Origin of the sequence: Citrobacter sp. RHBSTW-00887 (genome assembly GCF_013728095.1) — a bacterium.
Taxonomy (GTDB): Bacteria; Pseudomonadota; Gammaproteobacteria; order Enterobacterales; family Enterobacteriaceae; genus Citrobacter; species Citrobacter braakii.
In genome coordinates, this window is record NZ_CP056267.1 from 2,933,865 (window position 1) to 2,991,535 (window position 57,671).

At 52.1% G+C, this 57,671-nt stretch carries 55 protein-coding genes and 1 other RNA gene (2 of these 56 cut by a window edge); 23 read left to right on the forward strand and 33 right to left on the reverse strand.

The genetic code is table 11. The annotated features are described in order from the left end of the window. The 4 genes from HV314_RS13995 to puuE form a co-directional block, all read right to left on the reverse strand. Positions 1–404, reverse strand: the 5' portion of a protein-coding gene (locus HV314_RS13995; protein WP_181545880.1) for an ABC transporter ATP-binding protein. Its footprint begins 349 nt before the window's first position; the window shows 404 of its 753 coding nt (coding positions 1–404); it begins with the start codon at positions 402–404; its stop codon lies off the left edge, out of view. Beyond that, entirely contained in the window at positions 401–1,405 is a 1,005-nt protein-coding gene (locus HV314_RS14000; protein ID WP_094761227.1) for a FecCD family ABC transporter permease, read from the reverse strand. Before HV314_RS14000 ends, HV314_RS13995 begins: the two co-directional genes overlap by 4 nt. Further along, positions 1,392–2,447, reverse strand: a complete 1,056-nt coding sequence (locus HV314_RS14005; RefSeq protein WP_094761228.1) for an ABC transporter substrate-binding protein — start codon at positions 2,445–2,447, stop codon at positions 1,392–1,394. Before HV314_RS14005 ends, HV314_RS14000 begins: the two co-directional genes overlap by 14 nt. A 175-nt stretch (positions 2,448–2,622) precedes the next feature. Further along, positions 2,623–3,885 (reverse strand): 4-aminobutyrate transaminase, encoded by a 1,263-nt coding sequence (gene puuE / locus HV314_RS14010; protein WP_016156390.1) that lies wholly within the window; start codon positions 3,883–3,885, stop codon positions 2,623–2,625. Positions 3,886–3,991: 106 nt separating this feature from the next. On the opposite strand from puuE, the gene pdxR reads away from it, so the two are divergent. After that, a complete protein-coding gene (gene pdxR, locus HV314_RS14015) occupies positions 3,992–5,467 on the forward strand; it encodes a MocR-like pyridoxine biosynthesis transcription factor PdxR (protein ID WP_181545882.1) in 1,476 nt (491 codons plus the stop codon). Positions 5,468–5,514: 47 nt separating this feature from the next. Here pdxR and HV314_RS14020 read toward each other — a convergent pair whose 3' ends face one another. From HV314_RS14020 to HV314_RS14035, 4 genes are all read right to left on the reverse strand, one after another. Further along, positions 5,515–6,723, reverse strand: a complete 1,209-nt coding sequence (locus HV314_RS14020) for a c-type cytochrome (RefSeq protein WP_181545884.1) — start codon at positions 6,721–6,723, stop codon at positions 5,515–5,517. A 3-nt stretch (positions 6,724–6,726) separates the two neighbouring features. Then, a complete protein-coding gene (locus HV314_RS14025) occupies positions 6,727–8,619 on the reverse strand; it encodes an NAD(P)/FAD-dependent oxidoreductase (protein WP_016156387.1) in 1,893 nt (630 codons plus the stop codon). Positions 8,620–8,707: 88 nt separating this feature from the next. Next, positions 8,708–9,181 carry an ester cyclase gene (locus HV314_RS14030; protein ID WP_052733163.1) on the reverse strand — a complete coding sequence of 158 codons (474 nt, stop codon included), beginning with the start codon at positions 9,179–9,181 and terminating at the stop codon, positions 8,708–8,710. Positions 9,182–9,192: 11 nt separating this feature from the next. Next, positions 9,193–10,620: an aminobutyraldehyde dehydrogenase gene (locus tag HV314_RS14035; protein WP_101700846.1), complete on the reverse strand. Its 1,428-nt coding sequence runs from the start codon at positions 10,618–10,620 to the stop codon at positions 9,193–9,195. Positions 10,621–10,934: 314 nt separating this feature from the next. Here HV314_RS14035 and HV314_RS14040 point away from each other — a divergent pair, with 314 nt between their 5' ends. Both HV314_RS14040 and HV314_RS14045 read left to right on the forward strand, forming a co-directional pair. Next, positions 10,935–11,660: a FadR/GntR family transcriptional regulator gene (locus HV314_RS14040; RefSeq protein ID WP_016156385.1), complete on the forward strand. Its 726-nt coding sequence runs from the start codon at positions 10,935–10,937 to the stop codon at positions 11,658–11,660. 24 nt (positions 11,661–11,684) lie between these two features. After that, positions 11,685–12,383: a cache domain-containing protein gene (locus HV314_RS14045; protein WP_016152932.1), complete on the forward strand. Its 699-nt coding sequence runs from the start codon at positions 11,685–11,687 to the stop codon at positions 12,381–12,383. A gap of 21 nt (positions 12,384–12,404) precedes the next feature. Here HV314_RS14045 and HV314_RS14050 read toward each other — a convergent pair whose 3' ends face one another. Continuing rightward, entirely contained in the window at positions 12,405–13,886 is a 1,482-nt protein-coding gene (locus HV314_RS14050; RefSeq protein ID WP_016152931.1) for an APC family permease, read from the reverse strand. Between the two features lie 331 nt (positions 13,887–14,217). Here HV314_RS14050 and HV314_RS14055 point away from each other — a divergent pair, with 331 nt between their 5' ends. From HV314_RS14055 to HV314_RS14075, 5 genes are all read left to right on the forward strand, one after another. Continuing rightward, positions 14,218–14,358 carry a hypothetical protein gene (locus HV314_RS14055; protein ID WP_016152930.1) on the forward strand — a complete coding sequence of 47 codons (141 nt, stop codon included), beginning with the start codon at positions 14,218–14,220 and terminating at the stop codon, positions 14,356–14,358. Between the two features lie 204 nt (positions 14,359–14,562). Beyond that, complete coding sequence (locus HV314_RS14060) at positions 14,563–15,396, forward strand: ABC transporter substrate-binding protein (protein WP_016156383.1); 834 nt, start codon at positions 14,563–14,565, stop codon at positions 15,394–15,396. Position 15,397: 1 nt separating this feature from the next. Continuing rightward, positions 15,398–16,216 carry an amino acid ABC transporter ATP-binding protein gene (locus tag HV314_RS14065; RefSeq protein WP_181545657.1) on the forward strand — a complete coding sequence of 273 codons (819 nt, stop codon included), beginning with the start codon at positions 15,398–15,400 and terminating at the stop codon, positions 16,214–16,216. After that, positions 16,216–17,001, forward strand: a complete 786-nt coding sequence (locus HV314_RS14070; RefSeq protein WP_181545658.1) for an amino acid ABC transporter permease — start codon at positions 16,216–16,218, stop codon at positions 16,999–17,001. Before HV314_RS14065 ends, HV314_RS14070 begins: the two co-directional genes overlap by 1 nt. Continuing rightward, on the forward strand, positions 16,991–17,668 hold the full coding sequence (locus HV314_RS14075) for an amino acid ABC transporter permease (RefSeq protein ID WP_181545659.1): 678 nt from the start codon (positions 16,991–16,993) through the stop codon (positions 17,666–17,668). Before HV314_RS14070 ends, HV314_RS14075 begins: the two co-directional genes overlap by 11 nt. A 9-nt stretch (positions 17,669–17,677) precedes the next feature. Here the strand turns inward: HV314_RS14075 and ydhT are convergent, their stop codons facing one another. From ydhT to ttrS, 9 genes are all read right to left on the reverse strand, one after another. After that, positions 17,678–18,490 carry a protein YdhT gene (gene ydhT / locus HV314_RS14080; protein ID WP_019076691.1) on the reverse strand — a complete coding sequence of 271 codons (813 nt, stop codon included), beginning with the start codon at positions 18,488–18,490 and terminating at the stop codon, positions 17,678–17,680. Between the two features lie 3 nt (positions 18,491–18,493). Next, positions 18,494–19,279, reverse strand: coding sequence for a thiosulfate reductase cytochrome B subunit (gene phsC / locus HV314_RS14085; RefSeq protein ID WP_181545887.1), 786 nt, complete (start codon positions 19,277–19,279; stop codon positions 18,494–18,496). Beyond that, positions 19,276–19,944 carry a 4Fe-4S dicluster domain-containing protein gene (locus tag HV314_RS14090; protein WP_016152923.1) on the reverse strand — a complete coding sequence of 223 codons (669 nt, stop codon included), beginning with the start codon at positions 19,942–19,944 and terminating at the stop codon, positions 19,276–19,278. Before HV314_RS14090 ends, phsC begins: the two co-directional genes overlap by 4 nt. A 64-nt stretch (positions 19,945–20,008) precedes the next feature. After that, positions 20,009–20,674: a YdhW family putative oxidoreductase system protein gene (locus tag HV314_RS14095; RefSeq protein WP_151222723.1), complete on the reverse strand. Its 666-nt coding sequence runs from the start codon at positions 20,672–20,674 to the stop codon at positions 20,009–20,011. A 10-nt stretch (positions 20,675–20,684) separates the two neighbouring features. Next, positions 20,685–22,787, reverse strand: coding sequence for an aldehyde ferredoxin oxidoreductase (locus tag HV314_RS14100; RefSeq protein ID WP_046274686.1), 2,103 nt, complete (start codon positions 22,785–22,787; stop codon positions 20,685–20,687). 120 nt (positions 22,788–22,907) lie between these two features. Then, positions 22,908–23,534: a ferredoxin-like protein gene (locus tag HV314_RS14105; protein ID WP_016152920.1), complete on the reverse strand. Its 627-nt coding sequence runs from the start codon at positions 23,532–23,534 to the stop codon at positions 22,908–22,910. A gap of 482 nt (positions 23,535–24,016) precedes the next feature. Further along, positions 24,017–24,226, reverse strand: coding sequence for a fumarate hydratase FumD (gene fumD, locus HV314_RS14110; RefSeq protein ID WP_003029345.1), 210 nt, complete (start codon positions 24,224–24,226; stop codon positions 24,017–24,019). Between the two features lie 92 nt (positions 24,227–24,318). Further along, complete coding sequence (gene ttrR / locus HV314_RS14115; protein ID WP_049268696.1) at positions 24,319–24,903, reverse strand: tetrathionate respiration response regulator TtrR; 585 nt, start codon at positions 24,901–24,903, stop codon at positions 24,319–24,321. Then, complete coding sequence (gene ttrS, locus HV314_RS14120; protein ID WP_326928853.1) at positions 24,878–26,611, reverse strand: tetrathionate respiration histidine kinase TtrS; 1,734 nt, start codon at positions 26,609–26,611, stop codon at positions 24,878–24,880. Before ttrS ends, ttrR begins: the two co-directional genes overlap by 26 nt. A gap of 227 nt (positions 26,612–26,838) precedes the next feature. Here ttrS and ttrB point away from each other — a divergent pair, with 227 nt between their 5' ends. From ttrB to ttrA, 3 genes are read left to right on the forward strand one after another with little or no spacing between them, the layout of a single operon-like run. Then, a complete protein-coding gene (ttrB, locus tag HV314_RS14125) occupies positions 26,839–27,573 on the forward strand; it encodes a tetrathionate reductase subunit TtrB (protein ID WP_049281882.1) in 735 nt (244 codons plus the stop codon). Continuing rightward, on the forward strand, positions 27,574–28,596 hold the full coding sequence (gene ttrC / locus HV314_RS14130) for a tetrathionate reductase subunit TtrC (RefSeq protein ID WP_103928154.1): 1,023 nt from the start codon (positions 27,574–27,576) through the stop codon (positions 28,594–28,596). Further along, complete coding sequence (gene ttrA, locus HV314_RS14135; RefSeq protein ID WP_181545890.1) at positions 28,589–31,660, forward strand: tetrathionate reductase subunit TtrA; 3,072 nt, start codon at positions 28,589–28,591, stop codon at positions 31,658–31,660. Before ttrC ends, ttrA begins: the two co-directional genes overlap by 8 nt. A gap of 74 nt (positions 31,661–31,734) precedes the next feature. On the opposite strand, the gene HV314_RS14140 is transcribed toward ttrA, so the two are convergent. Genes HV314_RS14140 through HV314_RS14150 form a run of 3 tightly spaced genes read right to left on the reverse strand, consistent with a single transcriptional unit; the run spans position 31,735 to position 34,252 of the window. After that, positions 31,735–32,547 (reverse strand): MetQ/NlpA family ABC transporter substrate-binding protein, encoded by an 813-nt coding sequence (locus tag HV314_RS14140; RefSeq protein ID WP_003029358.1) that lies wholly within the window; start codon positions 32,545–32,547, stop codon positions 31,735–31,737. 21 nt (positions 32,548–32,568) lie between these two features. Next, positions 32,569–33,237 (reverse strand): methionine ABC transporter permease, encoded by a 669-nt coding sequence (locus HV314_RS14145; protein WP_016152914.1) that lies wholly within the window; start codon positions 33,235–33,237, stop codon positions 32,569–32,571. Next, entirely contained in the window at positions 33,230–34,252 is a 1,023-nt protein-coding gene (locus HV314_RS14150; protein ID WP_181545892.1) for a methionine ABC transporter ATP-binding protein, read from the reverse strand. Before HV314_RS14150 ends, HV314_RS14145 begins: the two co-directional genes overlap by 8 nt. Positions 34,253–34,591: 339 nt before the next feature. Between HV314_RS14150 and ynhH the strand changes: the two genes are divergently transcribed. The 3 genes from ynhH (at position 34,592) to lpp (ending at position 36,788) form a co-directional block, all read left to right on the forward strand. Further along, positions 34,592–34,822, forward strand: a complete 231-nt coding sequence (gene ynhH / locus HV314_RS27620; RefSeq protein ID WP_419095934.1) for a protein YnhH — start codon at positions 34,592–34,594, stop codon at positions 34,820–34,822. Between the two features lie 7 nt (positions 34,823–34,829). Then, positions 34,830–36,242 (forward strand): pyruvate kinase PykF, encoded by a 1,413-nt coding sequence (gene pykF, locus HV314_RS14155; RefSeq protein ID WP_016152912.1) that lies wholly within the window; start codon positions 34,830–34,832, stop codon positions 36,240–36,242. Between the two features lie 309 nt (positions 36,243–36,551). Continuing rightward, positions 36,552–36,788 (forward strand): murein lipoprotein Lpp, encoded by a 237-nt coding sequence (gene lpp / locus HV314_RS14160; protein ID WP_003029373.1) that lies wholly within the window; start codon positions 36,552–36,554, stop codon positions 36,786–36,788. Positions 36,789–36,856: 68 nt separating this feature from the next. Here lpp and ldtE read toward each other — a convergent pair whose 3' ends face one another. The 9 genes from ldtE to HV314_RS14205 form a co-directional block, all read right to left on the reverse strand. After that, on the reverse strand, positions 36,857–37,861 hold the full coding sequence (ldtE, locus tag HV314_RS14165; protein ID WP_181545894.1) for a L,D-transpeptidase LdtE: 1,005 nt from the start codon (positions 37,859–37,861) through the stop codon (positions 36,857–36,859). A 118-nt stretch (positions 37,862–37,979) separates the two neighbouring features. Beyond that, positions 37,980–38,396 (reverse strand): cysteine desulfuration protein SufE, encoded by a 417-nt coding sequence (gene sufE, locus HV314_RS14170; RefSeq protein WP_016152910.1) that lies wholly within the window; start codon positions 38,394–38,396, stop codon positions 37,980–37,982. Between the two features lie 12 nt (positions 38,397–38,408). After that, entirely contained in the window at positions 38,409–39,629 is a 1,221-nt protein-coding gene (gene sufS / locus HV314_RS14175; protein ID WP_181545896.1) for a cysteine desulfurase SufS, read from the reverse strand. Then, positions 39,626–40,897, reverse strand: coding sequence for a Fe-S cluster assembly protein SufD (sufD, locus tag HV314_RS14180; protein ID WP_131379204.1), 1,272 nt, complete (start codon positions 40,895–40,897; stop codon positions 39,626–39,628). Before sufD ends, sufS begins: the two co-directional genes overlap by 4 nt. Further along, a complete protein-coding gene (gene sufC / locus HV314_RS14185) occupies positions 40,872–41,618 on the reverse strand; it encodes a Fe-S cluster assembly ATPase SufC (RefSeq protein ID WP_019076682.1) in 747 nt (248 codons plus the stop codon). Before sufC ends, sufD begins: the two co-directional genes overlap by 26 nt. Before the next feature lie 16 nt (positions 41,619–41,634). Then, positions 41,635–43,122, reverse strand: a complete 1,488-nt coding sequence (gene sufB / locus HV314_RS14190; protein ID WP_016152906.1) for a Fe-S cluster assembly protein SufB — start codon at positions 43,120–43,122, stop codon at positions 41,635–41,637. 8 nt (positions 43,123–43,130) lie between these two features. After that, positions 43,131–43,499 (reverse strand): Fe-S cluster assembly scaffold SufA, encoded by a 369-nt coding sequence (gene sufA, locus HV314_RS14195; RefSeq protein WP_016152905.1) that lies wholly within the window; start codon positions 43,497–43,499, stop codon positions 43,131–43,133. A gap of 342 nt (positions 43,500–43,841) precedes the next feature. Further along, positions 43,842–44,618, reverse strand: a complete 777-nt coding sequence (locus HV314_RS14200; protein WP_181545898.1) for a hypothetical protein — start codon at positions 44,616–44,618, stop codon at positions 43,842–43,844. Positions 44,619–44,994: 376 nt separating this feature from the next. Next, the gene (locus tag HV314_RS14205; protein WP_016156365.1) at positions 44,995–45,882 is read right to left on the reverse strand and encodes a LysR family transcriptional regulator; all 888 of its coding nucleotides are present in this window, start codon (positions 45,880–45,882) and stop codon (positions 44,995–44,997) included. A 122-nt stretch (positions 45,883–46,004) separates the two neighbouring features. Between HV314_RS14205 and HV314_RS14210 the strand changes: the two genes are divergently transcribed. Further along, the gene (locus HV314_RS14210; protein WP_181545900.1) at positions 46,005–46,856 is read left to right on the forward strand and encodes a Vmh family MBL fold metallo-hydrolase; all 852 of its coding nucleotides are present in this window, start codon (positions 46,005–46,007) and stop codon (positions 46,854–46,856) included. Between the two features lie 67 nt (positions 46,857–46,923). Here the strand turns inward: HV314_RS14210 and HV314_RS14215 are convergent, their stop codons facing one another. The 3 genes from HV314_RS14215 to ydiJ all read right to left on the reverse strand — a co-directional run bounded on the left by HV314_RS14215 (position 46,924) and on the right by ydiJ (position 50,653). Further along, complete coding sequence (locus tag HV314_RS14215; RefSeq protein ID WP_029139522.1) at positions 46,924–47,112, reverse strand: YdiH family protein; 189 nt, start codon at positions 47,110–47,112, stop codon at positions 46,924–46,926. Between the two features lie 77 nt (positions 47,113–47,189). Further along, the gene (gene menI, locus HV314_RS14220) at positions 47,190–47,600 is read right to left on the reverse strand and encodes a 1,4-dihydroxy-2-naphthoyl-CoA hydrolase (protein WP_016152900.1); all 411 of its coding nucleotides are present in this window, start codon (positions 47,598–47,600) and stop codon (positions 47,190–47,192) included. After that, entirely contained in the window at positions 47,597–50,653 is a 3,057-nt protein-coding gene (ydiJ, locus tag HV314_RS14225) for a D-2-hydroxyglutarate dehydrogenase YdiJ (RefSeq protein WP_019076678.1), read from the reverse strand. The genes menI and ydiJ overlap by 4 nt, the downstream gene beginning before the upstream one ends. Before the next feature lie 213 nt (positions 50,654–50,866). Here ydiJ and ydiK point away from each other — a divergent pair, with 213 nt between their 5' ends. From ydiK to HV314_RS14265, 8 genes are all read left to right on the forward strand, one after another. Further along, positions 50,867–51,976 carry an AI-2E family transporter YdiK gene (ydiK, locus tag HV314_RS14230; RefSeq protein ID WP_016156362.1) on the forward strand — a complete coding sequence of 370 codons (1,110 nt, stop codon included), beginning with the start codon at positions 50,867–50,869 and terminating at the stop codon, positions 51,974–51,976. A gap of 184 nt (positions 51,977–52,160) precedes the next feature. Next, positions 52,161–52,268, forward strand: an RNA gene (gene rprA, locus HV314_RS14235) — antisense sRNA RprA. Between the two features lie 158 nt (positions 52,269–52,426). Beyond that, positions 52,427–52,783, forward strand: a complete 357-nt coding sequence (locus HV314_RS14240) for a YdiL family protein (protein WP_016156361.1) — start codon at positions 52,427–52,429, stop codon at positions 52,781–52,783. 48 nt (positions 52,784–52,831) lie between these two features. Beyond that, on the forward strand, positions 52,832–54,052 hold the full coding sequence (locus HV314_RS14245) for an MFS transporter (RefSeq protein ID WP_049040475.1): 1,221 nt from the start codon (positions 52,832–52,834) through the stop codon (positions 54,050–54,052). A 240-nt stretch (positions 54,053–54,292) separates the two neighbouring features. Next, on the forward strand, positions 54,293–55,528 hold the full coding sequence (locus HV314_RS14250) for an MFS transporter (RefSeq protein ID WP_104651778.1): 1,236 nt from the start codon (positions 54,293–54,295) through the stop codon (positions 55,526–55,528). 21 nt (positions 55,529–55,549) lie between these two features. After that, a complete protein-coding gene (gene ydiB, locus HV314_RS14255; RefSeq protein WP_016156358.1) occupies positions 55,550–56,416 on the forward strand; it encodes a quinate/shikimate dehydrogenase in 867 nt (288 codons plus the stop codon). A gap of 36 nt (positions 56,417–56,452) precedes the next feature. Then, positions 56,453–57,211, forward strand: coding sequence for a type I 3-dehydroquinate dehydratase (aroD, locus tag HV314_RS14260; protein WP_047500321.1), 759 nt, complete (start codon positions 56,453–56,455; stop codon positions 57,209–57,211). A gap of 156 nt (positions 57,212–57,367) precedes the next feature. Next, positions 57,368–57,671, forward strand: the beginning of a protein-coding gene (locus tag HV314_RS14265; RefSeq protein ID WP_046274671.1) for an acyl CoA:acetate/3-ketoacid CoA transferase. 1,292 nt of this gene lie beyond the right edge of the window; only the first 304 of its 1,596 coding nucleotides appear in the window; the start codon lies at positions 57,368–57,370; the stop codon falls past the right edge of the window.

A 57,671-nucleotide genomic window follows, 5' to 3' on the forward strand; every position in this document is an offset into this window, starting at 1 on the left:
AGTTGCTGTTGCCCCCCGGAAAGTGAGCTAAACGAGTGGGAAGCAAGCTGGGCAATATTTAACTGCTCCAGCGCCTGGGTCGCTCTTTGTTGATCCTGCTGACTGGGTTGCGCAAAAAGCTTCACGTGCTGTGCCCGCCCCATCAGCACCACGTCGCTCACCGTATAAGGAAATGGCAGGTGGCAATGCTGCGCCACAATCCCGATCCCGCCGTCAATTTCAATGCTACCGTCCAAAGCTGGCAGCGTGCCGGTTAGCGTATCGAGCAGCGTACTTTTCCCCAGACCGTTACGTCCCAGCACAGCCCAGATCTCACCTTTCTGGCAACTGAATGTAAGCGGCTCAAATAGCGGCGTGCGATATCCATAGGTAAGCGTGTTTACACGCAATGCGGCAGGTTTCATGATGTCTCCCGGCGGCTGGAGCGGATGAGTAAAAAAGCAAACAGCGGCGCGCCGAATAATGCGGTGATAATCCCAAGCGGTATCTCCGCGTGCATCAGGGTACGCGCAATATCATCCACCACAATCATAAAACCGCCTCCCATCCAGAAGGCGCACGGCAGTAGACGACGATGATCAACCCCCACCAGCAAACGCGCCAGATGCGGAATAACCAACCCAACCCAGGCGATACTGCCGCTGACCGCTACCTGAGCGGCGACTAAACAAGCGCAGCACAGCAAAACGCTGCGTCGCAGAGGAACTACCGCGACGCCTAGCGAACGGGCATCTTTATCATTGAGTGATAACAGGTTTATCCGCCAGCGTAGCTGGTACAAAACTGTCGCAGCGATACCGACTGGAATCGCCAACAGCAGAACTTTATGCCAGTTAGCCGTCGCAAAGCTGCCGAGCAGCCAGAACACGATATTGGGTAACGTTTCTTCGGTATCAGCCTGATACTGAATCAGGCTTACCAGCGCGGCAAAAAAACCACTCAAAATGATACCCGACAGGATCAGCACCAGCGTATTCTCCAGCCCCTGCAGCGCAGCAATGGCATACACCAGGACCAGCGCCGTCAGACCGAAGAAAAACGTTGAACCCATCATCAACCACGGCGACAGGCCGAGCAGAATAGCCAGCGTTCCGCCAAAAGCGGCCCCGGACGTCACGCCAATAATATGCGGGTCGACCAGCGGATTATGAAATACCCCTTGCAGCGTCGCGCCACATAACCCCAACGCACCACCCGCCAGCAGCGCCATCAGAATTCGCGGTAGCCTGACCGTCCAGATAACCTGACCGGCAATCCCTTCAGCGTCGCTATAGTGCATCAGGTGATAAAAGACTTCGCTTAACGACAGCGGATATTGTCCGAGGCACAACGAACCAAGGCCCAGCAACAGGACCGTCGCGATTAAGAGTGGTTGCTGGAGTAAAATGCGCTTACTTAACTGCATCAGGCTGCCAGTTCACACCATAAAAACGCTGATAGTAGTCTTGCGCCTGCGCCTCAACATCCACGTCTTTGTAGGCGTCCGGGTACAGTTTTTTGGCCATCCACAGCTCACCAATCGCCAACGCTTCTGGCATCGGATAGCCCCAGGCTTTGGCGTACTCAGGCATCAACCAGACGCGATGATTTTTTACCGCATCAATCCCCTGCCAGTTAGGATCGTTTTGGATCTCCGTTACCACCTGCGGGTAGCGATCCTGAACAAAAATTACCTGCGGGTTCCACGCCAATACCTGTTCCAGCGCAACCTGACGGGCGCCTTTTACACTGGCAGCCGCCACGTTTAGCCCACCCGCGTGCTGCATCATGAGTCCCGTGTACTTCCCGGAGCCGTAAGTCATCAGGTCGGGGTTAGCCATATAAATACGGACTTTTTGCGCATCCGGGATTTTTGCGACCGGCGCATTGAATTTTGCCCGCGCCGCAAAAACGTAGTCGATTAACGTCTCAGCTTGCGGTTTGCGCCCCACGACGTCCGCAATCAGGCGAATCCCCTGCTTTAACCCTTCGTTGTAGACCTGCTCTTCATCGGCCATGGTCGGGTTCATTTTATTCTGTTGCCCGGCTGCATCCTTGCGCAATGAGATTGCCACGACCGGAATACCGGCGTTCTGAATCTGCTGGATCATCTCCGCAGGCGCATAGTTGGCGACAAAAACCACCTGTGGATGAATCGCCAGTAGGCTTTCGATATTCACGCTGGTGAGATCGCCCGGCGTCGGCAATGTGGCAATTGCCGGCATAAAGCGCGCAAACTCAGGCCCGAGCTGTTTTTTCCAGCTCGACATCACGCCAATAATGTCCTGCTGAGCATTAAGCTGGACCAGAATATTCAGCGTCTGGTGTTGCAGCACGACCACTTTGTCGACGTGGTCCGGAATCGTGACCTGACGACCAAGCTGGTCGGTGATCGTACGGTCGGCCTGGGCAGAAAACGCAAACAACATGCTGGCGCATACCAGCACAAAAGAGCGGAAAGTTAACATGGGATACCATCTGGATAGCGGAGTAAAAACGATGTGTATTAAATTATATAACGATATGACAGGCAACCCATTCGCGATAAATACCGCACGACACACGAGGAAGATCAATTTATGCCGACAAAAAAGCCGACGGTGATGACCACCGTCGGCTGTGGGTAACACTAGGGCTAACGGATTATTTGGTTGCCGCTTTAATGATATCGAGCGCTTTGACGAACTGATCCTGCGGGATCGTCAGCGGATAAAGGAAACGAATAACGTTGCCATACTGACCACAGGTCAGCAGCAGTAATCCTTGCTCAAGGGCTTTCTTCTGCACGCGTTGTGCGGCGGCTGCGTTGGGTTCTCCCGTCGCTGCATCACAGAATTCAGCGGCGATCATAGAGCCTAAGCCGCGCACTTCGGCCAGTTCAGGACACCCGGCTTGCGCGTCAGTCAGAGTGGCGCGCAATTGTTCGCCAAGAGCTGCCGCACGCTGGCACAGCTGTTCATCACGAATAATATCCAGCACCGCATGAGCTGCCGCAATTGACAGCGGGTTTCCGGCGTAGGTTCCGCCCAGACCACCCGGCGCAGGCGCATCCATAATTTCAGCTTTGCCCACGACGCCAGACAGCGGCATACCGCCTGCAAGGCTTTTTGCCATAGTCATCAGGTCAGCTTTGTCAGCATAGTGGTCCATCGCAAATAACTGGCCCGTACGGGCAAACCCGCTTTGCACCTCATCGGCGATCATCACGATGCCATGTTCGTCGCAAATACGGCGGATGGCAGCCACAAACTCCGGCGGCGCCACCACGAAGCCCCCTTCGCCCTGGACGGGTTCGAAAATAATCGCCGCGACCTGGGTGGGATCGATATCGGCTTTAAACAGGCGCTCAATCGCTTTGATGGAGTCCGCCGTAGAAATCCCCTGCAACTCGCAAGGATACGGTGCGTGGTAAACGGAGCCAGGGAACGGGCCGAACCCTTTTTTATACGGCGCCACCTTGCCGGTTAACGCCATCGTCATGTAGGTACGCCCATGAAAACCGCCGCCAAAAGCAATAACGCCAGGACGGCCGGTATGTGCGCGCGCAATTTTCACCGCATTTTCGACCGCTTCAGCCCCGGTGGTGAAAAATGTGGTTTTGCGCTTGCCGTCGATTGGCGCAACGGCGTTGATTTTCTCCGCCAAAGACACATAGCTTTCGTACGGGACAATCTGATAAGCCGTATGGGTAAAAGCCTGCAGTTGCGCTTCGACTGCCTGCACCAGGCGAGGATGACGGTGTCCGGTGTTCAGCACGGCAATCCCGGCGGCAAAATCGATGTACTGATTGCCTTCGATATCGGTAATTGTGCTGTTTTCTGCTGACTGGGCATAAAAATCACACATTACACCCACGCCACGCGGGGTGGCATCCAGACGACGTTGTTGCAGGTTTTTATTGTTCATTCTCTACACCTTGTCCATTAATACATTTAGGTTGAATTACCCTTTAAATTTAGACGCCATCTGGTACTTTAATCGAGAGCCAAATCGTTTTATTTTAAGGATCCAAATGCGTTCACTTGCCGGAGATGTGATCAAGCAGGCATTTAGCCAGCAGACCGATGAAAAGCTGCATCGTCGCCTGTATGCCGCCATCTGCAGTTGCATCCTCGAAGGTAGCCTGAAACCGGCGACCCGAATGCCTCCGTCGCGTGATCTGGCAGGCGAACTGACGCTATCGCGCAATACCGTCCTGCGGGTTTACGAGCAATTGCAGGCCGAAGGTTATATTTCCGCGCGCACCAGCAGCGGCACATTTGTCACCGACAGCGTGCTGGACAATCTCGACCTGCGTCCCCACAAAGAGCCCGTTGCCGCCGCACTGGAGGATCACACCCGCTTATCTGCCCGCTGCCTTGAGCTGCTGGGCCATGCCAGCGCCAGCCCTCGTCAATGGGGCGCATTTATTCCAGGCGTGCCTGATGTGGAGCATTTCCCTCACCGGGTGCTCAAAAAAATTCAGGATCGGCTGGCGAGACGGTTGCGCCCGGAGTTTCTCACGTACGATGCCGCAGGCGGCGTGACTGAGCTGAAAGAAGCGCTGGCAGACTATCTGCGCACCGCACGCGGGGTGCGGTGTTCACCGGAGCAAATTCTGATTACTGAAGGTATTCACCAGGCGCTGGATCTGGTGACCCGGACGCTATGCAACCCGGGGGATAACGCCTGGATTGAGGAGCCGGGCTACTGGGGAATCAAAAATATTCTGCGCATCAATGCGGTTAACTTTTCGGCGATCCCGGTTGATGAACAAGGTATGGTGCCGCCGGAGGCTGGCGAATCCGCGCCAAAGCTTATTTTTGTGACACCGTCACATCAATATCCGCTCGGTTCGGTAATGAGCCTCAACCGCCGCCGGGCACTTCTCTTTCGCGCACGTGAAACGCGAAGCTGGATAGTGGAAGATGACTACGACAGCGAGTTTCGCTTTTCCGGCCAGCCAATTCCATCATTGCAGGGACTGGAAGAAGAGACGCCGGTCATCTATATCGGGACATTCAGTAAAACACTCTATCCAGCACTGCGGCTCGGTTATGTGGTACTGCCCAAACCGCTCGCCGCGCCGCTGAAGAAGGTTCATAACGACCTCTATCGTGGTGGACATTTGCTGATTCAGGCAGCGCTGGCGGAGTTTATCCGCGAGGGTTACTACGCGGCGCACATTCGTAAAATGCGCCAGTTGTACAGTCGTCGCCGCCAGACGTTGGTGGAGCTTATCAGTCGCCAGTTGGGCGAGCAGTATCTTGGCTCCTTCAGCAGCAACGCCGGGCTGCACATGATTCTACAGTTGCCCGTCGGGAGCGATGACGTTGTCATTGCCCAACAGGCAAATGCGCAAGGGCTGCTGGTGCGCCCGCTGTCTCGCTATTACGTGAATGAAGAGAAACGCAGCGGCCTGCTGCTGGGATTTGCCAGTATCGAAGAGCATGAAATGGCGGCGGCGTTTACCCGACTGGTGGGTATTATCAGAGTAAACGCCGTTTAAGCACTGCCGGATGGCGCTGCAAGCACCTTGTCCATCCGACATGCTGTTTAATGTGACGCTTTTTTAATTCCTGCCAGGTCCTCCTGGCCTACTTCGCCATTCCCTTCTCCCCAACTTTTACGCACGTAATTAATCACGTCGCGCATTTCGTTGTCGCTTAACATGCCACCGTAAGCCGGCATCTTAAAGGAGACGCTGCCACGCGTTGTCGGTGTTTCTGCGCCGTGGGCAATCACTCTGAATAGCGGCGTCGGGTCATCAACCATCACCAGCGGATTGTTGATCAAAGAAGGTGCGTTATCATCCGTACCTTTCCCCTCCAGACCGTGACAGGTTGAGCAGTAGCGGTTATAGGTCACTTTGCCCGCCTCGGGTGAATTCGACCAGGACACCGTAGTTGCCGCTGCGCGCACCGTTTCAGGCTTCTCGCTTTTCAGGCTCAGCAGATATTGCGCGATCGCCGTGGCATCGTCATCGGTCAGGTACTGTGTACTCTGCGTAACGACTTCAGCCATCGAACCTGAAACCGCGGCATGCTTGCTTTTACCGGTCAGCAACAGCGATTTTAATTCCTGCTCAGACATTCCCGTGCCGCGCAGCGAGGGCGCATACCAGCCGTCGATCATCGCACCGCTCAGGTACTCGGCATCAGCATTGGTATACGCTTTTTCGTTCATCGCCATGCCTCTCGGGGTATGGCAAGAACCGCAGTGTCCGGGACCTTCCACCAGATAAGCGCCCCGTTTTACCAACGCAGCGTTGTCATCCGTTTTCGCACGCTCTACAGCCGTCGCTGGCGCGTCGGTAAACAGCCAGTTCCAGAAATGCAGCGGCCAGCGGGCGGAGAGTAGCCACGGAATGGCATTCTCGTTATTGGGCTGCGCAGAGGGGGTAACATCATGCATAAAATAGCGATACAACGCCTGTACATCGTCATCAGAAAGTTTCGCGTAAGAGGGATAAGGCATGGCCGGATAGAGCGGATGACCATCTTTGGCAATTCCCTGACGTACGGCCTTGTCAAAATCCTCGTATGAGTAATTACCAATACCCTGGGTTTTGTCTGGGGTAATGTTGGTCGAATAAATATCCCCTACCGGAGTAGGAAACTTTTTGCCACCCGCCATCGCCGCCCCCCCTTCGGTGGTATGACAGGCCACACAGTCAGAGATACGGGCGATATATTCGCCATTAGATTCCGCTGCACTCACAGAGGCGGTAAACAAACAGGCGGCAAGAACGGTTACGTTACGCATAGATCACCCCATATCCTTGAGTTCATTAACCGCACGCCATGCCTGGTCGATGGCCGTATGGGCATAAGCGCCCCAGTCAGAATCGGAATTAGCGATGGCAATGCGACCAACTGGCTGACGCGCCCGCTCGATAATTTCTGGCATTTTATCCATATCATCGAACAACGCGTTGGCGTAATACGCATAGCCATGCGCCCAGCGGTTAACCGTAATGGCGGAGATATCGCGTTGATTATCAAAGCCCGTTGAGCCAAACATTTCCTGTAACTGGGAGCGAATCATCTCCTCATGCGTCGCAAATGTGGTCCCCAGTAAATACGCTCGCCCCAGACGGAACTGTTCTCTGGCCGACAAATTACTGCCCGGATAAGTAGGCACATAGACCATGTGAATGACCATCGGATCGTCCGGTGAGGCCGGGTGTTGATACCCACCGATGCTGACCGGATAGTCGAGCTTAATCCGGCTGTAAGGTGCGGCCGGAGAGTAAAATTCATGCACGCCAAGCTGTTTGAACGCCTGCCAGTTTTTGACCACCACGTTGGTGTACACCAGCGGTGCCTTCACGTTCAGTTTGAGATCCGCCTGCTGCTGTTCCGGCATCTCAGGCACCAGATACGGGATCATCATGTTATAGCCCGCCATGATGGTGTTTTTACCGCGCACGCGATGCATTTTGCCGTCACGCAGATAGGTCACCACCACGCCATCCTTTGTGTTGGCCGCATTAATCACTGTGCTGTTCAGACGCAGGCGCGTGGTGTTTTCCGGCAGATCCAGCTTTTCGTAATGCAGTCTGGCAAGGACAGAGTCTTCCATCGTGTTACCCGGTAGCGCATCCGGCAGCATATACCTGACTAACAGTCGGGCCAGCCCGGCGTTACCGTCAGGGAAATGGTAAACATACGGCTCTTCGAGGTCGGCCAGCGACTCGCCGTCCAACGGCGGTATTCCCAGCGCCTCCATGCCGGGTAATGCGCACGCCCTGGCATCGCTACAGGAAATGCCTTCAATGCCGATGGCAAAGAAGTCATTAGAACGCTGCTGAAAATAGAGCAGCGCCATTTTGCTCAAACCAACTTTTGTGGCCAAAAATTCACTGTAGCTGTGGGTATCCAGCCATTCCATTTTCTCATCGACCGTCATGCCCGGAAGATAGTCGCCAGGATGGACGTGCAGGTCGATCAACGCCTTTCGGTCGTGCTCACTTAGCGGAAAATCATTGATAAAGTCTTCAATTTTACGGCCATTGAGCCTGTTCGGCGGGATATCATCAGATACCGCGCGCCCCGGATCGCCGCTGACGATTTTTGTCTCGCCAAAATTCTTTTTGTCGAAGAAAACACCGCGACTGAGCTGCCAGTCGGGGTAGAAGTTTACGTCAAAACTCTCTTTTAACCGCGTGACGCTGACGCCCACGGTTTCCATCAGTTTTTGCACCTCAGGGCTGAAATTGTGCGCGGGCGACTGGAATGCTTCGCTACCGCCATAGCCGAGTAATTTCTTACCTGAGCTCGTAAATTCGTTACGTTTGGCGTGCCCGCCAAAATCGTCATGGTTATCGAGGATCAGGATCCGGCTATTTTGCCCGGCAAGCTGGCGCCAGAAACAACCGGCAGCCAGCCCGCTAATACCGCCGCCCACAATCACCAGATCGTACTCTTCCTCAACGGGCAGAGCGTTTAAATCAAAATGTTTATGCTCGCGGCCTACTGCATGCGCCATTTCAAACGATCCAGGATGATTACCCCGCAGCCCCGTCAGCCCTGGCGGATAATAATTTCCATCTATAAATGCGTTTCCCTTTCCTGCCGCCCTGACCCATTCCAGCGGGGTAAGCCCCGCCGCAATAGTCACCGCGACGCCGTTGAGAAAATCACGTCTGGTAATTGCCATTAACTTTTTTCCTTATTGCTACACACTGCCCTAAATACGACACAAATAAGAGATGTCCCCCTTCATAGTAATAAAGGGGTATAGCCGACTATTTCCCTGGCTTTAACTCTTCATCCAGTTTTTTAGAATCATAATAATCACCCTGCCAGGTGATTTTACCTGCTTTAACATGAATATAGCTGACACCTTCAAATTTTATCGGATTATTTGTCGGCGGACTCCCTGCCCATTCACCACTATTTTTGCCAGAAAATTCCCAACGAAACGCCACGGTATCTTCGTCGTAAACGGGTTTGCCGACCATTTTCCAGCTCAGGTCTGGCACCGCCTTAATAAAGGCACCGATAACGTCTTTTTCAGCTTTTTCTCTGCCATTTATCGGTTCGCCAGCGGCGGCATCATAATAGACTGCGTCATCAGCAAGATATTGCGCGGCTCGCGAAGCATCGTGTGCATTCCAGGCCGCCATGTACTCTTTAACGGTATTCAGCGATGTGCTTTCTGCCAGGCTATAGCCCGAGAACATCACGAATGAAAGCACCGCTATGTTTAATGTTTTCATCGACATCCTCTCTATTCAGAAATGTCACACATGATATGTTTCACCCGGGTATATTCTTCGAGCGAGTAGGATGAGAGATCTTTGCCATAACCCGATTTTTTGAACCCGCCGTGCGGCATTTCGGCGCACAGAGGAATGTGATTGTTAATCCACACGGTGCCAAAATCGAGGTCAATGCTGAAGCGCTGTGCGCGACCATGGTTACTGGTCCAGACGCTGGCGGCCAGACCATATTCCACATCATTCGCTTTGTGTAGACCCTCTTCATCAGTCGAAAACGGTTGAATAGTCATTACCGGTCCAAATACTTCATGCTGAATAGCTTCGTCATGTTGATGCAATCCGGAGACGATCGTCGGCTCAAAATAGAAGCCCGGACCTGGCCCGGTACGCCCACCCGTTTCAATTTTTGCATGTGCCGGTAAACGCGCAATAAAGCCTTTCACCTGCTCCAGTTGGTTTTTACTGTTCAATGCGCCATATAGCGCAGCCTGATCCGCTGGCGGTCCAAATTTAATACTCTTCGTTTTCTGAACCAGCTTTTCCAGGAATTCAGCGTAGATGGATTGTTCGACCAGAATACGCGTAGCCGCCGTGCAATCCTGGCCAGCATTGAAGAAGCCTGCCGTGGTAATCGTCGCGATCGCCTTGTCCATATCTGCATCAGCAAACACCACCGCAGGCGCTTTCCCGCCCAATTCCAGATGCGCCTTGGTCAGGTTCGCCGCTGCCGAAGCCGCAACCTGTAGACCCGCGCGGACCGAACCGGTAATTGAAACCAGTGAGGCCTTCGGGTTTGAAACCACCAGCGAACCGGTGCTGGCTTTACCTAATACGACGTTAAACGCCCCTCTTGGGAACAACGGCGCGGCCAGTTCAGCCAACAGCAGCGTGCTGACCGGCGTGGTGTCGCTGGGTTTTAATACGACCGTATTGCCTGCCGCCAGCGCTGGCGCAATCTTCCATACCGCCATCATGAACGGGTAGTTCCATGGCGTGACTTGTCCAACGATACCCAGCGGTTCACGGCGGATAGTCGAGGTAAACCCGGCGGAATATTCCCCTGCCGCTTTCCCTTCAAGACAGCGCGCCGCACCGGCAAAAAAACGGATGGCATCGCAGGATGCCGCGATCTCTTCCTTCTCAATAAAATGGCGAAGCTGACCGGTCTCCTGACTCTGCGCGTTCACCAGCCGCTCAACGTTTCGTTCAATCTCATCTGCCAGCTGCAATAACGCCTTTTGCCGCTGTGCCGGCGTCGATTTTCGCCAGATGCTAAACGCCGCCTCCGCCGCCGAGTAGGCCTGCTCCACCTCTTCCGCATTGGCGTTGGGTGATAATGCGTACGTTTCGCCGTCGACCGGACTCACCAGTTCGAAGGTATCTTCGCTACGACCTGCTACATATTGCCCATTGATAAAATGCTTCAGGGTTTTCATGTCTGTCTCCTGCCCGTTAATACATAAAGAATCTTATGTAATATATATATTGTAAAAGATTTTCAAATGCGCAACATTGACACTATGATAAGCCTCGCATTTTTAACTTAATTTTTACATTTTCGGGATAAGGCTTTTCATCGTGAGCTAACGCGTTTGCTCAGCTCATCATGAGGTTATCGGGACACACATCCGCTTGTGCAGTGACGTTGCGCATAGGCATGTAAAATAACTCGGCCATTCTTACCTTCCTTGCCTGACGGGCATGTGTTAAAAATGGTCGTTGTTTCAGGGAATTGAGTGCAGAAAAGATTATGATTACTCACGCGGTCATATTTGCGCCTATCGGGCAGGTCAGTCGTTCAGACCAGATAGTGCAGCGCCTGTCAAACGCCATTATCACGGGGTTGCTGGAGCCAAAAGAACAGCTCCCCAACGAAACTGATTTGGCAAAGATGATGGGTGTCTCACATATCACTATCAGAGAAGCGCTAAACACGCTTCGGGCTAATAATCTTATCCATACGGTTCGTGGTCGAAATGGCGGGAGCTTCGTTTGCGAAAATATTGATGGCAAAAACAGCGCCCTGCATCCGTTCAAAGCGATCAGTACGGATTATCTTTCTGACCTGGGCGAAATGCATTGCGCCATTATCAGCCATAGCGCAAGGCTGGCTTCCAGACGGATGACCGGCGCGGATATCGCCAAATTTCGCGAGTTTGTTGAGGTGCTCAGCAAGGCAAACTCACCAGAGCTGATGACCCAGGCCGATATGCGCTGTCTACTGGCGATAGCTGCCAGTTCACATTCCGCGCGACTGGCCAATCAGGAGCTGCAGGTCCAGGCTGAATGGGCATCGCTGGTGGCGATACTTTATCGCGCAGACAACATTCATGCCGAAATTATTGCGCTTTACTCGGCACTGGCCGATGCGCTGGCTGCTCACAACGAGGCAGAATCCGTGCAGCTTGCCACACGGATCATCGACACGTTTACCTATTACCTTATTGAAAAAAAGCTGAAATATAACTCGAACTGACAATCAGTGAAGGCAGGACAGACAATGAGCTCTTCGACATCCTTAAGCGCATTAATTCGTAAGATTGATGATATTACCGCCTCTACCGTAGATTCTACCGTTGCGCTGGCGAGGAGCATCCATGAGGCGATTTCCGGGGTGCAAAAGGCCTCAGCAGAAGTTGTCCTCGATCCATCGGTGAGATCTACCGTTCAGCAACACATCAAGCGCACCCTCAGTAACAATCATTACTGTTCAGGGGCCGGGTTCGCCAGCCATATTGAGAGCACTGCCACCACAAAAGAGTATTGGCTGCTGGAATGGTGGTATAAGAAAGATAATGGTTTGAGTCAGGCGCACCTCGATTTAGATCAGGCCACCCAGCAACGTCTGGATTTCAGAACCTTCGAGTGGTTTAAGCACTCACCTCCGGCAGGAAAAGCCTATATCCACGGTCCCTACGTCGACTATATCTGCAATATTTCCTACACCCTGACCTCGGCAGTGCCGATCTACTACAACGATCAGTTTCTTGGCGTTGCCGCCGTCGATCTGCTGGTCAGTCAGATTGAGGCCGAACTGCTCTCCTGCGCTCATCCTGACTATGTCATTCTGACCAATCTGGAAAACAGAATTATCTTTTCCAGTTGGCCACGTTTTCGCGTGGGTGAATTACTCTCTCCCGCAAACAGTACCGTTGTTTATCAGAGCGACTACTTTATCCTTTATCACTATCAAAACTAAGGGCCCGAAGGCCCTTAGTTTTTAGTTATCCTGCCCCATATTCAGCTTGTTAGCGTAGGCAATGGCGTCGTTTTCCGGCGCAGCAGAGCGACCAAACGGTCGGGTCAGGAACATATAGATAAGCCCGGAGCCAACGACAATCGCCAGGCCGAACAGTACCGTCCAACGGTCGATGAAATCGCTGCTGTCTGCCGGTTGCGCCAACAACCAGATCCCACACAATCCATAGGCTAGCGCCAGCACGTTCACAATCACGCCCCAACCGCCAATGGTCCACTCCCCTGCCGGTTTCCAGCCTTTCAGGCGCTGGCGCAGTGCGGCAAGCACAACCATCTGGAACGAGATATAAATACCGATGACGGCAAACGCGGTAATACGCGACAGATTGTCTGGCTGGAAATAGACCCAAACGCAGATGATGACTGGCAGCAGACAGCTAACAACCATCGCATTATCCGGAACACCATTTTTAGAGATCTTTGACATCCACTCACTTCCCGGCAGCATTCTGTCGCGGGAGAAAGAAAAGATAAGACGGCTTAACGCAGCCTGCAGAGACAAAATGCACGACAGCATCGCCACAATCGCGACGATGATAAAGATAGTTGCACCAGTTTCACCAAGAGCTTCATTAAGGATGGCCGGAATCGGGTCAGACGTTTTGCCATTCACGATACTGACCAGATTTGGTGAAGCCAGGAGGTATCCCATGACGGAAATAATCGCCGAAATCGCACCAAATACGATGCTCAAAATCATCGCAACCGGGATCTTTTTACTTGGATTCTGTACCTCTTCCGCAACGTTACCGCAGGCCTCAAAGCCAAAGAACATAAACAGCCCCATCAGCGCGGCAGACATAAACGCGGTGGAATAGCTGCCGTCATGCGCCAGCACGCCCATCGAATCAAAAATTACGGAGAATGGCTGCGAACGGTGGAATATCAGCAGATAAATTCCCAGCGCAATCACGCTAACGATTTCACACCAGAAGCCAATTTTTGCGACCCGAGCCAGATTTTTAGTCCCGGACATATTAACAGCCATCATCAAAAGCAGCAGCAGGACGGAAGTCGCCAACATAGTGGCTGGCGTCTGACCATAGTGAAAGAGCGACTCAACAAATGTTGAAGTATATTCCGCGATTGACGTAATGGTGACCACCAGTGCCCACAGGTAAATCCAGGCAGCGATCCACGCATATTTCTTGCCCCATAACCTTCTGGCCCACGGATAAAGCCCGCCGGTTATCGGATACTGGGAAGCGACCTCACCAAAAACCAACGCCACCAAAAGTTGTCCACATGCGACGATTAAAATCCACCAGACTGCGGGCGGCCCCGCCAGCGTTACGGCCAGTGCAAACAGCGAATAGACGGCGGTAAGCGGCGAAAGGTAGGTAAAACCCAACGCAAAGTTTGAAATAAGACCGATCGAGCGATTGAACTGTTCTTTGCCATCTTTTTGAAAATTATCGTTTTTCTTATCAGGTGTCTGTTCCATATAGCTTTCTCTTTTGTGGAATAGTCGCAGGGTTGAACAATTAATGTATAAAAGATATTAAGTTATATGTATAGTGATTTTGTCGCTAATTTGTTAAAAATGATCGCGCATCACGTTAACGAAAAAGTGGAAGTAGAACAGTCGAGGGCACAAGCATTTTTCGGTATTTCCGCTTCACGGTTCTTTAGCAATTGCGAATTGTTGGCCAACTGGCGGGTAAACAGGCACCCCGAATTGAGTTCGACGCTAAGTAGCAAGAATCGCTGCTGTTAAGCAACATTTTTGCAATATAATAATGTGATGTTAAACGCTGAACCTGAGCAGGTGAATGATGGAAATTGATCTCGATAATCTGGTCTTTGATGGACTTGAAGAAGCGCAAGAGCGTAATGCTGAACGTCTGGAAGATGCAGATAAGAAAGCGCAGGACATTATTGCTGATAATGACTGCGGCGACGCCTGTAAAATCTGATTTCCAAACCGGCGCAATGCCGGTTTTTTTACCGCCAGACTATGCCCCTCCTCTTATCTACATTTCCCATTGCGTTTACCCATTGTTAACACCGCTTTCACTAATAACATTTTGTAAATAGATAAGAATTTTTTCTTATTTTGTCCTGAACGTAAGTTATGGGAGCGTAAAAAGCACAAACCAAAAACGACAGGGATTTACATCATGATGGCAACGAAAACTTACCGCGCTAAAAAAACACTGCTGGCACTCGGCGTGCTGCTGGCCACCGGCATTGCCGCCTCGCAGGCTCAGGCTGACCAACTGGCCGATATCAAAGCCGCTGGTGTAGTAAAAGTTGCGACATTCGACGCGAATCCGCCGTTTGGCTCCATCGATGCAAAAACGCATAAGATTGTCGGCTATGACGTTGATTTTGCTGAAGCGCTGGCGAAATCCCTCGGCGTAAAACTGGAACTGGTAGCGACTAATCCGGCCAACCGCATTCCGTTATTACAATCCGGTAAAGCCGATTTAATCGTGGCGGATATCACGATTACGCCTGAGCGGGCGCAGGTCATTGACTTCTCCGTCCCCTATTTTGTTACCGGGCAGCAGTTCCTGGTACCGGCCAAATCCCCGGACCAGCTCGATGCATACAGCAAAGCGCGAATCGGCGCGGTAAAAGGTACTACCGGTGAGCAGGCGCTACATCAGCGCTTCCCGCAGTCGCGTGTGCTGGCCTACGACGATATTCCACTGGCGTTAACCGCGCTACGCAATGGCAATGTTCAGGCCATCACCCAGGACAGTACGATTCTGGCCGGTCTATTAAGCGGTGCGCCGGATAAAGCAGATTTCAAAATTCTGCCAGACCTGCTGAGCAAAGAAGAGATTGGCGTGGGAGTGAAAAAAGGTGAGCCAGCGCTGTTAAAAGCCGTCAATGATGAACTTTTGAGGCTGGAATCTACCGGGCAGGCGGCAAAAATTTATGATGTCTGGTTTGGCCCTGAAACCAAAAATCCGCAACCCCGCGCCTTTAAAATAGAAGCGAAGTAATATGCTCTCAGCCCTGTTTCATCGTTGTGCAGTTTCCGCGGCGGATTTTACCCATTTGCGCCAGGCAAGCGTCGAACTGCGCAATGTCATCAAACAGTTTGACACTCACACCGTACTTAACGGCGTCAGCCTGTCAGTTGAACCCGGTGAAGTGGTGACTATTCTGGGCCCTTCTGGCTCGGGAAAATCCACGCTTATACGCCTTATCAACCAGCTTGAGTCGCTCAGCGGTGGCGAGATTTTCATTGATGACAAACCAATTAGTCAGTTGCGCGGGGCAGCATTACGCCAGTTACGCAGCCGTATCGGTTTCGTTTTTCAGCAATTCAATCTCTATTCGCATCTGACAGCGCATCAGAACATCTCGCTGGCGCTGGAATATGTTCACGGCTGGAACAAGGCGGCAGCCGAGCGTCGGGCACTCGAATTGCTGGATCAGGTGGGACTGGCAGAAAAAGCGAGCGCTTATGCCGCACAGTTGTCCGGTGGGCAGCAACAGCGCGTGGCCATCGCCCGCGCGCTGGCCTCATCGCCACAAATCCTTCTGTTTGATGAGCCCACCTCCGCGCTGGATCCGGAAATGATCGGCGAAGTATTACAGGTGATGAAAAACCTGGCCCACAGCGGTATCACCATGATCGTCGTGACCCATGAAATGCATTTTGCCCGTGAGATTGCCGATCGCGTGGTATTCATCGATGGCGGAGAAATTCTTGAAGTGGCCGCACCGGAGGATTTTTTCACCCGGCCACAGCACCCGAGAACCCAGCGTTTCCTGAAAAAAGTGCTCGACCCGTTACACCAGGAGTCATCGCTATAATGCTTGCAATGGACTGGGAGGGAGTGCTGAGCGGGCAACCTCTGCAATGGATTATTTCCGGTTTTCTCACCACGCTCTGGGTGACACTGGCAGGTGTCGTACTCGCCACGCTCATTGCCATCTTCCTACTCGGCCTGCGTCTGACGGGCCATCGCTTCAACAAAGCGGTGGTCAGTGTATGGGTTTCGGTGTTTCGCAACACGCCTTTACTGGTGCAACTGATGTTCTGGTATTTTGCCGCATGGAACTGGCTGCCCCGCAACGTCATTACCTTCATCAATGCAGAGCATCCCTGGTCTATTCTGCCAGGCGATGTCTGGTGGTTAACACCAGAGTTTATCTGTTCAGCATGGGGGCTGGGCGTATTTACCTCGGCATTTTTGGTCGAGGAGATCGCCTCTGGTTTACAGGCGGTTTCTGCCGGACAACGTGAGGCTGCCGTGGCGCAGGGTTTTTCATCCTGGGCGACGTTTCGTCACATTCTGCTTCCTCAGGGACTGGCGAACGCCTGGCAACCCATTGTTGGGCAATACCTTAACCTGATGAAACTTTCCTCGCTTGCCAGCGGTATTGGATTTGCTGAGCTCACCTACCAGGTGCGGCAAATTGAGAGCTACAACGCGCACGCGCTGGAAGCCTTTGCTGTTGGCACTGCGCTCTATCTGTTCACCGGCATCGTTCTGGGTATGCTGCTTACGCGTCTTGGCCCACGACCTGCATCGGGTAAATCGTCCAAGGTTAAAACGCGTATCTTCAGCGTCAGGAGCATACTGCATGATCGCTAATATTTCGGTCATTACCGACAATCTTGATTATCTCCTGTGGGGACGCGTGGCCCAGGGACAACCCGGCGGCGTTCTGCTCACTTTGTTGATGGCTCTCGGCGCGGCGCTGCTGGCCTTGCCTGGTGGGATAGTTCTTGCCTGCTGCGCCTGGCGTTTTCCGGGCACGGTTCGCAACGGGTTGTTTATCTGGGCGGAGTTTATTCGCGGCATTCCGCTAATCTTTGTGATTTTCTGGATGTGGTATTTGCTACCCATGCTGACCGGAAGCGATCTCCCCGGAGCCGTTACCGTGACGCTGGCGCTGGCATGGTTCACCGCTGCCTCGGTCATGCACTCAGTGTATGCAGGAATTAGCGCGCTGCCTGGCGGGCAATATGATGCTGCCGTGGTTCAGGGTTTTCGCCCGTATCAGGCCCTGTGGCTTATCTTATTGCCGCAGGTGCTGCGTAACGTACTGCCATCGCTGACGGGGATTTTTATTGGATTACTGAAGGACACGTCGCTGGCGTTTATCGTTAACGTGCCGGAACTCACAACGGTTGCGGGTCAGGTTAACAGCCGGGTACAAATCTATCCGGCAGCCATTTTTATTTTTACGGGACTGGTCTATTACCTGCTGTGCCTGAGTCTGGAGAAAATCACCCAACGCCACTTCGCGTTAAAATGAGATCACGGCTCAACATTCCACAAACTGGTGGTCTTCGTTGAGCCGATATTTCACGCCCGCCCGGATGTTATTTTCCCCCTCAACGGCAAGCGCAAAACGCATTCTCTCGCCATCGTGATAGGCCAGCGCCGCGCAGCCGCCGGGACCGAGTATTATCGAATCGACAACACCGGTACTGGCAACAACGGCGTTCTCTCCGCTGGCAATAATGTGGATGTTGTCGGCGCAGTTGGCGATTTTAGACTCTGCGCCAAAACAGGCCAACTGAGTTAAATCACCACCGCAAGCAATCCGATTTCTGTCGCCGAGCGAACTGATGCGTACGCGCATGCCGGTACTGGCGATACGCGTCCCGTCACCCACGCTACTGATACGTGCCGAATTTCCCGCAACCGCAATTCGCCCGCGATCGCCTGAACTGCCGATATGCGCGTTATAGCCTACGCTACCAATACGTGCGCTGTAACCTGCGCTGGCGATCTGTGCGGCATACCCGGCGCTGGTGATTTTAACGTTATCGCCTGCACAACTGAATCGGGCATTATCTTCTGCACTCGCCAGCGGACGGCTGATTTCCCCCGCCGTTTGCACACGGGAAATATTCCCCATCGCGCGAATATCCTGCTGGGCAAAACTCGCCTCTTCCCGCCATTTTGACCAGCCGTATTCCACCAGGCTATTTGCCCAGTCTGTATACCCATCCCGCTGGAGCGCACGATGGACATCAGCATAGCTTCCGCCAGTTGGAAACGCGCGTAGAAACCAGCGATACATTACGGGCCCAACGCGCCAGGCCCGTAAGTCACTTCGCGTAATCATCATCGCTTAATGCCGGTGATAGCCATCCACCATACACTTGAAGGTTTCGCCCGGCGTACGTCCTGTCGTGCAGAGATAAAGATGCCCAAAAATGAAAAACAGACTGATTATTGCCAGCGCGAAGTGCGCCTGGAGCAACCAGTAACGCACGCCGGGGAACAGGTCACCGACAACCATCGGATAGAGCGATAACAACCCTGAGATCAGCAGTAGTGGCAGTAAGCCGTACATCACGCCAACATAGGCCGCCTGCTGTAGCGGGTTGAATTTACAACGCTTTGATGCCGGGAATGGGTGTGACTCGCCCTGCATAATGCCAAACAGGTAAAAACGCGTTTGTCTTTGCGCTCGTCCGATCCAGCCCTGACGTTGAATAATATAGTGATGCCCGTTGCCGCCAATCAGATTGATCAGGACAAAACCAATCCAGCAAGCCAGCAGCAAAAAGCCGCAGATCTCATGCACGGTAAGCAGGCTTTTCATCACCGACGCACTGACGACGGAGAAGTGATTGACCAGGCCACTGACCAGAAGTAGCAGAATTAGCAGCGCATTCGACCAGTGCCACAAACGAACGGCCTTCGAATATAAATAGACTTTCTCACCGTGCCCTGCCGACGCTTTATGCGCGGCCCGAAAGCGCAGCATGGCGTGTAGCACCAGCACCAGCCACATCCCCACCAGCATTAACCCGGCGATGACCAACCACACAGGCCAGTAGTCCGGTGAAAACAGGGGAACATACTGCGCAAGCTGGGCGTGAAACTGTTCGGCATTCTGCGACGCGTTCATACATTTTCCTTTTTAATCAAATGTTGACCGAACCGACGATACAGATGGGGTTTCCCGGCGCCTGCAAGTTGATGCTCGTAATACTTATTTTCTCTCAACCAGGTCTGAATTTCCGGGCTATCTTCGCGACCAAAAATCAGCGCATGTTCCGGGCAGGCATTAACACAGATCGGCGGGAAACCTTTCGCCAGACGTGATTCAGCGCAGAAGTCGCATTTATCCGCCACTTTGGTCTGCGGGTTGAGATAGCGCACCTGATAAGGACACGCGCCAATACAGTAACTGCAGCCGATACAGGAAGACGTGTCTACCCGCACAATGCCGTTGTCATCTCGCCATGAGGCGCCGGTCGGACAAACCTCAATACAGGGGGCATCATCACAGTGCTGGCAGGACTGACGGAAGTAGTGATACAGCGTTTCGTTGTCGTTGTCCGAAACCGGAATATGAGCTATAGACAAACGGCTACCCTGCGCAGGAACATGGTTGGTTTTCCTGCATGCGCGGGCGCAGATATTACATCCGTTACACAGTGATTCATCGTGAATCATGACGTAATGTACGTCTTTAGAACTCCTGGTACTCGCTAACAGATTTTGACCTGGGCCAGTGAAAAAAATCACCGTCCCCATGCCAATGACAAATTTTCGTCGGGTGAAGGACATCGGGTTATCCTCTAATACTGTGACAGTGGTCGTCCACACGTTCCATGACATCAACCTGAATAATTCAGGGGTTCTGATACTGCTCAACCTCAAGCCATTCGCACAGGCCGTACGCTTTGCCATAACTCATAAAACGTTCGCTGAACAAATAAGGCTCCGCATTTGACGATTCCACAGTCCGTATATCTGCATAATCAGGATGCGTTTCCATGGCCGTGAGCGCAGCGGCAATCTGTTGAGACTCAAAGCGATACGGCGGTTGCGTCAACATGGCGACCTTATAAGGGCGAGGATACGTTCGACAGTCGAAGCGTACCGCCTCGGCAATCGCACGGCAGATGTCGTTTTCCACCACCTGCACACACATGTCGGCGTAATTTGCCGTCATGGTTTGCGTCGAATAGAAATATGCTTCTTCCGCACCCTGCACACAGGTGATATCCGCACCATTCGCGTCCTGGCCCAGCACATCCAGCAGTGCGGAAAGATCGGTTTCAGGAACCGAATAAGGCGGCAGCAAAAAGACACTGCGCGCCACCAGTTGCCCCGATGCTGAATGCTGACGGATAAAATCTGCCACAATCGACTCCGGGCTGGCAGGTTCATGAACCTGGGGCGCATTCATCTGTTCTACAGGCGGGTGAAACGCCTGCAGCCACTGTCTCTTTCGGCTATCCACTTCGTCAGGAAACGCCTCAACGGGGGTCAGAACGTCGCTCACGTTAGTCATCTCGCATTCCTTACGCCGGCAACAGATCTTGTGCAGCCAAATCAGCGGCTACATCTTCAAGTCCGAGTCGGTTCAGGGTTTCACGCGTTGGGCAACCCAGCTCTGGATCCCAGCCCATTTCCTGATAGAACATCGTCAGCGACTGACGCATATCCTCCCGGTCCATCTTGTCGGTCCCTTCAGTGAAGACCGGGATCTTCGGATCTTTATCAAACACCCAGGAGCAGATGAGATCGTGCTCATTGCGCATATCTTTGGTTTGCATCAATTTGACCGTATAGGCACGGTGCAGGGTAAAGATGCGTTCAGCGGCCAGGTCCAGACTCTCCTGCGTGGTTTCATCGCCGGTGACCGCCTGGAAGAATTTTGCTTCCAGATCCAAATCGCCGCGATAGTTACGGCTCTTGAGTGGTGAAACCGTCATCGGCCACACCCAGTTGCACAGCGTAACCGCGTTATGCAGGCAGACTTTCAGCAGCGTCCATTTGGCGTATTTGATCTTGGCGGCATTGATCGGGGTGTAGTTTTTGGTTTCGTCGTATGCATCCTGCGAACCAAATAGCTCGCCCGCCACTTCGCGCTGTAATTTCAGCGGTAAACCGGAACCGATGAAGTTGATATGGGTGTGCGCCATACAGTCACGGTTAAACATACAGTTGGTGATAGCCCCCACCTGTGCAGAGGCCTCGTTTGCATGGTGGACAGGGAAACCAAACGGCGACCACAGTTTATTTTTGGCATAACCCCAGTACTCTTCGCCCAAATCCCAGCGTTCAGCAATGGCATACGATCCGTCCGCAAGATGGCTGAGTTCCCCCACGCGATGCGCCAACCGGTAGTAAAAATCCTTAATAAAATGAGGATCGCCCGCTTCCAGCTGATCCCAGCGGATCTCCGCATACTCTTCAGCTGGCAGTACGCGCTTAAAGACGCCTTTCGAATAGCAGTAAGTAAAATCACGGTGCAACTGCCCGTAGTTACACCAGATGCCATAATCGTCAAACAGGTTCAGGCCAATCAGATTTCCCACCACGCGCCCATCGTCTTTATCGTCGAAATCTTTCGGGCCATTGGGGAAAATGGTGGTGTGGACAAAGTTCGCCACGCAGGTGTTACCGCCGGTACTTGGCACGCCAAAATCTTTCACCCGCGGGACATTGAGCTGCGACATACAGCGAATGGGGCATGAATGGCAGCCGCTCATTTTGACCGTGTATTTCTCAGCGGCTGGCCCCAGATCGAACACGGATTTATAGGTACGGAAACCCACGGTATTCTGGTTACCCGGCGGGATTTCCCCGGTTTCGATTGGTCCCCCTTCTGCCGCGCCCCAGAACAGTCCCTTACGGGCCGTCCAGCGCGAGTTTGGCGAAGAGTATTCTGCCCAGGCCTGCGGGGTGCTTGGCACAACGTGGTTGTTGTTGGCACCGATGAGCTCGGTCATCATGTAATCATTGAGCCGCTTCATCTCTTTGCGATCGGCAATATTGACCCCTTTGGTCCCTTCTACCGCAATGGCCTTCAGGTTTTTCGACCCCATTACCGCGCCAGTACCGGCGCCTCCGCTGTGGTTGCGACTGTTGATCATGCAGGAGAGCGGCACCAGATTTTCACCCGCCTGACCAATAGCGGCGACGCAGGTTTCCGGGCTGGTAATACGGCAAATCTCTTCGGTTGTGGCGCGCGTTCCCTTACCCCACAGGAAATCGGCTTTTTCGATGCTGACCTTTTCGTCTTTGATGTTGATCCAGACAGGCGTCGCGGACTTGCCTTCGATAATAATGGCGTCGTAACCAGCGAATTTCATTTGCGCAGCGAAGAAGCCGCCCATATGAGCATCCACCACTAAATTGCCTTTGGTAAAAGTCGATAAGGAGGTGATATTGACGCGGGAGCTACAAGGGGCACCAGAGCCCGTTAATGGCCCGGTGGCGAAAACCAGTTTATTCCCTTCATCAAAGGGCATGGTGCCTGGCGGGACTTCGTCGTACATAATTTTATAACCAAAGCCCATCCCGCCGACAAATTTTTTAAATTTACTGGAATCTTCAAGGGTGATATTCCCCGTGGTGAGATTGACCCGTAAAATATTACCTGTCCAACCATTAGCCATCATGTTTTCCTTTGCAAGAAGGTTTAATAGATATACCCGCCATCCTTCAGGCAGTTTTTTTTTGCAAAACTGCGATATTTTTGGCAATTAATGACGCGTATCAGGCATACCTGCTATCTATCAAACAGTAATATCTTTCCACTCGATAATTTTTAATGCCCCAGTCGGACAAGCATTGGCGCACTCCCCACATAACACACATTTTGAGGATTTTTTTGTTTCGGTATTCACGGTCGCCATCATCCACGGGCAGGCGGTGGTACAAGCGCTGCAGCCAATACAACGTTTATGATCCACCGCAATACAGCCGTCTTCCTGTTTCCAGGTAATAGCGCCAATGGGGCAGACCTTCATGCATTGCGGATCTTTGCACTGACGGCAGGTATCAGCGGTATAGTTTAAATCGCCATAAAGTCCGCCACCGGACCCGACGCCATCATCGCCAAAGAAGAAGTTGCGATGGATTTTTATACGGGAAAAGAAAGTCCCCACGGCACCATCGTTATAATTGGTACAGGAAATTTCACAGCGGTGGCAGCCAGTACAGCGCGCTCGCTGGGTCACCAGCACCCCTTTCGGCGTATTGATAAGCCCCACGGTACCGCTGTCGATATCTTCCTGCTTACAGCCAAAAAGTGATAACAGTGCAGGGGCGATGGTTAATCCTGCCAAACCTTTTCCTGATATCCGCAGAAATTCAAGCCGCGTTAAACCACAATCTAAAAATGGACGATCAACCTGATTCATTTATTTCGCATCCTCTTCGCAAACGCTGTGTTAGCAACACCTCCAGGCTAAATTAAACCCGTGCAACTCAAGCCATTTCGGGCGGTTAATGTTGCCAACAACACGTAAATTTTTGCCCTAACCTGATCGCGTAAAATGACGGTGGTTAAACTGAATGAATCTAATCCTTTAGGGTTAGGCGTAAAGATAATGTGGTTATTCAGCGCTCATAGTTTTGATCGTCATCAATTAAAAAACGGAAGGGAAATAATAAATGCGGAGTGAGATTTATTATCATTAAGATAAGTTGAAATAATATTTCACATGCTTTGCAAATATTTGTGACTCTACTCGCATATATATTTTAATATATCATTCGGAATATAACTCAATATACAGCGAAGGTTACTCTTCTAATTGCAGCACTAAATTATATATATTGATAAATTAACGTGACGAGAATAAAAGGACGGCGAACGAGACCACCATCCTCTTTTTGTGGATTAACCGGCTAATGCTTTAATTACGGTCTCAATAGCCTGTTTTTCTAACTCGCTGCGCTTCACGCGCTGGTTGGCGAGGGTGGTTCTCAGTACTCCCGCAATGACGATATGCTTAGGCTCTTGTCCCAGATCGCGCATTTCCAGCACTACTTTACCGACTACTCTGCACATTTCACGGTACAACTCATCGTCTTTGGTCTGATTTCCCATTTTTTCCCGCTCGTCATTAACTCAAACCAACAGCATATATCAGTCTGACGGATTAGACAAAATTCAATGAAAATCAAATAAATGTCATAAATTTACTGAATCCTCTGCAGTCGATTAACCAGTTCAGCAAGACTCCCCGCCTGCATTTTTTCCATCACCCGCGCCCGATGAACCTCAACCGTGCGCACGGCAATATTCATGGCATCAGCAATTTCCCGATTCATTAACCCTTTTGCTACCAGTTGCGCCAGCTCTCGCTCCTTTGGCGTAAGCTGCTGATAGCAAACCACGATCTCTTGTCGCGAAAAGGCGGCGTGAGAAATCTGCACTGCATGCTCTAACGCCGCTTGCAGAGGCGCTGCGGAAACCGGCTTTTGCAAAAAATCGACCGCACCGCGTTTCATTTGCTCAACCGCCATCGGCACATCGCCATGCCCGGTGAGAAATACCACCGCCAGCGTACTCTCACGCTGGCGCATGGCTTCATGCACAGCATGCCCATCCAGTACAGGCATACGCATATCCAGCAAAAGTACGCCCACCTGATGCAGATTTGCCTCGGAGAGGAATGTTTCGCCTTGCTCCCAGCAACACACCTCATATCCCAGACTTTCCAGTAAAAACGCGCAAGCCTGGGTGACGGCAATATCGTCATCCAGCAGATGAATGATTGCCACGACGGCCTCCCTCCGGGTTTTGCTTAAAATGTAATGTCACTACAACGCCCGCTTTTTCATCTGGAGCCTGATGATTTTTGATCTCAATGTCTCCGTTTGCGTAGCGCACCAGCCGCTGACAAATGGCTAACCCCAGCCCCATGCCCTCTTTACGGGTGGTCATAAACGGCTGAAAAGCCTGGTACAGCTGCACCTCATCAATACCTCCGGCGTTATCCTGAACCTGAATACTCACATCACCATCCTCACGCTGAGCGCTAAACCACACGGTGGTTGCCCCCGCCTGGGCGGCGTTGAGAACCACATTGGCCAGTACCTGTTCGAGGAGAACACTTGGCAACGTTAATGTTAACGCCTTACCGATCTGCGTTTGCAGCGCTACCGCCGGGAATTGCTGTGGCATGCGTAATAATTGCCAGACGTGATGGATAGCACCATGAACGTTGACGACCTGCCAGTCATCGGTCATCACCGGATTGCCCTGTGCCTGGCTGACCCACTGGCGAAGATTGTGCAGCGTATCAGCCCCCCGCTGCGCCTGGGTATCAATGTGCTCCAGCGCGGGCAGCAGCGGATGCTGTTGATCCTGACTACGCAGGCGGATCAGACAGCCCTGCGCATAATGACGGATAGCCGATAGCGGCTGATTGAGCTCGTGGGCAAAACCCGACGTCATCTCGCCAAGCACGCTCATTTGGCGAGCGGTTTCCAGTTCCTGTTCCTGTTTGCGCAACAATACGTTGTTTCGCTCCAATTGCCTGCCGCGTCGGCGGACCAGCAACATCACCCAGATGTAATTGAGCGTCAGCAACAACAAGACAAGAGCCGCGGCCCCCATCGCCAGCCGATGTTGAATAAACCAGCTTTTGACATCCAGCCACAACTGGCGCTGCTGCGGATGCTGGCGGACATCGCGCAGCAGCGCTTCCACCTCGCGGGTCGAGGCGGGCGCCCCCCAGCGAAACGTCGCGTTCTGCGGCGCATTGAACAGGGCCCGCGTGACGCGATCGGCCAGCTCGTCGCTTACCGCAGGCTGTGCCGCAAATGACCAGTCAGGATAGAGCGGCGTACTGGTTAAACAGGGAATCGACGTAGGATGGTTAAGCACCGCCGTAAAATCTGTTTTACGAATAAGCCCTTCTTCGTCCATTTTTTCCAACAGGCACACCGGCACAATCACCGCCTGTACGGCTTTTTCACGTAATAAATAGAGTAAGGCATCGGCGGGAAATCCGGTAAACGTCAGGCGCAAATCGCGCTCCGGGCGCAGGCCAGCATCGCTGAGCGCTTTATATCCCAGCAAATAGCCGCCAAATGCCTGAGCGTCAATGGCACCCACCGTTTTGCCGATCAGATCGTGTGCGGAGGTTATCCCGCTATCGCGCCTGACGAGGATCGCGCTGCCAATCACATTACTGGTGGCTTTCCCCCCGCGAGTAGAACGGAGTGACGCCAGCCAGCGTAGCGCAGCGCGGCTGTTTAGTTGAACAAATTGCGCCGGATTAGTGACCACAAATTGTACCGTTCCACGATTCACCGCCTCCTGCATCTGCCGCAGGTCCAGCGGTTGAATATGAAACTGTTCGCCGGGAATTTGCTGATTCAACAGGGTTTCCAGCGGCTGCCAGTGATTACGTGTGGAGACCTCCCCACGCATCGCCAAAACGCCAATGTTCCATGTCTGAGCCCTGACCACACCGCTTAGCATCCATAGCGACACCAGCACCGTCAGACATTTTGCTACGTTGCGTCCCACTCAATTATCCCTGTCAATTATGTTGTTTTAGATCAACAACAAGCCGGGTATGTGGTTAACCACAATAGAGTACCCCCCGTCACGATTTTTACACTGTAAATCATCAAGATTCTTTATTCATCACACGCAAACCAACGGCGTGACCAATGTTTCGTTGTTGCATCGTGACGGGAGAAAATATGGACAGCAGTAAAAGGCAGTTTCTCCAGCAACTGGGCGTCCTGACCGCTGGCGCATCACTGGTACCCTTGGCTCAGGCGCAATTTCCCTTCTCGCCTGAACGCCATGAAGGCTCACTTCAGCATCGCTACGCCATGCTGGTTGACCTGCGACGCTGTATCGGCTGCCAAGCCTGTACTGTCAGTTGCGCCATTGAAAACCAGACGCCGCAGGGTGAATTTCGCACCCTCGTTAACCAGTACCAGGTGCAGATTGAAGGTCAGCAGAGCGTCACCAACGTCCTGCTGCCGCGGCTGTGCAACCATTGTGATAATCCTCCCTGCGTGCCCGTTTGCCCGGTACAGGCTACCTTCCAACGCGAAGACGGCATTGTGGTGGTCGACAACACGCGCTGCGTGGGCTGCGCCTACTGCGTGCAGGCCTGCCCTTATGATGCGCGGTTCATCAACCATGAAACACAAACCGCCGATAAATGTACCTTTTGCGTTCACCGCCTCGAAGCTGGCCTGCTCCCGGCCTGCGTGGAATCCTGCGTCGGCGGCGCGCGCATCATAGGCGATATCAAAGATCCGCACAGCCGGATTTCTCAAATGCTGCGTGAACACCATGGCGCCATCAAAGTCCTGAAACCGGAAAACGGGACATCACCGCACGTGTTCTATCTGGGTCTGGACGAAGCGTTTGTAACCCCGTTGATGGGACGTGCTCAACCCGCTCTCTGGCAGGAGGTTTAAATGAACCATTCACTGGTTATTGAAGAGGTTCTGGCCCATCCCCAGGACGTAAGCTGGTTACCCTGGGCCGTACAATATTTCTTTTTCATCGGCATTGCCGCCTGCGCCGCGCTGTTCGCCTGCGTACTTCACTGGCGTAAACAAGAGATGCCGGAGCTGGAAAATCTGACGCTGTTAATCGCCCTGACCTGCGCGATTACCGCGCCGCTGGCGCTGACCGCTGACTTACACCAAACCGCCCGCGTCTGGCATTTCTACGCCTGGCCGACGCCGTGGTCCTGGATGCCCTGGGGCGCGCTGTTTTTACCGCTCTTTACCGGCTTCTTAGGTCTGTGGTTTCTGGCGCAGCATGTTAAACGGTTAACGCTTAAAAGTTACAGTGTCACTAAGTGGCTGGCGATAGGTAGCGCCTTGTCAGCCATCGGGTTGCTGGTATACACCGGCCGCGAAGTGTCGGTCGTGCAGGCGCGTCCCGTCTGGTTCAGCTACGCCTTTCCGGTTGCGATGTTCCTCAGCGCGCTGCAAACGTTTCTCGCCCTGCTCATCGCCGCGGCAAAACGCGAGGGAACATTGGCCCGCAAACTGGCGTGGGGGCAGACAGTCACCCTGATGGTACTGGCTTTGGTCGTGGTGATATGGATGAGCGGCAACACGCTTTCCGGTTCGGCTATTCGCCAATGGCTGAACGTTGCCCCATTAGCACGACAATACGCTATCGGTTGGGTTGCGCTATGGCTTGTTTCGCTTGTCCTGTGCGGGCTGGTGCTCCGTAACCCCTTATCGCTGCCGCTGCGCATATTACTTGCATTTAGCGCGATGGCGTTGTGCTGGCTGATGCGCTGGACGTTACTTATCCAGGTGCAGACCATCCCGAAATTTAACGCGCTGTTTAATCCTTACACCCTGCCCGGTGGTACCGATGGCTGGCTGGCCATTGTGGGCACCTTCGGCCTGTGGATAGCACTGATCATTATTGTTCGTGAAGCCCTGAACGCGATCGCAAGGAGAATGCAACATGGCTAATTTAACCCGTCGTCAGTGGCTTAAAGTAGGCCTTGCCGTAGGTGGTATGGTGACTTTTGGCCTGAGTTATCGGGATGTGGCAAAGCGCGCGATAGACGGTTTGCTGGACGGCTCCTCGGGCAAAATTACCCGAGACCGCATCTTTGGTAACGCCCTCATCCCCGAAGCCAATGCCCAGCCGCGCTGGCAGCAGAACCCGCAGCAGGTTATCTCAATGACGCAGTGCTTCGGCTGCTGGACGCAGTGTGGCGTGCGGGTGCGCGTTGACAGCGAACAAGGCAAGGTGTTGCGCATTGCGGGCAACCCCTATCACCCATTGTCTCACGAGCACCATATTGACGCCTCCGTCCCCTTTACCACCGCAATGGAACAACTGGCGGGCGAAACGGGTCTTGACGCGCGTTCCACGGCCTGCGCCCGTGGCGCAACCTTACTTGAAGGTTTATACAGCCCGTTACGCATTCTCCAGCCCATGAAACGTGTCGGCAAACGCGGTGAGGGAAAATGGCAGCGCATCAGCTTCGAACAGCTGATCAAAGAGGTGGTGGAAGGCGGCGACTTGTTTGGTGAAGGCCACGTTGACGGCTTGCGGGCAATCCATGACACCAACACACCGCTTGATGCCAGGCATCCCGGCTTTGGCCCTAAATCCAATCAACTGCTGGTCACCAATACCAGCGATGAAGGACGTGATACATTTTTGCGCCGCTTTGCATTAAATAGTTTTGGCAGTAAAAACTTCGGCGCTCATGGCGCTTACTGTGGTCTGGCATACCGGGCCGGTTCCGGTGCGTTAATGGGCGATCTGGATAAAAACACCCACGTTAAGCCCGACTGGGACAATGTCAAATTCGCGCTATTTATGGGAACGTCTCCGGCGCAATCCGGTAACCCGTTTAAGCGCCAGGCTCGCCAACTGGCCAGCGCCCGTTTACGCGACGACTTCCGTTATGTGGTGGTGGCGCCGGCCCTGCCATTGACCACGGTGCAGGCTGACAATCGCGGCCACTGGCAGCCTGTACGTCCGGGAAGTGACTCCGCGCTGGCGATGGGGATGATCCGTTGGATTATCGAAAAACAGCGTTATAACGCCGATTATCTCACCATTCCCGGCGTACAGGCCATGCAGCAGGCCGGAGAAAAAAGCTGGACTAACGCCACGCATCTGGTGATTACCGATGAGCTTCCAACCCTTGCCGGACAGCATTTAACCCTCGCGCACTTGAGTGCAAACGCCGCCCAGGAGCCGGTGGTCATTAACGAGGCCGGCGAAATTGTCGCCGCCAGCAGTTGCCCACGCGCGCAGCTGTTCGTCACCCGCCAGGTCACGCTGGCAGACGGTCAGACGGTGACGGTAAAAAGCAGCTTCCAGTGTCTGAAAGAGTCCGCCGGGAGACTAACGCTGACGCAGTACAGCCAGCAATGCGGTGTGTCTGAAGCTGACATTGGCGCCCTGGCCGACGCGTTTACCCGCCATGGCCGCCAGGCAGCGGTGATTACGCACGGTGGAATGATGGCAGGCAATGGATTTTATAACGCCTGGGCGGTGATGATGCTCAATGCGCTGATTGGCAATCTCAGTCTTGAAGGCGGCGTATTTGTCGGCGGCGGCAAGTTCAATGGCGCCACCGACGGTCCGCGCTACAACATGGACAGCTTCGCCGGGAAGGTAAAACCAAAAGGATTAAGCATCGCGCGCAGTAAAACTGCTTATGAGTCTTCCGAAGAGTATCGCAATAAGGTGGCGGCCGGACAATCGCCCTTCCCGGCCAAAGCCCCGTGGTATCCGTTTGTCGCAGGCCAGCTTACCGAACTCCTCGTCTCGGCGCTGGAAGGCTACCCTTATCCGCTGAAAGCCTGGATCTCAAACATGACCAACCCGTTCTACGGCATCGCAGGGTTGCGCGGCGTGGCGGAAGAAAAGCTCAAGGATCCTGCGCGTCTGCCGCTGTTTATCGCTATTGACGCCTTTATGAACGAAACCACGGCGCTGGCTGATTACATCGTGCCGGATACCCACAACTTCGAAAGTTGGGGATTCAGCGCCCCGTGGGCCGGCGTTGCCAGTAAAGTCACCACCGCGCGTTGGCCGGTAGTGACAGCGGCAACCAGCAGAACCGCTGATGGTCAACCCGCCTCGATGGAATCTTTCTGTATCGCAGTGGCAAAACGTATCGGGCTCCCCGGATTTGGTGACAATGCGATTACCGATCCGCAGGGCAATCACTATCCGTTGAATCGTGCGGAAGATTACTACCTGCGACTCGCCGCCAATATTGCGTTTATGGGCAAAGCGCCGGTCGCTGAAGCGCAACCGGAAGACATAGCGCTGACTGGGGTACAGCGGATCGTGCCAGTGATGACCCAAACGCTGAAAGCCGATGAAATCAGCCGGGTGGCGTTTATCTACTCCCGCGGTGGGCGTTTTGCGCCAGACAACAGCGGGCGAGATGAGAATCGGATAGGCAATGCGTGGGAAAAACCGCTACAAATCTGGAATGCGGACGTCGCCGCGCACCGCCATGCAATTACCGGCGAGCGCTACAGCGGCTGCCCGGCCTGGTATCCTTCACGCCTGTCAGATGGGCGTGCGGTCGAGGAGTTGTTCCCGGAACAAGAGTGGCCGCTGAAACTGATTTCTTTTAAATCCAATACCATGTCCAGCGCCACGGCGGTGATCCCACGTTTGCATCATCTGAAGCCGGTTAATCTGGTGGCGCTCAATCCGCAGGATGGTCAACGATATGGTTTAGCGCACGGCGATATGGTGCGTATCACCACGCCTGGCGGTCAGGCGCAGGCGCAGATAAGCCTGCTTAATGGCGTGATGCCGGGCGTGATCGCCATTGAACACGGTTATGGGCATAAAGAAATGGGCGCGGCGCAGCATACGCTCGACGGCAAGCCGATGGCGTTTGACGCACAAATAAGGTCGGGGATTAATCTCAACGATTTGGGCTTTGCGGATCCTACCCGGCAGGTAGCCAATACCTGGCTTGACTGGGTGTCAGGTGCAGCGGTGCGCCAGGGGTTGCCAGCGAGGATTGAGCGAGTGAAACTCTAACGCCGGATGGCCACGCCCACGCGTTTTATCCGGCCTACAGAACGTCGTAGGCCGGATAAGGCAACGCCAGCGGATCAGTTATTTACCGGGATCACCGCACCTTTATATTTGGTGCGGATCCAGTCCTGGATCTCTTTTGAGTGCAGGACATCAACCAGCGCCACGATATCTTTTTTCTTCTCGTCGCCACGATGCACGGTAATGATGTTGGCATACGGGTTGTTTTCACCACTTTCGACGGCGATAGGATCTTTTACCGGATCCAGCCCGGCGTCGATGGCGTAGTTGGCGTTAATCACCACCGCATCGCCTTCGTCGTTGTTATACATCTGCGGTAACAGCGCGGCTTCCACGTTAGGCAGGAACTTCAGTTTTTTCGGGTTCTCGACGATATCGCTAATGCGCGCGGTGACTTTATCCACGCCCGGTTTCAGCTTGATTACGCCCTCTTTTTCGAAAATCGACAGAATACGGCCTTCCTCAGATACCGCATCGCGCATGATGACCTTGCCGCCTTCCGGCAGATCTTTAAGCGATTTCACTTTTTTCGAATAGATCCCAATTGGCTCAATGTGAATCGCTCCGGCACTGACGAAATCATAGGTTTTATCGCCCGCATGATCTTTAATCACGCTGTTCAGGTACGGAATATGCTGGAAGTAGTTAGCGTCAATCTCACGGCCAGCCAGCGCGGTGTTGGGCAGAATGTAATCCTGGAACGGTTTAATCTCTAAATCGATCCCCTGCTTCGCCAGAATAGGCTTAGCCTGCTCAAGGATCTCCGCGTGCGGCACGTTTGAGGCGCCAACGGTCAGAGTATCGGCCCAGGAGGCAAAGCTCAGGGCGCTTAAGGTTGCTGCGGCGAGTAACGTCAGTGATTTTTTCATGATAATGGTTTCCGTATTTTATTAGCGTTTATCTAACAGAGAGGTGATCACATCGCCGCAAAGCTGGATGATGAAGACAATGAGCAAAATCGTCACCGTCGCCACCAGCGTGACGTCGCTGTGGTTGCGCTGGAATCCTTCCAGATAAGCCAAATTCCCTAAACCACCGGCGCCAATCACCCCTGCCATCGCGCTGTAGCTGACCAGCGCAATCAGCGTCACGGTGATCCCGGACACCAGAGCAGGAGAGGATTCCGGCAGTAAAACCCGAAAAATAAGCGTGCTTAGCCGTGCGCCCATCGAACGCGTCGCTTCAATAACGCCTTTGTCGACTTCACGCAGGGCAATTTCGACCAGACGCGCATAAAACGGTGCGGCCCCTACGATCAGCGCAGGCAACGCGGCATTAGCGCCGAGAATGGTGCCAACCATCGCTTTGGTAAACGGGATCAGCAGCACGATCAGAATGATGAACGGGATGGAACGAAAGATATTCACCACCAGCGAAATAACGCTATACACCGCGCGATTGTGAAACAGTCCGCCGCGTGCGGTCAGGAACAGCGCCAGACCAAGTGCAACGCCCAGGACAAAGGTCGCTGCGCCAGAAAGGACCGTCATATAGAGCGTTTCCTGGGTTGCTGCCAGCAGTTGCTCCCACTTCAGATGAGGAAACAGTTCTTCAGCCATGGTTGATCACCTCGCCTTCAATGTCGCTCTGGTGCAGATCGGCCAAAATATTGTTCAATTGTTCCTCAGAGGCCACAACGTGCACCCAAAGCTGACCAAACACGCCGTGCGCGGTTTGCGTCATCTTGCCGTGTAAAATGTTAAACGGCAGGCCATAGCGCAGGGTCAATTCGCCAACCACAGGCCGATGCGTACGTTGCCCGGTAAACGTTAGCTTGATCACCACACCGCCCAGCTCGCTGGCCAACTGTGGGTTAAACTCGTCTTCCTCGGTGTACTGACTCACCTGACGAACAAACTGTCGGGTGATCGGCTGCTGCGGATGGGTAAAGACGTTGAGCACGTCGCCTTCCTCAACGACCCTGCCGTTTTCCATTACCGCGACGCGATCGCAGATTTTTCTTACCACGTGCATTTCATGCGTGATCAGCACAATGGTTAATTTGAAGCGGCGATTAATATCGAGCAGCAAATCGAGGATCTGATCGGTAGTTTGCGGATCCAGCGCCGAAGTGGCTTCATCACACAGCAGAACGTCAGGATTGTTCGCCAGCGCACGGGCAATTCCTACCCGCTGTTTTTGCCCACCGCTAAGCTGGGACGGATACGCATTTTCACGACCGCTCAGCCCCACCAGCGAAATCAGTTCAGCAACTCGCGCTTTAATTGATGCTTTTGGCGCTCCAGCAATTTGCATAGAGAACGCAATATTTTCACTAACCGTTCGTGACCACAGCAAATTGAAGTGTTGAAACACCATGCTGATTTTCAGTCGCGCCTGACGTAAAGATTCCCCACGGGCGGCAGAGATATCGTGGCCGTTAATCGTTACGCTGCCTGAAGTCGGTTTTTCCAGACCATTAAGTAAGCGTATTAAGGTGCTTTTCCCCGCCCCGCTGTAACCAATAATTCCGTAAATCTGTCCCTGTTCAACCGTCAGGTTGACGTTATCGACAGCGGTAATGGCAAGCCTGCCTGGCGTAAACACTTTCGAAATATTTTTCAGGACAATCATGTCGTTTAGGTATCCGCTGCTGCTTATTGTTCTGCTGCTAGCGCTTTTGGCTGTTTAGCAGTATGGATGTCCAAACGAGTGTAATCAGTGAGATTGGCTTTTAAAATGAATTAAAACGCATTTGATATAACTTTTAGAAATATGTCGGTTTGGTCGGCGTTATACACAAAAAGTCAGGGATTGGGATGACAATTACACCTTGTTGCGCAACAAATTGCGGCTGCGAACAACCTCTTTATCCATACCTGGAAACAAATTAATGAATATTTTCTGTAAAACTGCACAGAAGTGTTTTGAAACGCTGTTTCCATTTTCCTTTTTGATAATTTTCAGCGTATAATGCGCGCCAATTGTCTCTTGAATGGTTTCAGCACATTGACCTGTAAAACTCAACGACTACAAAACTCACCATCCCGTTGGGCTGAAACACAAGCACACATTCCTCTGCACGCTCTTTCGATGTCACCTATCCTTAGTGCGAGGCATCACAACTTTCGTAACTCAGGTTTAGCTTCCCGTCCGTGCGCGGCGGGAGCCAGATTTCCATATCCTTCTCAACTTAAAGACTAAGACTGTCATGAAAAAGACGAAAATTGTTTGCACCATCGGTCCGAAAACCGAATCCGAAGAGATGTTAACCAAAATGCTGGACGCGGGCATGAACGTCATGCGTCTGAACTTCTCCCACGGGGACTATGAAGAACACGGTCAGCGCATCAAGAATTTGCGCAACGTCATGAGCAAAACCGGCAAGAAAGCCGCAATCCTGCTCGACACCAAAGGTCCGGAAATCCGTACCATCAAACTGGAAGGCGGTAACGACGTTTCCCTGAAAGCGGGCCAAACCTTCACCTTCACCACCGACAAATCCGTTGTCGGCAACAACGAAATCGTTGCTGTTACTTATGAAGGCTTCACTAAAGATCTGTCCGTCGGCAATACCGTTCTGGTTGACGATGGTCTGATCGGCATGGAAGTTACCGCTATCGAAGGTAACAAAGTTATCTGTAAAGTGCTGAACAACGGCGACTTGGGCGAAAACAAAGGCGTTAACCTGCCGGGCGTTTCCATCGCGCTGCCAGCACTGGCTGAAAAAGACAAACAGGACCTGATCTTCGGTTGCGAGCAAGGCGTTGACTTCGTTGCAGCATCCTTTATCCGTAAACGTTCTGACGTCGTTGAAATCCGTGAGCACCTGAAAGCGCACGGCGGCGAAAACATCCAGATCATCTCCAAAATCGAAAACCAGGAAGGCCTGAACAACTTCGACGAAATCCTCGAAGCATCTGACGGCATCATGGTTGCTCGTGGCGACATGGGCGTTGAGATCCCGGTTGAAGAAGTTATCTTCGCGCAGAAGATGATCATCGAAAAATGTATCCGTGCACGTAAAGTCGTTATCACTGCGACCCAGATGCTGGACTCCATGATCAAAAACCCGCGTCCGACCCGCGCTGAAGCCGGTGACGTAGCGAACGCCATCCTCGACGGTACCGATGCAGTCATGCTGTCTGGCGAGTCTGCAAAAGGTAAATACCCGCTGGAAGCCGTCACCATCATGGCAACCATCTGTGAGCGTACCGACCGCGTGATGACCAGCCGTCTGGACTTCAACAACGACAGCCGCAAACTGCGCATCACCGAAGCCGTTTGCCGTGGCGCGGTTGAAACTGCAGAAAAACTGGATGCTCCGCTGATCGTTGTAGCAACCCAGGGCGGTAAATCTGCTCGCGCAGTACGTAAATACTTCCCGGATGCCACCATCCTGGCGCTGACCACCAACGAAACTACCGCGCGTCAGCTGGTGCTGAGCAAAGGCGTTGTTGCACAGGTAGTTAAAGAAATCAGCTCTACCGATGATTTCTATCGTCTGGGTAAAGAAGTCGCTCTGGAAAGCGGTCTGGCTCAGAAAGGTGACGTTGTGGTGATGGTTTCCGGTGCACTGGTTCCGAGCGGCACGACCAACACGGCATCCGTTCACGTACTGTAATAATTCCAACGCGAATTAATTTGCTTAAAAAAGCGCCCTGGTGGCGCTTTTTTTATTTTATCGATAGCTACAATTAATAAAAAATCAAATCGGATTTCACTATCTAATCCGTGATTATCTAAGATGAATCCGATGGAAGCTTTCTGTTTTCACTCGGGTTTTTAGCCGTTTTTGCACAATTCGATGCTTCTTTGAGCGAACGATCAAAAATAAGTGCATTCCCATCAAAAAAATATTCTCAACATAAAAAACTTTGTGTAATACTTGTAACGCTACATGGAGATTAACTCAATCTAGAGGGTATTAATAATGAATCGTACTAAACTGGTACTGGGCGCGGTAATCCTGGGTTCTACTCTGCTGGCAGGTTGCTCCAGCAACGCTAAAATCGATCAGCTGTCTTCTGACGTTCAGACTCTGAACGCTAAAGTTGACCAGCTGAGCAACGACGTGAACGCAATGCGTTCCGACGTTCAGGCTGCTAAAGATGACGCAGCTCGCGCTAACCAGCGTCTGGACAACGCAGCTACTAAATACCGCAAGTAATAGTATCTGTGTAATAAAAATGGCGCACATTGTGCGCCATTTTTTTTGCTCTGAATTTCCCTTCCCTGTTATTGCGTAACACGCACCTCTGCATCCTCTCCCGGCACGCCATTCTGTGCAGACTTCACTTCCGCGCCATTGCTTACGACCGACGCTTGCCCGGCCGTTACGGTGACCGGATAGCCCGCACGACGATACAAGGCTCTTTCCACCAAACTGTTATCCACGGCTTTATTGTCTTTAAACTGGGTAAAACCGGCTGGCAGCACATACGGCATGGTCTGGACGTTTTGCTCCTCTTCCGGCGACAGCGGTCGATGCACCTCGACATAGCGCATTCCGTTCGGCTCTATCGAATATTTTATCGGCTCATTAATCACCCGAACCGGCGTTCCTGTCCGGACCTGAGCAAACAGTGCTTTGATATCCGGCGCATTCATGCGAATACACCCAGAACTTACGCGCAGCCCCACGCTGTCCGGCGCACTGGTGCCATGGATCAGATATTCACCGTTTCCATGCGCCAGACGCAGTGCAAAGCGTCCTAACGGGTTATTTGGCCCGGCAGGTACTACCGGCGGTAATGTTATGCCGCGCTCCAAAGAGCGTTTACGGATGCCTGCTGTAGGGGTCCAGGTCGGATTCGGGATTTTCTGCCCAACCCGGGTTTCCATTACCGGCGTTTCCAGCCCCTGCAAACCGATACCAATTGGGAAAACCTGAACAATATTCTCTCCCGGCGGGAAGTAATACAGACGCAGTTCCGCCAAATTCACAATAATGCCTTCTCGGGGTGCATCCGGTAGCAGTAATTGCGAGGGAATAGTAATCAGCGTTCCGGGTTTAGGTACGGGGGCAATCGTATTATTGGCTTCAAGGATCAGCATTGCGGCGGTATCAAACTTACGGGCAATCGCCTGTAGGTTTTTATCGCCTTCCTGCACGGTGTAGGTTTGATTTTGCCCAACAAGACGGCTGTTCGCCTGAGGCAAAGGATAATCGACCGCCCATGCGGCCTGAATAGCGCTGTAAGCGCCGATTAGCATTAACGTAATAACAGACGCGCGTTTCATACTCACCCCCCTGGCGTTCCTGCCGGACGGCGTCGAGCGCCCGATCCGGCCTACGAGTCACTGCGTTGCACTACCTCACTCTTTCACGTCGAGCTGAAAATTGACGTGTTTTATCAGTTTAGCTAAGAGTTGCGGCTTTGGTGCGAATAGCCCGAATCATCGCCTCCAGCCCTTGTGAACGAGACGGTGTGAGATGCTGTGCGAGCGCCATTTTTTCAAACCACGGACGCACATCAAAATTCACAATATCCTGGGCCGTCATGCGGTCATATAAAATGAATACGACAGCGATAAGCCCTTTCACAATTGCCGCATCGCTGTCGCCCTGTAATTCAATAATTCCTTCAGCATTCTGACGCATGACAATCCATACCTGACTTTGACAGCCCTGGATGCTATTTTCCGTATTACGATCGTCGTCGTTTAATTCCGGCAAACGCTGACCCAGTTCAATAATGTACAGGTATTTCTCTTCCCAATTAGCGCAACGCAGAAAATTACGCAACAACTTTTCTTTATCCGGTAGCGCAGCCATAACGCCTCCCTGTTATCCCAGTAAGTGATGAATACGCTTGAGGCCCGTTACCAGGCGATCCACTTCTTCGTGGGTGTTGTACATGGCAATCGACGCCCGGCACATCGCAGGAACGTTATAGTAGGCCATCAGCGGCATAGCGCAGTGATGCCCTGTTCGCACGGCGATGCCATAGTTATCAAGAAAACTCCCGACGTCATAGGCGTGATGTTTGCCGAGGTTAAAGGCAATCACCCCCAGACGATTATCCGGCCCGTAGAGCGTTAAATCCGGCACATCCGCCAGCTGTTCCAGCGCATAGCGCATTAGGAATTGTTCATATTCGCTGATTTCAGTAAGCCCCAGTGCGGAAACATATTCAATAGCCGCGCCGAGTCCAATAATTCCCCCGGTGTTTGGCGTTCCGGCTTCAAACCGCCAGGGGGCTTTGGCCCACGTCGTCCCCTGGCTCAGGCTCACCGTCGCAATCATCGATCCACCGCCTTCCCACGGCGGCATTTCCTGCAGCAACGACTCTCTGGCATACAGAACGCCAATACCGGTTGGCCCGTAGAGCTTGTGCCCAGAGAAAACATAGAAGTCGCAATCCAGCGCCTGCACATCCACCTGATGATGCATAACTGCCTGTGCGCCATCCACCAGCACTTTCGCGCCGTATTGATGCGCCAGCTCAGTCATCTCAACCAATGGGTTTTCCGTCCCCAGCACGTTAGACACATGGGTAATCGCCAGCAGTTTCGTGCGATCGTCAAACAGCGTCGGCAGCGTTTCCAGTTGCAACGTCCCCTCTGTATTGAGCGGAATAACGCGCAGTTCAGCACCTACACGGGCGCACAACATCTGCCAGGGCACAATATTGGCGTGGTGCTCCATTTCGCTGATGATAATGTTATCGCCCGCCCGCACATTGCTGCCGCCCCAGCTGTTAGCCACCAGATTGATACCTTCCGTTGTGCCGCGAACAAACACCAGTTCTTCAGCTGAACGGGCGTTGATAAACAGCGAGGCGAGCTTGCGCACATTCTCCATTTTTTCCGTGGCCTGCGCGCTCAACGTATGGATCCCGCGGTGGACCGCGGCATAGCCGTGACGGTAAAACTCGGCTTCGGCATCAATCACCTGGTTGGGCTTTTGCGCACTGGCGGCGCTATCCAGATACGCCAACGGTAAACCGTTCACTTCGCGCGTCAGGACCGGAAAATCAGCCCGCACTTTTTCAATGGGAAATGTCATGCTACGCCTCCCGGCAAGCGTTGGGCGATCCGTGCCAGGACCTGTTGTTTCAGCGTTTCCTCGCCCAGGGCTTCCGTCAGCTCAGCGGCAAACGCATAGAGAATCATTTGTTGGGCATCCTGCTGGCCGATCCCGCGCGAACGCAGATAGAACATCTGCTCGTCGTCGATCCGCCCTACCGTCGCCCCGTGGCTGCATTTCACGTCGTCGGCATAAATTTCAAGCTGCGGCTTGGTATCCACTTCCGCCAGTTTTCCGAGCAGCAAATTATTGTTGGTCATCTGACCGTCGGTTTTAATGGCGTGCTGAGCGACGTTGATCAGGCCATTGAATACCGCGCGCCCCTTATCGCTGACAATCGTTTTATGCAGTTGTCGACTGTTGCAATATCCCTTGTTGTGCGCAAGCCAGGTGCGGGTATCGCAGACTTCATTTTTCACCGGCATCGCCAGGCTGTTAAGCCTAAGCGTAGTGTTTTCGCCGTTAAGCTGGGTGCTGGTGTTATGGCGCAACACCGCATCACCGAGTAAAAAGCTGTGGCTGGCGGCCGTGGCATCAGCGCCCAACTGAATATCATTATGCGCGAAGTGGTGGCTGAGCGGATTCTCAAACGCCAGTTTGATGTGGCGCAAGTGTGCGTTTGCCGCGACGTTCATCGTTAATCGTGCACCGGTAAAATGGCGATATTCGCTGAGGCTGACATACTGTTCAATGACGGTGGCTTCTGCGCCTTCTGCCAGGTCCAGATGGTGGCGATAGTGCGCCGTGTTCACCTCATCACCCGCCAGCCCCTGGGTAATGTGCAGCAGCAGCAACGGTTTTGCCGGTCGCTGGTTACGCTTCACCTGAATGTGCGTTACACTGCGGGAGAGGCTTTCGGTCAGGTGCAGAAAGACTTCCGGTTGGATAGCCGCCGGTAGCGACTGGCGCACATCATCAACGGTAATGTTAAACCCGCTACCTTCCACGCTGTCGCTGAGCGTTGGACAGAATTGCCCGTCAACAAACACCAGGCGGACAGCATCAATAGCCGGCGCTAACGCTTCACACTGGGCGGACGTTATCTCAGTGACATGACTGACAAACTGGCTGTTGGTTAATCCTTCCAGCGGCGTGTATTTCCAGTCCTCATGCTTACGCGTTGGCAGTCCCAAACGCAGCATCTGCTGCAGGTGCTGCTGGGCATGGTACGAGCGCGTCTCCCTTTGCGTTTCAAACAGATGATGCCACTGTTGCAGCACGTTACTGCTGTTCGCTAAGCCAGCCATAACCTTGCTCCTCCAGTTGTTTGACCAGCGTGAAATCGCCGGATTTCACAATTCGCCCCTGGTAGAGAACGTGCACATAATCGGGTTTGATGTAATCCAGAATGCGCTGATAGTGGGTGACGATAATGAATGAACGTTGCCCGTCGCGCAGCGAGTTCACGCCATCCGCAACGACTTTCAGCGCGTCGATATCCAGCCCGGAGTCCGACTCATCAAGAATGCACAGCTGAGGTTCCAGCACCGCCATTTGCAAAATGTCATTACGCTTTTTCTCGCCACCGGAGAAACCAACGTTGACCGAACGCGTTAGCAAATCTTCCGGCATCTTCAATAACGCGATTTTCTCTTCCATCAGATCCTGGAAGTCAAACCTGTCCAGCGACTCTTCGCCACGGTAACTGCGCACCGCATTCAGTGCCGTTTGCAGGAAAAACTGATTACTGACGCCGGGGATTTCTACCGGATACTGAAATGCCATAAAGATCCCTTCACCGGCCCGGTCTTCGGGTGACAGTTCCAGTAAATCCTTACCGTTAAATTCTACCGTCCCGCCGGTGACTTCGTAGTCATCGCGCCCGGCGAGCGTTGCGGAAAGCGTACTTTTCCCGGAACCGTTCGGCCCCATAATGGCGTGTACCTCTCCGGGGCCAATATCCAGGCTCAGCCCACGCAGGATCGCCTTATCTTCCACACTGACCTGTAAATCTTTAATGCTTAACATGTGCTTTCCTTAAATTTTAACCGACGCTGTGTTCAAGACTTATGGCGAGAAGTTTTTGCGCTTCAACGGCAAATTCCAGCGGCAGTTCAGAGAACACGTCTTTACAGAAACCATTGACGATCATCGAAATGGCATCCTCTTCGCTGATGCCGCGCTGCAAACAGTAAAACAGCTGGTCTTCACCAATGCGCGAGGTCGTGGCTTCATGCTCAAGCTGGGCGCTGTTGTTACGACACTCCACATACGGGAAGGTGTGCGCTCCACAATCCGCGCCAATCAGCATCGAGTCGCATTGGGTATAGTTGCGGGCGTTGGTTGCGGTCGGCATGATCTTCACTAAGCCGCGATAGCTGTTTTGACTGTGTCCCGCGGAGATCCCTTTCGAGATAATGGTCGATTTGGTGTTCTTGCCGATGTGGATCATCTTGGTGCCGGTATCGGCCTGCTGATAACCACTGGTCAACGCGACGGAGTAGAATTCGCCGATAGAGTTGTCGCCGCGCAGAATACAGCTTGGGTATTTCCAGGTAATGGCCGAGCCGGTTTCCGACTGCGTCCACGACATTTTGCTGTTTTCGCCTTCGCACAGAGCGCGCTTGGTGACGAAGTTCAAAATGCCGCCGGTGTTACCATCACCAGGGAACCAGTTTTGTACCGTCGAGTATTTCACTTCGGCATCTTTGTGGATAATGACTTCCACCACCGCGGCATGCAGTTGGTAGCTATCGCGTACCGGGGCTGAACAGCCTTCGATATAGCTGACGTAACTGCCCTCATCCGCAACCAGAATGGTGCGTTCAAACTGACCGGTTTTTTCCGCATTTATACGGAAATAGGTCGACAGTTCCATTGGGCAACGCACACCTTTCGGGACATAAATAAACGTGCCGTCGGAGGCCACCGCCGCATTCAGCGCCGCAAAAAAATTGTCATTACCCGGGACAACCGTACCCAGATATTGTTTTACCAGCTCAGGGTGATCGTGAATCGCCTCACCAAACGAACAGAAAATAATGCCCTGTTCCGCCAGTTTATCGCGATAAGTTGTCGCCACCGACACCGAGTCAAAAATGGCATCAACCGCCACCTCTTTGCCTTCGCGGACCGGCACGCCAAGCTGCTCAAATGCGTCCTCAACTTCTTTACTTAAAAACGCATTCGCCCCCGTTTGCTGCACCGCGCCCGGCTCAGACGCGCAGGTTTCATCGCAATTACCGCAGGACGGCGCGGAGTAATAACTGTACTCCTGGTAGTTCAGCTTATCGTAATGCGCTTTTAGCCAGTGCGGCTCTTCCATGGTCAGCCACGCTTTAAAGGCATTCAGGCGAAATTCCAGCATCCAGTCGGGTTCATTACGTTTTGCCGAAATCGCGCGCACGACATCTTCGTTGATCCCTTTCGCCAGCTCATCGGTTTGTAGATGGGTGAAAAAGCCCTCTTTGTAATTAAGGTGCCCGCCAGCCCAGGTGTTGACATCGTCAGTTGCTTCAGTATTACGAGACATAGTACCGCCTATACCCCAAAACTTTCGCCACAGCCGCATTCGTTCTGGGCTTTCGGGTTATGAAATTTAAATAGCTGATTTAATCCTTCGCGCACGAAATCAACTTCTGTGCCGTCGATGAACGGCATCGCCTGTAACGGTACATAAAGTCTGGCCCCCTCCGTTTCAAACAGCAGATCGTCTTTTTCCGCCTGGCGAACGGTGTCCAGCACGTAGCCAAATCCCGCGCATCCCGTTTGCTTCACGCCTAAACGCACGCCTAACATGTCGGGTTGCTTTGCCACCAGCTCGCGGATGTGCGCCGCAGCCGCTGGCGTTAACGTCAGACCTCGCCAGGCAAAATCGTCCGGGTTAAATGTTCCTGAATGCAATTCCATAGGGTTACCTCGAGTCACTAGCTTTCAAGCTATAACAACATGTTAGTGATAATGATTATCACTTCAACCCCTCAACAGCAGGGGCATTCGGGTTAATCGCCCTTTTTGACCCCTTTTACTAAGCATAGACCCTGCTGCGTGGGTTAACAGGGATGGATTTTTTTGTTCAATGCATTGATTAATAATGGATTAAATAATTTCAATCGGCGAGACAGGTCGATAATCAAAAGATGTATAGAAAATGACTATTTCTGTGATAGAAGGGGTAACTTCCTCTGTCAGGCTATACCTAACCAGGGAGTTATCAGAGATGAGATTCGCAGAGCGGTGAACGGAAAAAAGTTAACGGCTGGCTAACCACCCATTGCCATTTTTCACTCGCCCGTAGGCAGGGGTTATATTATTTTCAAGCTGATAGATGATGGATAAAATAACATTTAAGTTATATCGTGTTATTTGATTATGTTCGGTTGCAAAGGATGAACTGGTTTCCACAAGATTGAAATGATTATATTCCTGCAACAGTGCTAAATTTGGCGCAATCTCAACAGGAAACTGTTTATCATTTGGTGAGGTGAAAAGATAGATATTCGCAGTTTTATGTTTATCTCTGTAGATAACATCCAGCAGCATATTATCCAGCTTATTAATATTCGCTGGCGAGATGGTGCCCATCATCTCTTGTCCGACGTGCGTCCAATATCCTTTTACAACATAGCTACCGATGTAAAACTGGGGGACTGCTGTAATGATGTTCCGAATGTTGTGCTTAATGCCGTAATACATCGACATCGACCCGCCTTTGGAAGCACCAAGAATAGTCGTGTTAGTGGGTTTCACAAAATCAATCACCCCCTGCATAAGTAGACTAACCCCCTGCTCAATATCGAAATTCATTTTATTACACAAGTAATAAGCTGGCAGACCGCCAAAATCATCTTTAATCCATAGAATTGCAGAATGGCAATGGTCAAGCATGACAAAGTCATAGATGGTAGCATCCGGGATATTAAATCCAGACATGACAATCAACAAATGCCGACAATCTCTGGAGGCTGGTTTGAATCGATAGTGAATCTGTGTCTGATTTTTATAATTGAAAACAAGATTCTCTACCATTATTTAAACCCGGTTAACGTTTCACGGTGACCAGAACAGCGCACACAGTAATGATTTACCAAAGGGTCTGTTCTGCATTCTCTGTGCGATATAAAGCGGTTATGATTCTTTAAACTTAAATGTCACCACGGCTATTTTTTGACAACATCGGTCTGCAGACTCACGGCAAGTAGGTACAATCCCGTTCAGGCACTACGTGAAGACAACAAAAAACCCTTAAGGCTGCTTGCTGGCAGGCTTAAGGGTTCCGGCCCCATCCGGCGCTTATCTCCGGCACTCACGATGGCTTAGCTCTTGAAGGGGCGATAAGAATAATCTCACTTCCGGATATGTTTTGTTTAACACAAATTGCGATTTGACTATTTTATAAGCGTATTCAATCAATTATTAGGCGCTGTTTTTCACTGAGCGCGTCCAGCAACAGGCGCAGTCCTGCAGGCTGATGCTCCCGCGAAAGATATAAACCATAAATTGGCAGGCTTTTTGGTTGAAGCTCGGGCAAGAGTCTAACCAGCTTTCCCTGTGCCAGCCCTTCCCGCGCCTCCAGTTCCGGCACCAGCGCAATGCCCGTTCCCGCCAACGCCGACTCACAGAGCAACGAAGAGATCCCGGCGCTCAAATTGCCTTTAATCGCAACAGCGGCAGCCCGCCCCTGGGCATCCAGAAAGTGCCAGGATTTTCCGGCAAACCCGCTGTAGTACAGACAATTATGCTGCGTAAGGTCGTCGATAGTCTCAGGAGTGCCATGTTGATGCAGGTACTCTACAGACGCGCACAGTACCGATTTACAGTCGCCAAGGCGACGGGCGATAGTTCCAGGTTCAGGGTTTTCCGTTATACGGATCGCCACATCAATGCGTTCTCCCACGAGGCTTACCGGTTGATTATTGATCTCCACCTCGATACGCAGTTGCGGATACTTCGTCAGAAACGCGGGCAGTACCGGCGCTAAAATATGCATAGCTGTAAAATGCGCACAGGCCACACGTAGCGTGCCAGAGGGAGTTTGCGCGGCGCTGGCGGCTCCAATATCCAGCGAAAGCTGCGCCAGAGAACGCGTTTTCACTAATGCCTCTTCACCCGCTGGCGTGATCGTCAGACGGCGCGACGAGCGATGGATAAGTCTTGCACCCGCCCATTTTTCCATCTCGTCGAGGTAACGACTGACCATCGGACGGGAAAGCCCCAGCGCACGCGCGGCGGCGCTCAGACTGCCCAAATCACAGATATGGTTGAATACCGTTGCCGCCATCACTCTGTCCATTGCATCCCATCCGATCGTTTTATGAAACTCAGCATGTCCTAATAAGGGAATTCTAACAGATCCGAATTTCCTTAAAATACAGGAACTATCAAAAGACAATTCCCTGCACAAGGATACCTGGCATGAAAGTTAAAACGCTGGCCCTGCTGTTACCTCTGTTCGCCTCTTCAGCCTTTGCCGCGACGCTACAGCTGGACGTCTACAATCCACAGGACAAGGCTATTTTCCCGGTCTCTTCAACGCTGGTTTCAGGACCGAAAGAAGCAATATTGTTTGACGCACAGTTCAGTACTAAAGATGGTGAACAGCTGGTGCAGATGATTCGCGCCAGCGGTAAAACGCTGAAGGCCATCGTGATCACCTCCGGCGATCCGGATTTCTATTTCGGACTGCAGCCTATCGTCAAAGCCTTCCCACAGGTAAAAGTCCTGGCAACACCGCACGTAGTAGAGCATATCCGTGCCACCAAAGAGGCCAAACTGCAATTCTGGGGTCCGCAAATGAAGGATGGCGCGCCAACATCGCTCACTGTTCCGCAAGCAACAACGCAAACGCATTTCACAGTTGATGGTGAAGCGCTGGAACTGCGCCACCCTAATGATTATGCAGCCTATGTCTGGATCCCGGCGAACCGTGCCATTATTGGCGGTACCGGCGTGGCGTCTGGTATACACGTCTGGACGGCGGATACGCAATCTGCAGAACAGCGTAGCGCGTGGCGTAGCGTACTGAGCGAAATGCAGAAGTTACAACCCACCCAGGTGGTCCCAGGGCATTACATCGGCGAACGCCCTGCGGGCGATAAAGCGATTCGCTTCACACAGGACTATCTGCAATCGTTTGAGCAGGCGTTAGGGGCGAAGAAAGGTTCGGATTATGTGATTAAAACCATCACCGCGGCATGGCCAGGTCTTGCAGACGCAAGTTCTCTGGAGCTAAGTGCGAAGGTTAATACTGGTGAGATGAAGTGGTGATTGAGATTTAACGCAAAAAATAACCCCGAACGCGTGTCGGGGTTTCATTACGATAAGCATACCGGAATCAATGAACGCCCATGCGCCAGGCAAAATAGATCTCTTCTTTAAGTTCAGTCGAAGAAAGCGTCAATAAATCCGCGAACTCCAGCTCCAACTGTTTCAGTCTTTTCAGGTACTGAGCTGGTGAAAGATCGGTTTTATCACGACGTAAAAACTCTATTGCCAGTTGGGCCGGGTCTAATTGGGTAGACATATCATCCTCGCTTGTGTTCAAAACCTGCACAGTATAACACCATTCCCTGTGCAGATAATGACCAAAAGCAATATGCATCACAAAATTGCTGTCGTCAGACGCGACGTGCAGCACAATCGTCCCTGCTCATCGAAGATTTCGATTTGCCATACCTGATGACGAGAGCCGGTATGCACCGCGCGACATACCCCTCTGACTCGCCCTTCCCGCGCCGAGCGGATATGGTTGGCGTTGACCTCCAGGCCCACCACTTTTTGCTCACCCTGAGTACACAGGTAGCCAGCCACCGAACCAATGCTCTCAGCCAACACCACGGACGCGCCGCCGTGCAGCAAACCAAATGGTTGTTTAGTACGGTGGTCTACCGGCATTGTGGCTTCCAGCGTGTCATCGCCAATGTGCACAAAACGAATATCAAGCAGCCCAACCATATTTCCTTCACCCATGGCGTTGAGCGCTTCGAGTGTGACTTCACGTTTCCAGATCATCCTATAATCTCCAGCAGTGCCTGTAATGGATGGCGAACGCCCGTGCCTTCAACGCGTTTAACCTGACTGCGACAGGAGTATCCGGTAGCCAGACAACGGTTACGCGGCAATCGTTGCATTGCCTGGTGCCATGATAGCTCATAGATCCCCAGTGAGTTCTGATGATTCTTCACTTCGTGGCCATAGGTGCCCGCCATGCCACAGCACCCTACGCTGATGTTCTCCAGCTTTGCGCCAAAGCGGGCAAAAATAGCCGCCCACTGAGCAGGCGCGCCCGGCAGGGCCGTCACTTCGGTACAGTGTCCAAAGAAGTACCACGGTTCACCGCCCACAGCGACTGGCGGCTGTGACTCCACAACTGTCGATAACCATTCGTTGGCGAGTAACACATGGAAATCGCCCCGCTGTTCCCCGAGCGCCAGTTTGTATTCATCGCGATAGCAAAGCACCAGCGCCGGATCGACACCCACCATCGGAATATTCAGCTTCGCCACCCGATTGAGAAACTCAGATGTTTTCTTTGCGGTTTTTGCAAAACGGTTTAAAAAGCCCTTAATATGCTGGGCCTTGCCGTTTGGCGAGAACGGCAACAGTACTGGCTGCAAACCCAGCTTTTCAACCAGACGTATAAAATCAGCCACCACCTGTGCATCGTAATAGCTGGTGAACGGATCCTGCACCACCAGCACCGTACGGGCTTTTTGCTCAAGGCTGAGTAATTCGAGCTGTTCCAGCGTCATATTGGCGGAACGATGACCAACCAGCTGACGTTGAAGCGACGGCGCAGACAGCAGCGGTAAGTCGACCATGCCGATGTGCTTTTTAGCCAGATTACGCACCAGCGGCTGGTTGATGAAGAAGTTAAACGTGTTGGGCGCCCGCGCCATTAACGGCGCATAACTCTCAACGGTCGCCACCATGTGATCGCGCAACGGCCGCAGATAACGCGTGTGATACAACTGCAGGAAGCGTGAGCGGAACTCCGGCACATCGATTTTAATCGGGCACTGTGTGGAACAGGCTTTACACGCCAGACAACCCGACATTGCTTCTTTCACTTCGTGCGAGAAATCGTATTCGCCTTTGCGCGCATGCCAGCTATTGCGGGTACGGGCAATCAGCGTACGTAAACTGGCACGTTTTTCCGGTAGCTCTTTTTCCAGCTGTAGCGGGTCAATCCCGCGATCTGCCAACAGACGCAGCCATTCACGCACCAGCGTAGCTCGCCCTTTCGGTGAATGGATACGGTTGAGGCTGATTTTCATCGACGGACACATCGGGCTTTTCGCATCAAAGTTAAAGCATAACCCGTTGCCGTTACACTCCATCGCCCCACGCCACTCCTGGCGTACGGCCAGCGGGATCTGACGGTCATACGTTCCGCGCTTCACCGCGTCCACTTTCATCATCGGCGCATCAACATCTTCCGGTGGACAGATTTTGCCAGGATTGAGCCGGTTTTGCGGATCAAACACCGATTTCACTTTACGCAGTTCGCGATACAGTTCCTCACCGAAGAACGCCGGGCTATATTCTGCACGAAAACCTTTTCCGTGCTCGCCCCACAGCAGACCGCCATATTTTGCCGTCAGCGCGACAACATCGTCAGAAATGCGTTTCATCAGCACTTCCTGCTGCGGGTCGCACATATCCAGCGCCGGTCTGACGTGCAGCACACCTGCATCCACGTGACCAAACATGCCGTAACTCAGGCCGTGGCTATCGAGCAGAGCACGGAACTCGGCAATATAGTCAGCCAGATGTTCCGGCGGAACGCAGGTATCTTCAGCAAACGGAATCGGCTTCGCGGCCCCTTTCGCATTCCCCAGCAGACCGACAGCTTTTTTACGCATCGCGTAAATGCGCTCGACGCCTGCCAGCTCGGTACATAGCTGCCAGCCTATAACACCCGCTTCCTGACGCGCGATTAAGCCATCCAGCCGTTCGCACAGTGCGCTGACTTGCGAATCAATCAATGCTTCATCGTCACCGGCAAACTCCACAATATTCAGACCCAGCATCTCTTTATCCGCCACATCGGTAATCAATTCACTTACCGAGTGCCAGACAATATCTTCCCGTGCCAGGTTAAGCACTTTGGAGTCGACGGTTTCTACCGACAGCGCGCGCGCTTCCACCATCACCGGGGCATTACGCAATGCCGAGTCGAAAGAGTCGTACTTAACGTTAACCAGTTGTCTGACTTTGGGTAGTGGCGTGATATCCAGACGGGCTTCGGTGATAAACGCCAGCGTACCTTCAGAGCCAGTAAGAATGCGGGTTAAATCAAATTCGGTCATCTCATCGTTAAAGACGTGCCGCAGATCGTAACCGGTCAGGAAGCGATTAAGTTTCGGGAATTTATCAATGATCAGCTGTCGGTTGTCGCGGCAACGCTCATAAACCGTCTTGTAAATGCGGCCAATAGTGGTGTTGCTATTACCCAGCGTTTGGGCAAGTTCGACCGGCATTGGCTGGGTATCAAGAATATCGCCGCCCATCAGCACCGCGCGGATACCCAGCACGTGATCGGAGGTTTTACCGTAAACCAACGAGCCTTGTCCGGATGCGTCGGTATTGATCATCCCACCCAGCGTTGCCCGGTTACTGGTGGATAACTCGGGGGCAAAGAAATAGCCGTAAGGCTTCAGAAACTGGTTGAGCTGGTCTTTTATCACCCCGGCTTCGACCCGCACCCAACCTTCCTGCGCATTGATTTCAATGATGCGGCTCATATAGCGGGACATATCAACAATAATGCCCTGATTCAGCGCCTGACCGTTGGTCCCGGTGCCGCCGCCGCGTGGGGTAAAAATCAACGAAGAGAAAAGAGGTTCCGCCGCCAGACGAGCAATGAGCGCCACATCTGCGGTTGAACGAGGGAATACGACAGCATCAGGAAGCAGCTGATAAATACTGTTATCCGTCGACATTGTCAGACGATCGGCATAGCTCGTTGCCGTATCGCCCGTAAATCCTTGCTGCTCCAGTGCCTGCAAAAAATTGAGCACCAGTTGAACGACACCTGGCGCCTGAGAAATTTGTGGAATCATTATAGTGACCCTTTCCTGCGGTCTGTGTTGTGAATTTAATCGTTTGCGTGTTGCTTTGTTTGTTGTATCACATTTTTTTCTAATACGCTCAGCAGATTTACAGGCAGAATCCGCCTGTTAAAAACCGCTGAAATTGCTCATCATTACAGGGTGTCATTTAAGTGTTCACGTCGCGTCAACGTTCTGGCGCAAAGACAAAGGTGAAAAGTATTTATGGTAAATTTCCGCCAGCCCAAGGATATTGCACAAGTGCTGCTATCGGCGCTGTTTTTAGCCGTCATGATTGTGGCCTGTCTTTGGATTGTTCAGCCCTTTATCCTCGGTTTTGCATGGGCGGGGACGGTGGTCATTGCGACCTGGCCGATCCTGCTACGCTTACAAAAATTGCTCTGGGGCCGTCGCTCGCTGGCCGTGCTGGTGATGACCCTGCTGCTGGTGCTGTTGTTCATCATTCCTATCGCGCTACTGGTCAATAGCATTGTTGATGGCAGCGGGCCATTGATCCATGCCGTAACCGCAGGCGATATGACCCTGCCGGATCTGGCGTGGCTGAACAGTATTCCGTTGGTCGGCGCCAAATTGTATGCCGCTTGGCACAGTCTGCTGGATATGGGTGGCGCGGCCATCATGGCCAAGGTTCGTCCTTATATCGGCACGACGACGACCTGGTTTGTTGGCCAGGCTGCACATCTTGGCCGCTTTATGATGCACTGTGGTCTGATGCTGCTGTTCAGCGCCCTGCTGTACTGGCGCGGTGAACAGGTAGCGTTAGGTATTCGCCACTTCGCTTGTCGCCTGGCATCCAAACGTGGCGATGCCGCCATTCTGCTGGCAGCACAAGCCATTCGCGCCGTCGCATTAGGGGTTGTGGTCACCGCGCTGGTGCAGGCAGTGCTCGGTGGTATTGGTCTGGCGGTAACCGGCGTGCCGTACGCCACGCTGCTGGCGGTATTGATGATCCTGTCTTGTCTGGTGCAACTGGGGCCATTGCCGGTCCTGGTCCCGGCCATTATCTGGCTGTACTGGACGGGCGATTCAACCTGGGGCACGGTGCTGCTGGTGTGGAGCGGCGTGGTCGGAACGCTGGATAACGTTATTCGCCCGATGCTGATTCGCATGGGGGCCGATTTGCCACTGATCCTGATTCTCTCAGGGGTCATCGGCGGACTGATTGCCTTCGGCATGATTGGTCTGTTTATCGGCCCGGTGGTACTGGCCGTGTCCTGGCGTCTGTTCTCCGCCTGGGTAAACGAAGCCCCTGCGCCAGGTAGCGATCCCGACGAAATCCTCGAAGAAATTGCTGAAATCGAACGCAATAAGTAATCCCACGTCAGGCGGCACCGCCGCCTGATTATTTAACAATACTAATCAATTCCGCCCGCTTACTGAATAAGACCCAACGTTATCCTTCTTTAAATACTCATTTGCTTCGCAAATTATTTACAGTTTTTAAACTATTGAGATGAATCTGATCGACGTAAAAAACCAGTATGCCTACTATTAGCCCATGGCTTTAGATCAACACATTGATTTATAAGCATGGAAATCCCCTGAGTGAAACAACGAATTGCTGTGTGTAGTCTTTGCCCATCTCCCACGATGGGCTTTTTTTTGTCCTTCGCGCGCCTCGCCACCAACCTTACCGCACCACAGATCCGCTCTTCCCCGTTGATAAACAAATAATATTGCACAAGATACTGTGACTCTCTTCAAGCCGAAATATCCACAGCAATGTTATTACTATTCCACCGTCTTTTATGAGGTGATCAAATAATGAACGCATTGGAACTCCAGGCTATCCGCCATATTTTTGCTATGACGGTAGAAGAAAGCGCTATGTATATCTCGCGGGATCACAATGTTGCCGCCTGGCAACAATGGGAGAATGGCGAAAGGGAAATCCCGGAAGACATCACGCGCATTTGTGCAGAAATGAAAGCCAGACGAAAGTTAAGAATTAACGCCATTATCGAAAAAATAAATAACCGTATCGGTAATAACACCATGCGTTTCTTTCCCGATCTGATCTCTTTTCAGGCGGTTTATCAGCACGATGATTTTCTCGACTGGAAAATCTATCAATCGGCCGCTGTTGAACTGTATGCCCACGACCTTGAGCGTTTGTGTTAAGAGACCGCAGCGCCACACTCATTTAGCCTTTTCGCTGAGTAACATATTATGAAAAACACCTATTTCTCCACTGCGATAGGGCTGTACTTTAATTACTTGGTACACGGCATGGGGGTCATTCTGATGAGCCTCAATATGTCTTCACTGGAACAACAGTGGCACACCGATGCCGCAGGCGTCTCAATTGTTATTTCCTCACTCGGCATTGGCCGTTTAAGCGTGTTATTGGTGGCGGGCATGCTTTCCGATCGCTATGGCCGCAGACCGTTTATTATTTTCGGTATGGTCTGCTACCTGCTGTTCTTTGTAGGCATCATCAATACTCACAGCATTTATATTGCCTATGCTTTTGGATTTTTAGCCGGAATGGCAAACAGTTTTCTTGACGCCGGAACTTACCCCAGCCTGATGGAGGCGTTTCCCCGCTCTCCCGGCACGGCTAATATCTTAATTAAAGCGTTTGTTTCCATCGGTCAGTTTCTGCTGCCGATGATTATCAGTCTGCTGGTGTGGGCAGAACTTTGGTTTGGCTGGTCCTTCCTTGTGGCGGCCGCGGTAATGCTAATCAATGGCGTATTTTTGTTTCGCTGTCGATTCCCGGCCCATCCTGGGCATCAAGCCCCCCTCAAGGCATTACCCGTTGAACAGAAAAGCATACAATCTGAACATCGTTGTTCTCTTCTCGATCTCGCCAGTTACACTCTGTACGGCTACATCGCCATGGCGACATTTTATCTGATAAGCCAGTGGTTGGCACAGTACGGACAGTTTGTCGCCGGGATGTCCTACACCTTATCGATCAAGCTGTTAAGCATTTACACCTGCGGTTCTCTACTGTGTGTGTTGATCACCGCGCCACTGGCACGAAAGACGGGGCGCGCAACCTCTCTGTTAATGCTGTACACCTTTATCTCATTTATCGCCTTGCTGATGGTTTGCCTGCATCCGTCGATCTACATGGTGATCGTCTTCGCATTTGTCATCGGTTTCTCTTCAGCCGGAGGCGTTGTACAAATCGGTTTAACGCTGATGGCCGCACGCTTTCCCGATGCGAAGGGCAAAGCTACCGGGATTTACTACAGCGCGGGCAGCATTGCGACCTTCACCATCCCACTGATAACGGCAAGACTCTCGCAGACCAGCATTGCTCACATCATGTGGTTTGATACCGGCATAGCTGCGGTAGGCTTCCTGTTAGCATTGTTTATTGGCTATCGCAGCCGTATCGCGACAAAGCAGCAACTAAACATGGCGACGGTCGTAAAATAACGCGGATGCAATATTGTTCTCCCCCGCTGCAAAATAATTGGTCGCGGTTTTAAAACTTCAGCAAAATGTTGGTTGAAAGAATTAAGTTTCACAGTTGAGCATGCAACATACCTGGTAACTTAAACGCCATGCTATGTAGGCACAATATCAGCACCCCGGTATATTAATCACAAGGTCGCCGCAATTTAAAAAATATCGACGAGCACAGAACAATTTTAAAATCCGCAAGGAGTTGTGAACATGTCTCAAAATAAGACCTTTAATACGCCATTTCTTTTGGCGATAATCTGTATTTATTTAAGTTATTTTTTACACGGCATTAGCGTCATTACACTGGCGCAAAACATGAGTTCTCTTGCAGAAAAATTCTCCACCGACAATGCTGGGATAGCCTATTTAATTTCCGGCATTGGTCTTGGTCGCCTGGTGAGTATTTTATTCTTTGGCGTGCTCTCAGATAAATTTGGTAGACGGGCTATCATTCTGTTAGGTGCTATTCTGTACATGCTGTTTTTCTTCGGCATTCCCGCCAGCCCGAATCTGATGATTGCCTTTATTCTCGCTGTTTGTGTCGGCGTCGCTAACTCGGCCCTGGATACAGGTGGCTATCCGGCTTTGATGGAATGCTTCCCTAAGGCATCTGGGTCAGCGGTTATCCTGGTTAAAGCGATGGTCTCATTCGGGCAGATGATCTACCCCATCGTCGTCAGCACCATGCTGCTCAACCATATCTGGTATGGCTATGCAGTCATTATCCCAGGGATACTGTTCGTCATCATAACGTTGATGCTGCTCAAAAGCCGTTTCCCCAGCCAGATGGTGGATGCGGGCATTGCAAAAGAGCTACCACAGATGAACAGTAAACCGCTGGTCTGGCTGGAAGGCGTAGCCTCCGTTATGTTTGGGGTGGCCGCATTCTCGACCTTTTACGTCATCGTGGTCTGGATGCCGAAATACGCGATGGCATTTGCCGGCATGGCAGAAGCCGACGCGCTGAAAACCATCTCTTACTACAGTATGGGTTCGCTGGTCTGCGTGTTTATTTTTGCTGCACTGCTCAAGAAAATGGTTCGACCCATTTGGGCGAATGTATTTAACGCCGGGCTGGCAACCCTCACCGCAGCGGTTATCTATTTATATCCATCCCCATTGGTGTGTAACGCCGGTTCATTTCTTATCGGGTTTTCTGCCGCAGGCGGTATTTTACAGCTCGGCGTTTCGGTGATGTCAGAGTTTTTCCCCAGGAGCAAAGCCAAGGTCACCAGTATTTATATGATGATGGGGGGCGTAGCCAACTTTATTATCCCATTAATCACCGGATACCTTTCAAACATTGGCCTGCAGTACATCATTTTGCTGGACCTCGCATTTGCTTTGCTGGCCTTCATCACCGCCATCATCGTCTTTATTCGTTACTACCGCGTATTTGATATTCCCAAAAATGATGTGCGGTTGGGCGAACGTTATTTTCAATAAATTGCTTAGAAGGAGTATCAAATGGACGTAACTGCAAAATATGAACTGATTGGTCTGATGGCCTACCCTATCAGACACAGCTTGTCGCCTGAAATGCAAAATAAGGCATTAGAAAAAGCGGGATTACCTTTTACCTACATGGCATTTGAAGTCGATAACTCCACGTTTGCTAATGCGATTGCCGGGCTGAAGGCTTTAAAGATGCGCGGTACCGGAGTCTCAATGCCCAACAAGCAACTGGCATGTGAATATGTTGATGAATTAACGCCTGCAGCCAAACTGGTCGGCGCGATTAATACTATCGTCAATGATGATGGTTACCTGCGCGGCTACAATACTGATGGCACGGGGCATATTCGCGCCATCAAGGAAAGCGGTTTCGATATCAGGGGTAAAACCATGGTACTGTTGGGCGCAGGCGGCGCGTCAACGGCCATTGGCGCCCAGGCAGCGATTGAAGGCATCAAAGAAATCAAACTCTTTAACCGTCAAGATGAGTTCTTTGCCAAAGCGCAGGAATTCGCCAAACGTGTTAATGAAAATACCGATTGCGTGGTCACCGTTATCGATCTCGACGATCGACAGGCTTTTGCGGACGCACTGGCAAGCGCGGATATTCTGACTAACGGTACGAAAGTGGGAATGAAGCCGCTGGAGAACGAATCTCTGGTGACCGACGTTTCCCTGCTACGCCCGGATCTGCTGGTGACTGAATGCGTCTACAACCCGCATATGACCAAATTATTGCAACAGGCACAACTTGCCGGTTGCAAAACGATTGATGGTTACGGCATGTTGTTATGGCAAGGGGCTGAACAGTTCAAACTCTGGACCGGGAAAGATTTCCCTCTTGAGTATGTGAAACAGGTTATGGGTTTTGCAGCCTGATGAGCAAGCATTTGTAAAATATTTAAAGGGTAATCGATGAAAACCGTAACCGTAAAAAACCTCGTCATTGGCGAGGGTGCGCCGAAGATCATTGTCTCACTGATGGGTAAAGACATCGCAACGGTAAAAAGCGAAGCGCTGGCCTATCGCGAGGCGGATTTCGACATTCTGGAATGGCGCGTTGACCATTTCACCGAGGTGTCCTCCGTTGATGCCGTACTGGAAGCTGCACGCGCCATCCGCGATGTGATGGCTGACAAACCGCTGCTGTTCACCTTCCGTAGTGCCAAAGAAGGTGGTGAACAGGCGCTGGCTGTCGAAAACTATATTGCGCTAAACCGTGCGGCGGTAGATAGCGGTCTGGTCGATATGATTGACCTGGAGCTTTTCACCGGTGACGAACTGATTAAAGCCACCGTCGAATATGCACATGCAAAAAATGTCGCCGTCATTATGTCGAATCATGATTTCCATAAGACGCCAGCGGCACAAGAGATTGTCCTGCGCCTGCGTAAAATGCAGGAGCTTGGCGCTGATATCCCGAAAATCGCCCTGATGCCGCAAAACAAGACGGATGTATTGACTCTGCTTGGCGCAACTCTGGAAATGCAGGAACGCTATGCCGATCGCCCGATCATTACTATGTCGATGGCCAAAACAGGGGTGATTTCACGTCTGTCCGGTGAGGTTTTCGGTTCAGCGGCAACCTTTGGTGCGGTGAAAAAAGCCTCTGCCCCTGGGCAAATTTCGGTCACCGACCTACGTACCGTTTTGACCATATTGCATCAGGCATAATAGTACCGTTTATCCATATTAATATCAGTAATGCCCTGCCCCAGATATTCGCTTAATCACGAATATCGGGCAGATGGCCGGACATTATTAAATAACTCACATTATTATTGTCGAATATAGCGACAGGTAGTCGCACGCATATAATCTGGAGTTCACATGAAATTATCAAGACCAAAACGCATTGATGGTCGGGTCCCCGTATTATCCGCAGCGGATGCCATTAATTATATTCCTGATGAGGCAACGCTCTGCGTATTAGGCGCAGGCGGCGGTATTCTCGAAGCAACAACATTAATTAATGCGCTGGCTGAAAAATATAAAAACGCACACTCACCCCGAAACTTATCATTGATTAGCCCAACGGGATTAGGTGACCGTGCTGACCGTGGAATTAGCCCGTTAGCACAAGAAGGTTTAGTCAAATGGGCATTATGCGGCCACTGGGGACAATCACCACGAA

Excerpts from the sequence above, each read along its gene's own strand:
- HV314_RS14210 (WP_181545900.1), top strand. The coding sequence starts at position 46,005 with ATGAAAGTTAAAACGCTGGCCCTGCTGTTACCTCTGTTCGCCTCTTCA.
- HV314_RS14150 (WP_181545892.1), bottom strand. The coding sequence starts at position 34,252 with ATGATTGTCCTGAAAAATATTTCGAAAGTGTTTACGCCAGGCAGGCTT.
- aroD (WP_047500321.1), top strand. The coding sequence starts at position 56,453 with ATGAAAACCGTAACCGTAAAAAACCTCGTCATTGGCGAGGGTGCGCCG.
- sufD (WP_131379204.1), bottom strand. The coding sequence starts at position 40,897 with ATGGCTGGCTTAGCGAACAGCAGTAACGTGCTGCAACAGTGGCATCAT.
- puuE (WP_016156390.1), bottom strand. The coding sequence starts at position 3,885 with ATGAACAATAAAAACCTGCAACAACGTCGTCTGGATGCCACCCCGCGT.
- lpp (WP_003029373.1), top strand. The coding sequence starts at position 36,552 with ATGAATCGTACTAAACTGGTACTGGGCGCGGTAATCCTGGGTTCTACT.
- HV314_RS14030 (WP_052733163.1), bottom strand. The coding sequence starts at position 9,181 with ATGAAAACATTAAACATAGCGGTGCTTTCATTCGTGATGTTCTCGGGC.
- HV314_RS14025 (WP_016156387.1), bottom strand. The coding sequence starts at position 8,619 with ATGGCAATTACCAGACGTGATTTTCTCAACGGCGTCGCGGTGACTATT.
- sufE (WP_016152910.1), bottom strand. The coding sequence starts at position 38,396 with ATGGCTGCGCTACCGGATAAAGAAAAGTTGTTGCGTAATTTTCTGCGT.
- ttrS (WP_326928853.1), bottom strand. The coding sequence starts at position 26,611 with ATGCTAAGCGGTGTGGTCAGGGCTCAGACATGGAACATTGGCGTTTTG.
- HV314_RS14100 (WP_046274686.1), bottom strand. The coding sequence starts at position 22,787 with ATGGCTAATGGTTGGACAGGTAATATTTTACGGGTCAATCTCACCACG.
- ttrB (WP_049281882.1), top strand. The coding sequence starts at position 26,839 with ATGGACAGCAGTAAAAGGCAGTTTCTCCAGCAACTGGGCGTCCTGACC.
- HV314_RS14050 (WP_016152931.1), bottom strand. The coding sequence starts at position 13,886 with ATGGAACAGACACCTGATAAGAAAAACGATAATTTTCAAAAAGATGGC.
- HV314_RS14250 (WP_104651778.1), top strand. The coding sequence starts at position 54,293 with ATGTCTCAAAATAAGACCTTTAATACGCCATTTCTTTTGGCGATAATC.
- HV314_RS14205 (WP_016156365.1), bottom strand. The coding sequence starts at position 45,882 with ATGGACAGAGTGATGGCGGCAACGGTATTCAACCATATCTGTGATTTG.
- HV314_RS14145 (WP_016152914.1), bottom strand. The coding sequence starts at position 33,237 with ATGGCTGAAGAACTGTTTCCTCATCTGAAGTGGGAGCAACTGCTGGCA.
- ttrA (WP_181545890.1), top strand. The coding sequence starts at position 28,589 with ATGGCTAATTTAACCCGTCGTCAGTGGCTTAAAGTAGGCCTTGCCGTA.
- ydiB (WP_016156358.1), top strand. The coding sequence starts at position 55,550 with ATGGACGTAACTGCAAAATATGAACTGATTGGTCTGATGGCCTACCCT.
- phsC (WP_181545887.1), bottom strand. The coding sequence starts at position 19,279 with ATGAACGCGTCGCAGAATGCCGAACAGTTTCACGCCCAGCTTGCGCAG.
- HV314_RS14035 (WP_101700846.1), bottom strand. The coding sequence starts at position 10,620 with ATGAAAACCCTGAAGCATTTTATCAATGGGCAATATGTAGCAGGTCGT.
- pdxR (WP_181545882.1), top strand. The coding sequence starts at position 3,992 with ATGCGTTCACTTGCCGGAGATGTGATCAAGCAGGCATTTAGCCAGCAG.
- HV314_RS14140 (WP_003029358.1), bottom strand. The coding sequence starts at position 32,547 with ATGAAAAAATCACTGACGTTACTCGCCGCAGCAACCTTAAGCGCCCTG.
- HV314_RS14090 (WP_016152923.1), bottom strand. The coding sequence starts at position 19,944 with ATGTCCTTCACCCGACGAAAATTTGTCATTGGCATGGGGACGGTGATT.
- HV314_RS14055 (WP_016152930.1), top strand. The coding sequence starts at position 14,218 with ATGGAAATTGATCTCGATAATCTGGTCTTTGATGGACTTGAAGAAGCG.
- HV314_RS14040 (WP_016156385.1), top strand. The coding sequence starts at position 10,935 with ATGATTACTCACGCGGTCATATTTGCGCCTATCGGGCAGGTCAGTCGT.
- sufA (WP_016152905.1), bottom strand. The coding sequence starts at position 43,499 with ATGGAATTGCATTCAGGAACATTTAACCCGGACGATTTTGCCTGGCGA.
- HV314_RS14000 (WP_094761227.1), bottom strand. The coding sequence starts at position 1,405 with ATGCAGTTAAGTAAGCGCATTTTACTCCAGCAACCACTCTTAATCGCG.
- sufS (WP_181545896.1), bottom strand. The coding sequence starts at position 39,629 with ATGACATTTCCCATTGAAAAAGTGCGGGCTGATTTTCCGGTCCTGACG.
- HV314_RS14070 (WP_181545658.1), top strand. The coding sequence starts at position 16,216 with ATGCTTGCAATGGACTGGGAGGGAGTGCTGAGCGGGCAACCTCTGCAA.
- HV314_RS14005 (WP_094761228.1), bottom strand. The coding sequence starts at position 2,447 with ATGTTAACTTTCCGCTCTTTTGTGCTGGTATGCGCCAGCATGTTGTTT.
- HV314_RS14245 (WP_049040475.1), top strand. The coding sequence starts at position 52,832 with ATGAAAAACACCTATTTCTCCACTGCGATAGGGCTGTACTTTAATTAC.
- menI (WP_016152900.1), bottom strand. The coding sequence starts at position 47,600 with ATGATCTGGAAACGTGAAGTCACACTCGAAGCGCTCAACGCCATGGGT.
- fumD (WP_003029345.1), bottom strand. The coding sequence starts at position 24,226 with ATGGGAAATCAGACCAAAGACGATGAGTTGTACCGTGAAATGTGCAGA.
- HV314_RS14200 (WP_181545898.1), bottom strand. The coding sequence starts at position 44,618 with ATGGTAGAGAATCTTGTTTTCAATTATAAAAATCAGACACAGATTCAC.
- ydiJ (WP_019076678.1), bottom strand. The coding sequence starts at position 50,653 with ATGATTCCACAAATTTCTCAGGCGCCAGGTGTCGTTCAACTGGTGCTC.
- ydiK (WP_016156362.1), top strand. The coding sequence starts at position 50,867 with ATGGTAAATTTCCGCCAGCCCAAGGATATTGCACAAGTGCTGCTATCG.
- HV314_RS14215 (WP_029139522.1), bottom strand. The coding sequence starts at position 47,112 with ATGTCTACCCAATTAGACCCGGCCCAACTGGCAATAGAGTTTTTACGT.
- HV314_RS14020 (WP_181545884.1), bottom strand. The coding sequence starts at position 6,723 with ATGCGTAACGTAACCGTTCTTGCCGCCTGTTTGTTTACCGCCTCTGTG.
- sufB (WP_016152906.1), bottom strand. The coding sequence starts at position 43,122 with ATGTCTCGTAATACTGAAGCAACTGACGATGTCAACACCTGGGCTGGC.
- HV314_RS14240 (WP_016156361.1), top strand. The coding sequence starts at position 52,427 with ATGAACGCATTGGAACTCCAGGCTATCCGCCATATTTTTGCTATGACG.
- ynhH (WP_419095934.1), top strand. The coding sequence starts at position 34,592 with ATGCGCGCCAATTGTCTCTTGAATGGTTTCAGCACATTGACCTGTAAA.
- HV314_RS14065 (WP_181545657.1), top strand. The coding sequence starts at position 15,398 with ATGCTCTCAGCCCTGTTTCATCGTTGTGCAGTTTCCGCGGCGGATTTT.
- pykF (WP_016152912.1), top strand. The coding sequence starts at position 34,830 with ATGAAAAAGACGAAAATTGTTTGCACCATCGGTCCGAAAACCGAATCC.
- HV314_RS14045 (WP_016152932.1), top strand. The coding sequence starts at position 11,685 with ATGAGCTCTTCGACATCCTTAAGCGCATTAATTCGTAAGATTGATGAT.
- ldtE (WP_181545894.1), bottom strand. The coding sequence starts at position 37,861 with ATGAAACGCGCGTCTGTTATTACGTTAATGCTAATCGGCGCTTACAGC.
- HV314_RS14105 (WP_016152920.1), bottom strand. The coding sequence starts at position 23,534 with ATGAATCAGGTTGATCGTCCATTTTTAGATTGTGGTTTAACGCGGCTT.
- HV314_RS14075 (WP_181545659.1), top strand. The coding sequence starts at position 16,991 with ATGATCGCTAATATTTCGGTCATTACCGACAATCTTGATTATCTCCTG.
- sufC (WP_019076682.1), bottom strand. The coding sequence starts at position 41,618 with ATGTTAAGCATTAAAGATTTACAGGTCAGTGTGGAAGATAAGGCGATC.
- ttrC (WP_103928154.1), top strand. The coding sequence starts at position 27,574 with ATGAACCATTCACTGGTTATTGAAGAGGTTCTGGCCCATCCCCAGGAC.
- HV314_RS14095 (WP_151222723.1), bottom strand. The coding sequence starts at position 20,674 with ATGACTAACGTGAGCGACGTTCTGACCCCCGTTGAGGCGTTTCCTGAC.
- ydhT (WP_019076691.1), bottom strand. The coding sequence starts at position 18,490 with ATGATGATTACGCGAAGTGACTTACGGGCCTGGCGCGTTGGGCCCGTA.
- HV314_RS14060 (WP_016156383.1), top strand. The coding sequence starts at position 14,563 with ATGATGGCAACGAAAACTTACCGCGCTAAAAAAACACTGCTGGCACTC.